This is a genomic window from Thalassospira permensis NBRC 106175, from assembly GCF_000714555.1.
Classification (GTDB): Bacteria; Pseudomonadota; Alphaproteobacteria; order Rhodospirillales; family Thalassospiraceae; genus Thalassospira; species Thalassospira xiamenensis.
In genome coordinates this window covers 1-57,133 of the sequence record NZ_AUNC01000017.1, presented here as the reverse complement: position 1 = coordinate 57,133, position 57,133 = coordinate 1, and the positions used below count along the sequence as shown (strand labels likewise).

The following is a 57,133-nucleotide window of genomic DNA, read 5'->3' as shown; positions in this document are numbered from 1 at the left end:
TGATCCTCAAACCGAAACTGATCATTTGTGACGAGCCGGTTTCAGCACTTGATGTATCGATACAGGCGCAGATCGTAAACCTGTTGCAGGAATTGCAGCGCGAATTTGATCTGTCGATGATTTTCATCAGCCACGATCTTTCTATCGTGCGCCATATCTGCCACCGCATATTGGTGCTGTATCTCGGCAATCTTATGGAGCTGGCCGACCGCGACAGCATCTATGCCAACCCAAAACATCCCTACACCAAGGCGCTGATTTCCGCAGTTCCGATCCCGGATCCTGAGATAGAACGCACCAAGGAACGCATCGTGCTGACCGGTGATTTGCCCAGCCCGATCAACCCGCCATCGGGTTGCGTGTTCCGCACCAGATGTCCGTTTGCCAAGGATGTCTGCGCGACCGATGTTCCGACCGTTGACACCGTCAACGATCACCATCAGGTGGCCTGCCATTTCCACGAACGGATGTAGGAGGGCAACCTCCCTTTGCACCACCCAAACTTAGTCGGGCCGTCTTGCGACGGCCCGTTTTTTTGGGGATCGCTCAGTAGTCTTCAAGATCAACCATGCTCAGCGTATCGATGATCTTTGTGCGATCCTGACCATCACGTTTGAAATAGACAAGCGCATAGGGTGCGTTGCTTTCAAGCGCCTGCCCCATCACGGCTTCGAAATCCTCGGGTCTGGAAATCTCGGTATCATTGATCCGGGTAATGAAATCACCCTTTGTAAATCCAGCCTGATCGCCTTGCCCCATCTTTTCCATCCGATCAACGACAAGCCCCTTCGTGCCAACGGGTAAATCCAGTTTTTCCCATGCCTTTTCATTAGCCGGAACCAGTTCGAGGCCCATGACTTTCTTCCGACCATCATCCTTCGGCGTTTTACCAAGAATCTTGTCGCGTTCGGCCTGACGACGGCGGCTTTTGGCTTCGTCCATATCGCCGGGGATCATCGTAAAGCTTTTAAATCCACCATCGCGCCAGACGGTAACGGTCGTTTCACCTTTTGCCTCCGCCGCCTGCATGCGGAAATGCAGGCGCGATGTGACCGTTTCGCCATTCACCGCAACAATCACATCTCCTGCACGAATACCTGCTTGATAGGCCGGTTCGTCATCGGGGGCCCGGTGGATCAACATTCCCTCGTCATGGTCCATCCCCAGAAGCTTGCCGATGCCCGGCTTGACTTCAGAATAGGCAATCCCGAACCATCCGCGTTTGATTTCACCATCTTTGACAAGCAGATCAATGATCCCCTGTGCATGTTCAGCCGGGATGGAGAAGGCCAGCCCCTCGTTCCCGCCAGAGCGGGTATAAAGCGCGGAGTTAACGCCGACGACCTTGCCATCCATCGACAGAAGCGGCCCGCCGGAATTGCCCTTGTTTACCGCGGTATCGGTTTGCAAATACGGGTTATATTCCCCTTTGGATAGCTGGCGCTTCTTGCCCGAAATCACCCCGGTGGTCAGACTTTGATCAAAGCCATAGGGATAACCAAGTGCAAAAACCGGATCGCCGATGCGGATCGCATGCGAGTTGCCCCATGAAAGCGGCTTAACATTTTCAGGCATTTCAACACGAAGGACGGCGAGATCGGTCAGAAAATCCTTCCCCACCAGATCAGCACGAACACGACGTCCATCTTTCAAAACAACGACAAAACGAGCACCATCGCGGACCACATGCTCGTTGGTAACAATCAGGCCGTCATCGGTAATGAAAAATCCAGTCCCGGTCGAAGCATTGCGCTTTTTTTTCTGCCAGTCGTATTTCGGTTCTTCGCCCTTTTCGCTTTCCTTGTTCTTTTCATCGCGATCATTGCGATCTTCATCCTCATCCTGATCGCCACGTTCGTTCGGCGGCAGATAGAAATCCTCGCCGTTTTCCTTTTTCTCCCGTTCTTCGGCGACGATCTCGGCATAGCTTTTCTTGATGACATTGATGCGAACAACGCCAAGTGAAACAGCGTCATAAACTTCGGCAAGGTTTTTGTCGGACAATGCCATGCTTGCCTGTTCTGCCATTGCATGAACGGGGACAAGGCTTGATGTGGCAAGCATCACGGCAAACAGGGTCGCGGCCAGGGTTCTTTTCATATTATCGATCTCACAAGCAGGTTTGGCCGGGGCCCAAAGCCCCGGCAGGATTAACGCGGAATTTTCAGTAGGTGTAAGTCAGTCCGAGCCAAACTGTCCGGCCCTTGCGGTAGGGGGTAGATGACGCAAGCGTATGGGCGCCGCCGCGGTTCAGAACATTCTCGATGGAAGCATTAAGGGTCAGAACACCCTTTTCCCGGCTGATAATGTCGTAATCAAGCGTCATATCCAGATCGAAACGCGCCTTGGCGTCGCCGTCCTCATAGACATCATAGGTCGCGCCATTGATGGTGGTATTCGATCCGCTGTCATCTATCGTGGAATAGGACAAGGTGTAGCGCCCGGTTAGTCCGGTACGCAGGCGATTGTCATCAAAACTCGAAAACAGGCTGGCGTTAAAGAAGATCGGCTCGTCCAGATTACCGGTCAGGATCGACAGATCCGTGGTCGATATGATCTTGCCGTTATAGACCACACTTTCGCTGTCATCACTGGTCAGGAAGTAACTGTTGTTGGAAGTTCTGCGTTCGGAATATTGGCCATTGATATTGAACACATGACGCCCGCCGAACGGCCCGGAACCAATTCCCCTGCTCCATTCTGCGGAATAGGAGGTGTAGAGGCTGGAGCCCTCATTCGACAGATTATATTCGGTTGTTCCGGTATCATCGGTGGCACGCGAAAACTGGTCACGGCCTTTTCTTTCCAGCCATTTCAACCGTGTCACCCCGCCAAGAAACGGCAGAGGGAATGAAACGGACGCTGTCTGTTCGTCGGAAAAGGGGGTGCTCAAACCTGAACCGGAAAATGACCGCTTTATCCCCGATGAAGACGCCGCCCAGTCATCATAGAAAATAGATGAACCCGGTGTCGTGGTAGTATCGGCAGTTCGCGTTTCACTGATGGTTGCCGGCGTTGCATCCTGAAAGGCGTAACTCAGCATGTTTGCTGCGTAATAGCGGTTCCACCCCGCATTGAAGCTGATATCCCAATCCGTGTAATAGGTCGCGTTGAAACGCGGGGCGAAGTTGGTATTACCAAGATAGGTATCGTGTTCAAGCCGTGCACCCGGCCTGATTTCCAGTTCGCCAAAAGGAACATGATCAAAGACAAGCGTATATTCATTATAAAGGGCTGTGCTTACGAAACTGACACTTCCTTCAAACGCTTGGTATTTTGTCCGCCGCCGGTTTGCCTGATCACCGTCATCGCAGAAGATGTCATCGGCACTGGCGCAAACGACGTTGGTTCCTGTGGTACGCGTTGTTGCATAATATGCATCTGCGCTACGTTCACGGGTTCCACTGAGACGATGGATATCCGCCCCCAGAAGGAAGTTCGTTCCAAAGATATCGCCGGTAAGGTCGGCTGTATAACCGATATCCTGCTGAGTCTGGGACAAATCCCCGTACCAGCCGGTCACACATGTGCTGGAATCACACAAATCGGCATATTTTGATCCGGCCACCGTCGTGCTGATCTGACGACGCACATTGCTTTCAGAATCACGTGCATTTTCAGATGTATTAAAGGAAAGCTTGGTATCCAGAAACAGATTGGAAACCCCATAACCATCATATTCAAACGGCTTTTCGAGACCAACATAGGTGGTCAATCCATTGCCGATGATATCCATCTTGCTGTTATAGTTTTCTGATGCTTCCCATTCCTGGGCATAGGGCGCATAAACGATCTGGGTCGTGATCGCAGCACCCGTATCGCTTTCGTAGCGCAGTTTTCCCAAAACGTTGTCGGCTTCGGTACTGGTCGTTACCTGACGACCGTAATAATCGTCACCCGCCGTCTTGGTCGTTTCGGCAGTACGCCGACCTGCCGAAACCAGCATTCCCCAATTATCACTGATCGGTGTGCTCGCAGACGCGGAATAAAACCATTTTTCATAAACCGGTTCTTTGGCGTCAGTGTCAGGGGTTTCCTCGGATTTCAGATGATAGTCGTTCCAGTTCGATCCACCCCGTTTAATGCTCGCGCCAAATGTTGGTTCGCTTGACGGGTTTTTGACCTTGTAATTGACAACGCCGCCTTGAAATCCGCCGTATTTAGCCGACACGTTGCTGTCGATGATCTCGGCCTGCTCGAGAATATTTGCATCGACATAGACGGTTTGAGGATGCAAACCATGAAGTGTGTCTGCATTGATCGTATTGTCGTCATCTTCTGGCATGTTTGAGTCGTTATAATTCGACTCAGTTCCGCCAAAGGAATTGATCCCGACACCGTCGAGCATAAAGTTGTTCTGATCAACCGCTGCGCCGGATATGCTGATATTTTGCGGACGCAAATCCTGCTCGGCTGTTGCAGTTGCACCTTCTTCGCCGCGTTGCCCCGCAATCACATACTGAACATTCGGATTGGCGCGAAAAATCTTGTTCGGGTCACTGTCACCCTGAACCACCGCACCGATCATCTCTTCGCCATACACGGTTGACCCGCTGGCCGCACCGGTTCCGAGTTGGAAGATCGTTGTGCGATTTGCACTGACAGAAACGGGGGCGGTAACGATTTCTTCGTCAGATGACTGGTTGGATAGCTTGGGGGAAACAACCAAAACACCGTCGGTAACGGCAAAGGTAACTTCCGTCCCCTCAAGCATTTGAAACAAGGCGTTTTCAATGCTGAGCTGACCAACCACGGCCTGACCATTCATCGCAAGGTTGGTGCCATCCTGGACCGAAAACGGAATACCGGCCTGCTGCGACAATAGCTCCAAAGCGCGCATCAGCGGCACGGAGGGAATGTCAAAGCTGTAAAGTCGTGATGCGACCGGCTTATCGACAACCGCACGTTCCTGTGCATGCAGAAAATTCGACGACATCCCCCCCAGCAAGGCAGAAGACGCAACAGCGCAGAACAGCAAATCCTTCCATGCCCGCCCCTTTGAGGTTTCGAAGAGGTTGCGGACTGTGTCCTGTTGTCTGGTAGGCTTCATTCGGCACGACCTAATGCAAGTTATTGCGTATCACTCGCACTTAAGGACAGAAGGCCCGACAGTAACCGGACATCTTTTTTTAATATTTTTGTTCAAATAGGGAATTCATCGAGGAGTTCAGGCTAAATCCGCACCATTTTCAGGCCGGACCAATCTGGAACCGTTGATTTCAGCGCACCAGAAGATACTGATCAAACGGCAGTTCAATCATTCTTGTTCCGGTTGTCCGCGCAATCAGATCAAGTGACACCATTGCATCGGCAACATTGAACCGCCCACGGATTTCGAGATCGGCAATGCCGGGATCAAGCCAGATTTCCATGCCACTCTGCCGACTTACGGCATGTATCACATCAGACAGCTTTGCTGGCGAAAACACCCGCCAACCTTCAAGGATTTGCGTAATATTGTCGCCATTGAAGTCATGCCGCCGGACATCGCCCCCGCTGGATAGAGTCACCCCTTCACCTGCATGAAGGGTGACTTCACGGGCAGGCGGCGATTGTTGTTGTTGTACCCGGACGGTTCCTTCGGCGACGCCGACTTCGCTGGTTTGATCATCACCGATCACAACAAAACGTGTCCCGACAACAACAACCCGACTTTGTGGCGTGGTTACCACAAGCGGGCGGTCCTTATTCGGTGCAGCCGAAATCACTACCGCCCCATCCTCAAGAACGATATGGCGTTCGCGTTCGGTAAATTCCCAATAAAGCCGGGTACCAGGTGCCAGTTGCAATTCGCTGCCGTCCGGCAAAAACTGACGAACCGGTGCCATGTTCGCCGCGATATACCCCGGATGACCAGAATGTTCTGCCGGGGACAACGTCAGGACGGCAACAAGAATCGCCACGCACATTGCAACACCGCCCCAGATTGCTTTTCGCACATTTGTTGCCCTTGGCGGGGTCGAACGTCGCGGCTTACCGACAGGCATCGATATTTGCCGCGTGCTTGATGGTGCATGGTTTCGCGCACCGGTGCCTTTCTCAGTATCGAATTTCCGCAAGATATCATCGAAATCACGGTCACTGAGAAAGGCCCGAACCGCGCGCGCCGCCTGTTCATGATCCGCACTTTGGCCGCACCACTTCTGAAATGCGACATGCGTATCTGTGCCCTCAATATCCGCACCATCGCGAGCAAGCCATTGCATTGCCTGATCAACAAGGCGGCTTTGCAGATCTTTCTGTTCTGTGGTCTCCGGTTTATGGCCGGTATGGCGGTTGCCGCTCATAAGCAATGGCCTAGTCATAGTGTTTCATCAGATCACGACACGTTGTCATGGCACGATAAAGATGCTTCTCGATCGCGGCCTTTGACAATCCGGTCGCTGCGGCAATTTCATCATGGGTCTTACCATGCAACTTACGCAAGATGAAGACTTCTCTGGATCGCGTCGGCAAGGATGAAATTGCCTGCTCAAACGCCTGAAGACGCTGACGATGGTATATAACATTGTCTGCAAGCGGGCGGTCCTCCGCTGTCCATTCCAGCGGATCAAGCCCGGATTTAAGTTCGACAATATGACCGGCATTGCGACGTCTTTGATGATCCCGGATCAGATTAAGAACCACGGTCCGAAGGAATGCAGGTGGATCGCTGATCGGTTCTTGCCTGTCTTTTGCCCCGGCAATCCTTACAAAGGCATCTTGGACAATGTCCTTTGCCTCTTCAGGATTTCCCAACTTCCGCATAGCCAAACGCAACAGGGACGCACGTTCCTTTTCAAAGGCGCGGACAAGATTTGCCGTTATGTGATGGGGCGCAAAAAAGTTCATGAAAACAGACAGGAACGTGAATTTGTTCCTGCTGACATACACCAGCAGCACCTAATTGCAAATAGTTATTAATAACTTTTTCTGAACATCACAGCAGCTAGAATAACATCAGCCAGACCGGGATCAGCTATTTGGCGTCATGGAAAATGATGCCAAGCGTATGCCGTGTCCCGGCGCGCAGGCGCGAAACGCCGTGGCGCATATTCACCCGGTACGTACCGCGCGTTCCCGCGACCGGACGATGATGAACCGGGAAAATCACGGCGTCACCTTGCGTTAGCGGTACGACCTCGGCGCGGGACTGCATGCGTGGACGCTGTTCGGTCAGGACAAATTCGCCGCCTCCGAAATCGGTTTCCGGATCGCTTAGAAGGATCGCGACCTGTAATGGAAACACGCAATCACCGTAAACATCCTGATGCAGGCAATTGTAATCCCCCATCCCATAACGCAGCAAAAGCGGCGTCGGTCGGGTTTGGCCTGCGCCATGGCATTCGACAACAAACCGGGCATGATCGCCGGGGAAATGCCGATCCAGCCCCATCGCCCGGTTCCACCGGTTGGCAATTTCGGCCAATGGCGGATAAAGCGATTGCCGCAGATCCGCAATAATATCGGGCAGGGGATAGGCAAAATATTTGTATTCGCCGCGCCCGAAACCGTGCCGGGCCATATGGATGTGACTGCGAAATGCATCCGGGTCGTCATAGTGTGCGATCAATGCCCGGCAGGTGTCTGGATCGATCAGTTTTTCAAGGATTGTGCAGCCATATGCGTCAAGCTCCCGGGAATGTTTTTCCCAATCAAGCGATCCGATCCTGTCACGGGTCATCTCGTTCATTGCCCGGCCTCCCCGCTTTCAAGGTCCAGCAGGGTTTGCTTGCGCTCCACGCCCCAGCGATATCCGGAAAGATCACCATCCTTGCGCACCACCCGGTGGCAGGGAATGGCAACCGCGATGCTGTTAGCCCCGCAGGCCTGTGCGACAGCACGGGTAGCGCGCGGCGATCCGATTTTTGCAGCAATTTCGGCATAGCTTGCCTTTGTCCCGACCGGAATTTCCGAAAGTGCCTGCCAGACGCGTTGCTGAAAGGCAGTACCGCGGATATCTAGCGGCAGGTTATGGCCAAGTTGCGGGGCTTCAACCAGACCGATGACCTGCGCCATCCAGTCTTCGAACGCCGGATCACCACCAATCAGTTCCGCCTTGGGAAAGGCGTCCTCTAACTGACGCACCAGCGCATCGGGGTCATCGCCCAGAAGGATCGTGCAAACCCCCTTGGCACTTGCCGCGCCAAGGATCGCGCCAAGTGTGCATTGCGCCACGGCAAACCGGATTTTTTCGCCCTTGCCTCCCGAGCGATAGCTGCTTGGCGTCATGCCTAGCATCTTGTGAGAGCGTTCATAAAACCGGCTGTTGGAATTGTAACCCGCGTCATAGATCGCCTCGGTCACAGTGTTGCTGCTGCGCAATTCCTCGCGCACGCGCCCGGCCCGATACGCACTGGCATAGGCCTTTGGCGTCACCCCGGTTACCGATTTAAATACCCGGTGGAAGTGAAAGCGGCTCATCCCGGCCTGTGCGGCCAGATCTTCAAGGCTTGGCATTTCTTCAGCATTGCGGATGGTTTCGCATGCCTTTGCCACCGCATCGGCATTGCGTTCAGCAATCGATGCACTGTTCGGAAGGCACCGTTTGCACGGGCGAAAACCCGCCTGCTCGGCATCGTCGCAACTGGCATGGAACGCGACATTTTCCCGGCGCGCCAACCGTGCGCCGCAAGACGGGCGGCAATAAACCCCGGTGGTTGCTACCGAATAATAAAACTGCCCATCGGCTTTGCCATCGCGTTTTGCCACGGCCTGCCATTTGTCTTCGTCACTGATCCAGCGGATCGTTTTGTTCAATCTCGTCTCCGTCAGCATGGGATGGCTCCTTTATCAGAATACAGGGATGCCAAATGCATCCGTTTGACCGGCATTCTGATCGTCCATTCCGTTGACCGCACTCCGTTCCTTGCTTTCGAATTCGCAACCCACGAAAACCCGTCACATTTACGAATTCAATGCCAATAACCGGAGTGATCCGTTTCCGTTCGCGATCTAGCGTCATGACATTCGGCCTTGCTGGCCATCCTATCATGACACAGGAGACGGAAATATGTTCACACTGGACGGTAAAACCGCAATCATCACCGGGGCCAGTTCCGGCATCGGTCGCGCCGTGGCTGAACTTTTTGCCCAACAGGGCGCACAACTTGTCCTTAATGCGCGGCGCGGCGATCTGCTTGACGATATGGTCGCCGATATTCGAGATGCCGGTGGCATGGCGGTTTCGGTTCCCGGCAACATCACGGACGAGGCAATTTCAAAACAGCTGGTCGAGGCCACCCTTGATCATTTCGGCAAGCTTGATATCGCGGTCAATAATGCCGGGATGGTCGGAGAATCGGTTTCGATCCCTGATATGGCAACCGATGACTGGCATGAAATGATCGAAACCAACCTGACATCGGCGTTTTTCGGCGCGAAATATCAATTGCCCGCGATGCTTGCCAATGGCTCGGGATCAATGATCCTGACATCAAGCTTTGTCGGTTATTCTGTCGGCATGCCCGGCATGGGGGCCTATGCCGCCAGCAAGGCAGGCATGATCGGATTGATGAAGTCGCTGGCAGCCGAATACGGACCACAGGGCATTCGGGTCAATGCGCTGCTGCCCGGCGGGACCGATACCCCGGCCAGCATCACCAACAAACCCGGTGCCGGGCCGGAGGTCGAACAGTTCGTCAACAGCCTGCATGCGCTAAAACGTATGGCACAACCGTCCGAAATGGCGCAGGCCGCCCTGTTTCTGGCATCCGACGCGGCAAGCTTTGTGACCGGGGTGCCATTCCTTGCTGATGGCGGGGTTTCGATCAACCGAACCTGATCCAAGGCGGGCCGGGTGCAATGCGTCCGGCCCGTTTTTACCTGCGCAAGAACTGCGTAATATCGACTGCGTCACATTGATCGGGTTGCAAATATTTGCGGCCATATTCGATATAAACGCCAGATGACAACAGCAGATCGAACAGGTCGCCATCAATCTGTCCTTTGTCTCGCATGTCGGCCAGGATCGCGATGCATTCCGATAACATCTTGGGCCGTTTATAGGGACGATCAACCGCAGTAAGTGCCTCGAAGATGTCGGCAATCACCATCACCTTTTCGAGAATGCCCATATCTTCGCCAAGCAATCCGTTGGGATAGCCCGAACCATCCATTTTTTCGTGATGGTTGCCCGCAATTGCCGGAATGCGTTGCAATTCCTTGGGATAGGGCAATTGTGCGAGCATTTCCTGTGTGACCACAACATGATCATTGATGATCTTGCGCTCTTCGGATGTCAGGGTGCCGCGCGGAACCGAAAGGTTATAAAGTTCACCGCGGTTAATGCCCAGATAGGCCTGATCGCGGCGGTCATCCAGAAGCTTTTCAACGCCGGGCTGGCTGAATTTGGCACGGTCATCTTCGGTCAGGCGTTGATTTTCGGCCCATGAAAGCCCGATGGTACGGTCAAAATGTCGCACCCATTCCTGCGCCCCGATTTCATGCAGGGCAAAGACCGCGTCGGTATCGAGTTCCTCGTCACCAATATTGCTGTGCGCAACCATTGAAAACTGGCTTTCAAGTTCGGCAATCCGGGCGTTGAAATCGGCATCGCAACGTTGGGCATCCTCGCTCGCGAGCTTGCGTTTGAGCATCTCGATTTCGGCATCGCGGCGAAGCACTTCGAACCGGGTGCGGATTTCGTGAATGCGGTTATGGATGGTTTCAAGTTTGGTGGCCTTTTCGACCACATGATCGGGTGTGGTGATCTTGCCGCAATCATGGAGCCACGCCGCCAGATCAAGCTCGTACCACTCCATATCCGTCAGATAGAAATTGGAAAATGTTTCCCGTTTTTCATCAACGGCGGCCTTGGCCAACATGCGGGCAATGATGGGTACTTTTTCACAATGATGGGCTGTATGGGGGGATTTGGCATCAATTGCCTGCCCCAGAACACGCACGAAACTCTCCATCAGGTCGCGCTGCGCCATCAAAAGGCGGCTATTTTCAAGTGCCACCGCCGCCTGACTTGCCAGCGCATTGATGATTGGTTCGATTGCCGGATCAAAGGCAATAATATCGCCCGCATCGTTACGCGCATTAATCAACTGCAACACCCCGATCACAGTACCGCGTGTATTTTTAAGCGGTACAGTCAGGAATGATTTCGACCGATAACCAGTTTTGGCATCAAAGGCGCGCGTGCCGGAAAAATCGAACCCGTCGGCGAAATAGGCATCCTCGATATTGATCGATTCACCACTTAACGCGACATAGGTGGCGATGTTTTTGTGATTGGGGTTGCCCGCTGCATCATAAAGCGGCAGGGGTGGAAAAGGTTTCTCGTTTTCGCGGCCCGATACGAAAAACGTATCAAGCGTATCGTTCATCAGAATACGAAATTGAAGTTCCGTCTCATCCTTGTTGACCAGATACAGAGACCCGCCATCGGCATTGGTAAACTGTCGGGCTGCCATCAGGATTTTCTGATGAAGCTCTTCGCGGCCCTGTTCAGCCGACAGGGCAATGCCAAGATCGACCAACTGCGCAAGGTAATGCGCATCGGCGTCTACGCTCTCGGTTATGCCGTTCGGACGATTTTTCAAATCATCCCCGATACGCATCACAAGTACGGGTCATAGGTAAGGGCCATTATCTGTGTCCACTCTCCATCAGAACGGTTTGCCGTCCTTGTTCTGAAATGTTCGTTCTGCAAACTATATCCATCGGGAGATTGAGATAATCTTAGCAGATGGCAAGTTCCATACGGATAAAAACGCGATAACAAACCTGTCATGACCCGATGCAGGGTTGCCAATCGCGGTAATTTGGACTATCCGACGCGTTGAAAGCGTGCCGGAACCAGCATCGCACTTCGCTGATCACGCAATCTGGTCATGACCCGGCACCCAACCATCCTGCCCGGAGGCGACTGCATGATCCCCCGTTATTCCCGTCCGCAGATGACATCAATCTGGGAACCGGCGAACAAATTCCGTATCTGGTTTGAAATCGAAGCACACGCTGCCGACAAACTGGCTGAGCTGGGCGTCATTCCGGCTGCCTCTGCCAAGCTGGTCTGGGAAAAAGGCAACAAGCCCTATAGCCAGGACCGTATTGACCGCATTGACGCGGTCGAAGCCGAAGTCAAACACGACGTGATCGCCTTCCTGACGGAACTGGCAGAACAGGTCGGCGACGAAGCCCGCTTCGTTCATCAGGGCATGACCAGCTCCGACGTTCTCGATACCTGCTTTAACGTGCAGCTCGTTCAGGCAACCGACATCCTGTTGGAAGATATGGACAAGCTTCTGGCCGCCCTTAAAAAGCGCGCCTATGAAACCAAGGACATCGCCTGCATGGGCCGTTCGCACGGCATCCATGCCGAGCCCGTGACCTTCGGCCTGAAACTGGCAACCTTCTATGCCGAATTCAAACGTAACCGCGACCGTCTGGTCGTCGCGCGTGAAGAAATCGCGACCTGTGCGATTTCCGGTGCGGTCGGCACATTTGCCAATATCGACCCGCAGGTCGAAGAACATGTCGCAGCCAAGCTTGGCCTGAAACCGGAACCGGTTTCAACCCAGGTGATACCGCGCGACCGTCACGCCGCCTATTTCGCCGCCCTTGGCGTTATCGCATCCTCGGTCGAGCATCTCGCCACTGAAATCCGCCACCTGCAGCGCACCGAAGTTCGTGAAGTTGAAGAATTCTTCTCAAAGGGGCAGAAGGGTTCGTCGGCAATGCCGCATAAACGTAACCCGGTTCTGACCGAAAACCTGACCGGCCTTGCACGTCTTGTCCGTTCGATGGCGATCCCGGCCATGGAAAACGTCGCCCTGTGGCATGAACGCGATATTTCGCATTCATCGGTCGAACGCAATATCGGCCCGGATGCGACCGTAACCCTCGACTTTGCTTTGATGCGCCTGACCAATGTGGTTGAAAACCTTGTCGTTTATCCGGAACGAATGGACGAAATCCTCAATCAGATGGGTGGTCTGGTCTTCTCGCAGCGCGTGCTGCTGACCCTGACGCAGCATGGCGTTTCGCGCGAAGATTCGTACCGCATCGTTCAGCGCAACGCGATGAAGGTCTGGAACCGCGAAGGCGATCTGTTGTCGCTTCTGAAGACCGATGCAGACGTTACCGCGAAAATCCCGATGGAAACGCTCGAAAGCCTGTTTGACCTTGGTTACCACACCAAGCATGTCGACACGATTTTCGCCCGCGTGTTTGCCGACTGACGGTAGCACCGCACACTAAAATCAAAGCCCCGGTCAATTTGCCGGGGCTTTTTTCGTTTACGGGTTTTGCTACAATGTCAGTTCCCGTGCCTCGCCCAGCAGCCAGTCACGAAACAGCTTCACCTGACCGCGCAGTTCCCGGTTTTTTGGATGCACCAGATAGTATCCCGAAGGAACGACCAGAACCTGTTCGGGGAACAGATGGACCAGCTTGCCTTCCATCACGTCTTCTTCGGCCAGCAATGGATTGGCCATTACCACACCCTGTCCGTGAATCGCGGCCTCGATTGCCATGGATGTCTGATCGATTTCAATGCGCTTGATTGCGGCAATCTCGCTTGGGTTCATCCTGGCAAACTGGCCAAGCCATTCTTCCCACCAGTCATGCAGAATGTCGTTTAACAAAGTCGCACGCGCCAGATCGGCTGGATGCTCAAACCCCATGCGGTCGCGATAGGCCGGCGAACAGAATGCCGCCGCCTGACCGCGATAGATCAGGACGGATTCAAGTTTGTCGTCATTGCCGTCAAAATACCGCACGGCAATATCGACCGGATCGCGATCAAAATCCGTAAATTGCACCGACGACCCGACATGAAGTGACGTTGACGGATAATCGATCAGGAACCGCGCCATCCGTTTGGAAAACCATTTCGCGGCAAAACTTGGCGGCATGACCACACGCACCGTATGTTCGCGCTGCCCGCGCAAATGCTGACTGGCATCGATGATCTGCAGCAAGGCGGGTGATATGCGCGCGGCATAATCAAGCCCGTCGGCTGTCGGTTTCACCTGCCGGACCGAGCGAACAAACAGTTCCACCCCTAGCCAGTCTTCAAGCTTTCTGATCTGCTGCCCGACGGCACCCGGCGTCACATTCAGCTCTTCCGCTGCACGAGAAAAACTATTCAATCGAATAGATGCCTCGAACGCACGCAAGGAATTGAGCGGCGGATATGAACTCATGATGCAAATTTTCTATTCCATAATCCAGATAACATGATTTGTACGCCGTTTGGACCGGACCTACAATCGCGACATGACCCCCACGAAAGTTCCGGCCATGAAGAACAACGCATACCTCGTCTTTGGCTTTCTTGCCCTGTGCTGGGGCATGACCTTTCTGTTCAACAAAACGGCAAGCAGCCTGATATCGCCAATGCAGGTCGTGACCGTGCGGGTCATCATGGGCTTTCTGCCGGTTCTGGCATTTGCGATGGTGCGCAAGGTACTGCATTGGCAACATCTGCGCCATATGCATCATTTCATCGTCATGTCACTTCTCGCGGCCACCGTCTATTACCTTGCCTTTGCCAAGGGCATCTCGCTTCTGCCATCCAGCGTTGCCGGGATGCTAAGCGGTGTGATCCCGATGTTTTCCTTTATCGCGGCGGCGATTTTCCTGCGCAGCGAACCGGTCAATATCCGATCCATCATCGGATTGCTGTTTGGCTTTGCTGGAGTTCTGATCATCGCAAAACCATGGGAATCCGGCGCGTTCGGTATTGATCTGATGGGGGTTGTTTATGTCGCCATCGGGTCGGGCTGTGTCGGGCTTTCATTTGTTTATGTTCGCAAATTCCTAAGCCCGCTTGGCATTTCGCCAATTGCACTTTGCACTTATCAGCTTGGTATTTCGGCGGTAACGCTTCTGCTGATTTGCGATTTTTCCGGTATGGATGCGATCTTTACCAACTGGAAAATCGCCACCGGCCTTTTCATCGGCCTTGGCATGTTTGGAACCGGCATTGCCTATATGTGTTATTACTTCCTGATCGGTAAACTGGGCGCTGTCAAAACCGCCGGGGTCACCTATATCCCGCCGGTCATCGGCCTTCTGACCGGCAGTCTGATTTTGGACGAACCGGTTTCCGCAACCGATATCGTTGCGACCGCAATGATCCTGTCGGGTGTCTTCATAATCCAGTCGGGCAGAACGCCGCCGTCATCTGCAAACACGACATCACCGAATGTCCGCGCACACAACCTGCCCGAACGTGCCTGAGACTCTTCGTCTCGTGGACGGCACCCCCGCGTTGATCACGGGGGTGCCCTTTTGAGTGGCTATTTTTCCGATGCAGCTTTGACAAAGGCCGTGATCAGCGGATGATTTTCACCGCGCAGGGCGGATCGTTCCGGCTGAAATGCCGTGCCGATAAAGAAACGATGATTGCGCAACTCCACCGCACGTGGATCACCATCTGCATCCCAGGCACTGATCTGCAATGCCTGCCCTGCCAGCAGCCCCGCATAATCACGATTAAACCCATAACTGCACCGATAGGTTTCAATCAGATGATCCGATCCGCAATAATCACGGATCAGGCTACCCACGGCCAGATCAATTCCGCCATCCTGATCAATCAATGCACAGGTTAGCGGCGCGATCAGCGGCAATTCCGCATCCGGATCAATTTCGGCATTCGCGGCATTGGAAAGCCCCAGAACATTACGCGCATATTCCAGAACCGCATGCTGATAGCCACCGCACGTGCCCAGAAAGGCAATATCGTTTTCACGCGCAAAGCGGATGGCGGCAAGGGCACCTTCAAGACTTTCATACGGACTGGCCGGAACACACCACATCCCGTCATAGCCAGACAGTATCTGCCCCGCACCACCATCAAAACACGGCGTTGCGATCCAGTCATATTCAACGGGAATACCGATTTCGGCAGCCGCGATTCCAATGGCCTTGGGGATAGCCTGATGGGCAGTAACGGCGGGATTATAATCCCCGACAAGGGCGATACGGATGGTCATTTTAGTTCCTCGTTTCAGGTGACATTACGAGGGGAGTAGCCCAAACCGCCAAAGAAAAACGGCCCGTGAAATCACGAGCCGGGTTTCGAGCGTCAAATAGCGCTGCCTTTGACAAGCTTACTACAAGTTTCCAGCGCGCGCCATATCTTCAAGTGCGATTTTTACCGCCTGTGCACGGTTGGACACATGCAGTTTGCGGTAAATGTTTTTCAGGTGATATTTCACCGTAATTTCGCGCAGATCAAGATGCCGCGCGATATCCTTGTTCGGCCGCCCTTCGGCCAAAAGCGCAAGAACTTCACGCTCCCGCGGTGTCAACCGGCTGAAATCGCCTTCGTTGCCAAATCCGCCAGCCATGCGCGGTTCGCCGTCGCTACCGCCGCCAAATCCGTCCCCCATGTCATTAAGGATAGAGGATGGCAGATATTTTTCGCCCGCCAGAACCAACTGGATCGCATTGGCAAGTGCCTGCCCGCGCAGTGTTTTGGGGATAAAGCCGTGTGCGCCATTTTCGATGGCATGACGTACATCTTCGCTGCGATAGGCACCGGAAAGCAAAACGACCGAGGTTGTTTTGGATGCCTTTTCAAGTGTGCGTTTAAGTCCCTCAAGCCCGTTCATGCCGGGCATGCGCAAATCCAGAAGCACCAGATCGAAATCATTCTGAGCTTCGATATGCTCCAGCGCCGGGTCAAGCGCCCCGGCTTCGACCACTTCACAACCTTCGAAATATTGCTGGAATAGCAGTGATAATGCTTCACGAACCAGATCGTGATCGTCTGCCAACAGGATACGCAAAGCCTTTACCCTTCTTTACCTGACCCACAACCATGCCTGAACATTAACAAGCAAAACAACGCGTGGCTGCAACCAGAAATCTTTCTTGATCCGGGAACAGAATACGAAACCGGCTAATGGTTTGCAAATCCGAACTTTTTCTTATTTCGGGGAAACAACTATTCCTCGAGCACTTCGGCACGTGCGATTGGGCGTAACGCTTCGAGTTTACGGTTAAGTTCGCTGACCGTCATATCGATATTGTGCCGTCCGAAATCGGCCAGAATCACCGAAATCACCCCGTTTTCCTGAGGATTTGCAATAACATCGCCGATGACTTTTGCAGCATAGGCCTGACTTTCGGCCTCGGTCATACCCATTTTATCGCCGGCCCAAACGGCAAGCATTTTATAAAGGTGGGCCTCGATGCGGAAATTCTGTTCAAGATCAAAGCTGTATTTTGCCTCGAAACCGCGTTCGCGTTCGGTCAAATTCGTCATGTGCGCACTCCTCCATCTGATTTGTTTTTTGGCGGGACGTTTCCCCGTTGTCCTTTATTTATGGACTGTACCACGTCATGTCACCGTGGTGCTGTGATACTTTTGAATTTGACAAATGCCGGTCCATGTCGCTTTGATCTGGGTCATGTGTACAGTTATCATTCTGCGCCGCCCCGACCATGAATGGCCGGTGATTATCGGCGCCAATCGCGACGAAATGAACACCCGCCCGTGGAAGGCCCCTGCCCGCCATTGGGAGGATCGCCCAGATGTTATCGCCGGACTGGATGAAACCGGCGGCGGAACATGGCTTGGCATCAACGAAGATGGCGTGGTGGCAGCGGTCCTGAACCGGTTTGGCACACTTGGCCCCGCCGACGACAAGCGGTCCCGCGGGGAATTGCCGCTTGAAGCACTTGATCATGCCGATGCCATTGATGCCGCCCAGGCACTTGCCGAACTTGATGGCACAGCCTATCGACCGTTCAATATGGTGATTGCCGATAACCGCGATGCTTACTGGCTGGCCAATCGGGGGGATGGCAAAATTGAAATCACCGATATCCCCGAAGGATTGTCGATGATCACCGCCCATGACCTGAATGACAAAACCAACAGCGAGCGCACCAAACGCAACCTTCCGCGTTTTTTAACGGCACCGCCCCCCAACCCCGAAGCCGATGACTGGTTTGCCTGGCAAGCGCTTCTGGCCGATACCGGCTTGATGGAACCCGATCCAGAACATCATGACATCCGTGCTGATGCCATGCTGGTGCGCAGCAATATCGGGTTCGAGACGATCTGTTCTTCCCTGATCGGCCTTCCGGCCATTCCGACTCAGAAAAACGAACTGCCGCGCCGACCGGTCTGGCTGTTCGCCAATGGCCAACCAGACAGGGTTCCGTTTCACCCGGTTGAGATTTAGGCACCCCAATAATTTCGCCTCGCAACGCCCGGATTTGGCGGGCCATTTGCGCTGCAACAACCTGTCAGACGGACAGTTGCAAAATCCTATTATCAAGTCTGCGTAAATAGACCTACACGGCAATTGAGTTTCTGCGTCAGCACTGCTATACGGGGGGCGCGATTTTCAGGGTGCTCGGGGACACTCCCCGCAAGCAAAGATGTGAAAGATCCCGCCAATGTCCAGAAAGCAGCCCATCTACGAGGGTAAAGCCAAGGTTTTGTACGAAGGTACCGAGCCCGGAACCATCATCCAGTATTTCAAGGACGATGCCACGGCGTTCAACGCACAGAAGCGCGGCACCATTGCCGGCAAAGGCGTCCTGAACAACATGATTACCGAATTCGTCATGACCCGTCTGGCGGAAATCGGTATCCCGACGCATTTCATTCGCCGCATCAACATGCGCGAACAGCTTTGCAAGAAATGCGAAATCGTTCCGATCGAAGTCGTGGTGCGCAATATTGTCGCCGGTTCGATGGCAAAACGTCTTGGCCTTGAAGAAGGCGAACGTCTGCCGCGCCCGATTGTCGAATTTTATTACAAAGACGACGCCCTTGGCGATCCGCTGGTTTCTGACGAGCATATCCTTGCCCTTGGCTGGGCAAGTGCGGAAGAGCTCGAAGAAATCGTTGGCATGACCCTTCGCGTCAATGATTACCTGTGCGGTCTTATGCGCGGCATCGGCATCAAACTGGTCGATTTCAAACTTGAATTTGGCCGGGTGTGGGAAGGCGACTTCATGCATCTGGTTCTCGCCGATGAATTCAGCCCGGACAACTGCCGCCTTTGGGACGCCGTCACCAACGAAAAGATGGACAAGGACCGGTTCCGCCGCGATCTTGGCGGGGTCGAAGAAGCCTATCAGGAAGTGGCGCGCCGTCTCGGCGTCCTGCCTGAGTCCGCAGATATAGAATCGCTGAACAAAGACAAATAATCCAAAGGCCGCGCTTGCGCGGCCTTTTCTTATCGACGCCGGAACCTTCGGAACCGGTACATTATTGTTTGCAAACAAGTATCGCCGTATGGCGAGTGCGCACTCAAAGGAGCTTCTCGTGAAAGCACGTGTCCACGTCACCCTGAAGAACGGTGTTCTTGACCCGCAGGGTAAAGCCGTTCACCACGCCCTTCAGGGTCTTGGTTTTGCCGGTGTCAACGATGTCCGCCAGGGCAAGTTCATCGAACTCGAACTGGATGGCAGCGACGTCGAAAAGGCACGCGCCGAGGTCAAGGAAATGTGCGAGAAGCTTCTCGCCAATACCGTGATCGAAGATTACAGCATCGAGCTGGCCTAACTGCCCGGGCGGGGCTTTGCCGTTGCAGGGCCTTTGTCTGTCGCGATCAAGTAACGGATATTAATCGAGAGACGGTATTTCATGAAATCCGCTGTCATCCTCTTCCCCGGCATTAACCGGGAGAATGACGCCATTGCAGCACTCGAACAGGCCACCGGCACCAAGCCAACCGTGGTTTGGCATGGCGAAACCGAACTGCCAAAGACCGACATCATCATGGTCCCGGGTGGTTTTTCCTATGGCGACTATCTGCGTTGTGGCGCCATGGCGGCCAAATCCCCGATCATGCGTGCGGTTGCCGAACGCGCCAAAGCCGGTGTGACTATCCTTGGCGTTTGTAACGGTTTCCAGATTCTGACAGAAGCAGGCCTGTTGCCCGGTGCGCTGATGCGCAATGCCAGCCTGAAATTCATCTGCAAGAACACGCATCTGAAGATCGAAAATACCGACACACGCTTTACCAACCAGTACAAAACCGGCGACGTTGTCGATTATCCGGTGGCCCATCATGACGGCAACTTCTTTGCCGATAGCGAAACGCTTGACCGCCTTGAAGGCGAAGGTCGCGTTGTTCTGCGCTATTGCGATGCCAATGGTGTTGTTGATCCGGCAACCAACCTGAACGGGTCGCAGCGCAATATTGCCGGCATCATCAACGAGGCGGGCAATGTCCTTGGCATGATGCCGCACCCGGAAAATGCGATTGATCCGCTCCATGGTGGCACCGATGGCCGCAATCTGTTCAAAAGCTTGGTGGAGGCAGCATCGTGAGTGCTAACGATTTCAACACCCCGATCACGCCGGAACTGGTCAAGGAACACGGGCTGAACGAGGAAGAGTACAAACTCGTCCTCGAAATCATGGGCCGCGAGCCCAATATTAACGAGCTTGGCATTTTTTCGGTAATGTGGTCGGAGCATTGCTCCTACAAATCATCGAAAAAATGGCTCAAAACCCTTCCGACCAAGGCAGACTGGGTCATTCAGGGGCCGGGCGAAAATGCCGGTGTTATTGACATTGGTGATGGTCAGGCCGCCGTTTTCAAGATGGAAAGCCATAACCACCCGTCCTTTATCGAACCCTATCAGGGTGCGGCAACCGGCGTTGGCGGCATCATGCGTGACGTATTCACCATGGGTGCCCGTCCGGTTGCAAATCTTAATGCGCTTCGCTTTGGCGAGCCGGATCACCCGAAAACCCGCCACCTGCTAAGCGGTGTGGTCGAAGGGATCGGCGGTTACGGCAATTGCATGGGTGTCCCGACCATCGGTGGGGAAACCAATTTCCACGCATCGTATAACGGCAACATCCTGGTCAATGCGATGACCGTGGGCCTGGCCGATGCCGACAACATCTTCTATTCCGCAGCAGCCGGTATTGGAAACCCGGTTGTCTATGTCGGTTCGAAAACCGGCCGTGACGGTATCCATGGCGCAACCATGGCCTCGGCCGAGTTCGATGACGACAGCGATGAAAAGCGTCCTACCGTTCAGGTCGGCGATCCGTTCACCGAAAAGCTTCTGCTGGAAGCCTGCCTTGAACTGATGGCGACCGACATGATCGTCGCCATTCAGGATATGGGGGCGGCCGGTCTGACATCCTCCTCGTTCGAAATGGCGTCCAAGGGCGGCGTTGGTGTCGAACTGTGGCTCGATAAAGTCCCGATGCGCGAAGAAGGCATGACGCCCTACGAACTGATGCTTTCAGAATCGCAGGAACGCATGCTGATGGTCCTGAAACCCGGTTGCGAAGACGCCGCCAAGGCGATCTTTGACAAATGGGAACTCGACTTTGCCGTCATCGGTATCCTGACCGATACCAAACGCATGGTTCTGAAATGGCATGGCGAGGTTGCCGGTGATCTTCCGATTGATCCGCTGGCCGAAGCATCGCCGGAATATGACCGTCCATGGGAACCGACCCCGAAGCAGGATCGTATCGATCCGGCCAGCATTTCGGGCAAGGTCAGCCATGTTGATGCGCTTAAAACCCTGATGGCGTCACCGGATCTGGCATCGCGTCGCTGGATCTGGGAACAGTATGACCATCTGGTCATGGGCAACACGATTGTTCGTCCGGGCGGGGATGCCGGTGTCGTGCGCGTTTCGGGCACGAACAAGGGCATTGCAGCCACCACAGATTGCACCCCGCGCTATGTCATGGCCGATCCGGTCGAAGGTGGCAAACAGGCCGTTGCCGAAGCCTATCGCAATCTGGTTGCAACTGGTGCCAAACCGCTTGCGATCACGGACAATATGAATTTCGGCAACCCGGAACGGCCGCGCATCATGGGTCAGTTTGTTGGCGCATGTCAGGGCATTGCCGAGGCCTGCATCGCACTCGACTTCCCGGTCGTTTCGGGCAACGTGTCGCTGTATAACGAAACCAATGGCGTCGGTATCATGCCGACCCCGGCAATTGGCGGCGTCGGGGTGATTTCCGATCTGGGCCATCATGCCACCATCGCCATCAAACGCGATGACAGTGCATTGATCATGATCGGTGCCGCGACCGGTGAACTTGGCCAGTCGCTGTATCTTAAAACCATCGAGGGCCGCGAAGAAGGCGCCCCGCCGCCGGTCGACCTGAATGCGGAAAAACGGGCTGGTACGCTGGTGCGCGAACTGATCGAGCTTGGTCTGGTACGTACCTGCCATGATATCGCCGATGGCGGTCTTCTGGTCGCGGTTGCCGAAATGTGCCTTGCCGGCAATATTGGTGCTGACCTGCACCTGCCCGAAGCCGGCAGCGAAGTCGCATGGCTGTTTGGCGAGGATCAGGGCCGTTACGTGATCGCTACCCGCGATCCGGACAAGGTCCTGAATGCCGCTAGCAGCGCCAATGTCGCCGCCGTCATCATCGGTCAGGCCGGTGGCGACGCGGTCACCATCGATGGTGGTGCCAAGGTATCCCTTGCCGAGCTGCGCGAACTGAACGAAGGCTGGATGCCGAACTTCATGGCAGAAGCCGTCCAGTAAGCCGTCTACACTACAAACACAAAACCCCGTCAGAGAAATCTGGCGGGGTTTTGTGCTTTGGCCCGGTTCGGTTCAAATTAACGCAAATCGGCCGCCAGCCCCCGCAAAGTGGCCGCCGTTTGGGTGTCGGCTGGCAACAGGGTTTCGATGGCAAGTTCGGACAATGTGACTTCGACCGGAGTGCCAAAGACCGTGGTTGTGCTGACAAAACGCAATTCACCGGCGTCACTTTGCAAAACCAGCGGCACGACAAGCCCGGACAGATCCCCTGCCCCGTCAGCGGCACCGGGTTCGTCCGCATTTGCGGGCGCATGATAACGACTGGCTTCGTCATAAAGGCCGCGCAGTTTCACATCGGCCGTCACTGCAATCTGGCGACGCAATCGATCCAGCAAATGGTTGCGCCATTCGACGTAATTCACGACCCGAGGTGCAAGCCCGTTTGGATGGAGGCTCAGCCGCAGGATATTGACCGGCAGCCTAAGAAATTCCGGGTCAACCCCGCCAATCAACAGGGGCACAATCCGGTTCGCCGCCACCATGTTCCAGTGCCGGTCCATCGCCAGCGCCGGATAGGGTTCATGTGCGGTAAGGATTCGATCCACCGCCGCCCGGATTGCAGCCGACTGATCGGTGCCAAGATCATGTTCGGCATAGATGGGCGCAAATCCCCCGGCAATCAGCATCGCATTGCGTTCGCGCAGCGGCACATCAAGACATTCGGACAGATGCAAAACCATGTCGCGGCTGGGCCGGGCGCGACCGGTTTCAAGAAAGCTCAGATGCCGGGTCGATATGGCGGCCTCGCTTGCAAGGTCAAGCTGGCTCATACGACGCTGCTTGCGCCAGACCTTAAGCACATTGCCAAACGGATCGGGTTTTATCGCGCTCATCAGATCACCGTCATTATTGATGACGTAATCCTAACACCGATCAATTCGAACCAACATTACCTGTCAGGTAATCGTATTCTTTCCCACTTTTCGGCAAGGTTCGCGAACCACAATCAACCGAAAGGTAAAAAAGATGTCTATTGATGTGCCAAACAAAATGCTGAAAACCGTCCTGATGCTTGACGCGGTAGCCTGCCTTCTCTTCGGCCTGCTGCTGTGTATCGGCAATGCTTTCCTTGCGGGCCTGCTGGGCCTGCCTGCCGATTTGCTGCTTTATGCCGGGATCATCCTGTTTCCCTGTGCCGTTTTGATGTTTGCCACCGGATGGCAAGCCCGTCCAAATGGCTTTCTTGTCCGGTTGATCGTTGTGGGCAATCTGGGCTGGGTCCTTGCCAGTCTTGCGGTGCTGATCGCCCCGGTTGGCGTTCCTACAGCCATCGGATATGGCTTTGTCATCGTACAGGCACTGGGCGTTATGGGCATCGCGGCACTGGAATATCGCTTTGCAGCATCGCATTCCTTGTCGGTGGCATACTGACGCCCCATGTCTTCTTTACGGTACAGAAGCATCATCAGGGGCCAGAATGACATTTCCGGCAAGATTATTTGCCCTATTGATACTCGTCGTCGGCATGGCCTTCGCGGTCCTGATGCCGGCGACGCAAAGCCATGCCGAAACCATTTATGTCGACGAAGCCAATCCGCCTTTTATGTATCGTGCCGAGGATGAGGCCGCGGGCATTTACCCGGCCCTGATCCGTGCGATTTTCAGACATGCCGGCATAAATGTCGATGTCGTTGCCGTCCCCTGGAAACGCGCCATTGAAAACCTTGATGCCAACAAGGGCGGTGTTGCCGGGATATACAAGAATCTTGAACGCCAGAAGAAATACGTCTTTTCCGAGCCGATCCATGTAGAACAGCTGATGCTGTATCAGCGCCAGAGCACATTCGACAATCCAACCGATATTGATGACCTGCGCGGCCAAACCGTTGGTGTCATTCGCGGATGGAGCTACGGGGATCAGATTGATGATGCGCGCAAACGCGGCGTGTTTAGCGCATCCGAAGCCACCGGGGACGAACAGAATTTTCAGATGCTGGCACTTGGTCGGGTCGATGCCGTCATCGCGATTGGCGAGGCAGGGGATGTCTGGGTCAAACGGCTGGGACTAAGCGACAAGGTCGTCCGCAGCGAAACCCCGATCCGGGAAAACCCGACCTATATCGTATTCAACCGTGCATCATCGACAATATCGACGGTGACGATGATCAATCGATCCATCGAAGAACTGCGCGAAAACGGCACCCTGCAACGCATCGCTCAAGAAGTTTTGCAGGGTACCAGCAATTATTAGGCGAAAGTCGGGCGACCTAACGGAAGCTGATTTTCGGGAACAGGCTTTTCTTCGGTGCGGTTTTCGGTCCGATGCGTTCGTCAATTGCCGCGGCGATCTTGTCGGCAATCGCGGCATAGGCCTTGGAATGTTCACCTTCGGGATCGGTATGGATAATTGGTTTGCCTTCATCCGCACCCAGCCGGATTTTAAGGTCCAGCGGGATTTCACCAAGGAACGGGACGCCCAGTTCATCTGCGGCCTTGCGTGCACCACCATGATCGAAGACATGATCGACATGGCCACATTCCGGGCATTTGTAATAGCTCATATTCTCGATCAGGCCGAGCACCGGCACATTGACCTTGCGGAACATATTAAGTCCCTTGCGCGCATCCAAAAGGGCAATGTCCTGCGGGGTGGAAACGATAACCGCCCCCGTAACCGGCACGCGCTGCGCCATCGAAAGCTGGATATCGCCGGTACCCGGTGGCATGTCGACGACCAGAACATCGAGTTCGCCCCAATCGCTGTCGCGCAGAAGCTGTTCGAGCGCGCCCATCGCCATCGGTCCACGCCAGATCACCGGCTGTTCTTCATCGACCATAAACCCGATAGACATGATCCGGATGCCAAAGGCCGACGGCGGCACCATTTTGCCTTCCTTGTCGGAATGGGTTGGTTTGGCATCACGAAGGCCCATCATCCGTGGCAGGCTGGGGCCATAGATATCGGCATCGAGAAGACCGACCTTAAGCCCCTTGGCCGCCAGTGAAAGCGCCAGATTGACCGAAGTGGTGGATTTCCCCACCCCGCCCTTACCCGACGCAACCGTGACGATCGAACGGACACCCGTCATTTCGAGCGGCTTTTGCCCTGCACCTTGCGGACGTTGCCCTGCTTGCGGTGCGCCCTGTTGCGCCCCATGTGTATGATCATGAGAATGGGGATGCGAATGACCACCTTCAGCCGGGGCAGAAGCCCCTTTGGGACGCTCTGCGGTAAGGGCCACACGAGCTGTTGTGACCCCGTTCACATTGGCAACGGCACGTTCGGCCGCAAGGCGCAGATCTTCAAGAGAAGCCCCGCGTTGCGGGTCAACCGCGATTATGACGTTCACGGTTTCGTCATGAATATCAATGCCTTGTACCATACCCTTTTCAACGATAGTCTTGCCGTCAGCCGGATCGATAACACTTGAAAGGGCTTCAGTAATGCGTTCCCGGTTGGGCGAGGTCATATTGCAGTCTCCGAAAAATGGCTTAAGTCCGTGATCGTACAGAACCTGCAGGCGCGTATCGTTGTTTTGCAGGACAAGCTGTCATATAAGGCCTTAGGGCGTGGCCCCATTAATTACATGCAACTCTGCTTCGATAAAAGGATTGAGACGGTTCTTGATGCGCAGATAGGTCAGATGACCGCGATAAGCAAGTGATCAGGCATGTTATTGATGGGCTCATGTCCCAAGCTCGGTAAGCATAAATAAACACCGAACGGCAAGAAGAGGAAGACACTCGATGCCTTGGAATTCACAAGGGGGCGGCGGCCCCTGGGGTGGTGGCGGAAACAATGGCGGCGGCCGCAATCCGTGGGGACAGCGTCCTCAGGGTGGCGGCGGCGGCGGTAACACGCCCCCCGATTTTGATGAAATGATTCGTAAAGGCCAGGAACGCTTGAAGCGGCTGTTCCCCGGTGGTGGTGGCTATAAGGGCTTTGTCCTGATCGGTATTGCCATAATCGGGTTGTGGCTTTTGACAGGCTTCTATCGCGTCCAGCCGGGTGAACAGGGTGTTACACTTCTGTTTGGCAAATGGGTTGGCACGACCGGTCCGGGTCTGAATTATTTCCTGCCCGCCCCGATTGGCGAAGTCATCAAGCCGAACGTCGAACGCACCAACCAGATTGAAATCGGTTACCGTGGCAATGGCACCGGCACCGGTGGTGCCCGTGATGTCCCGGAAGAAAGCCTGATGCTGACCGGTGATCAGAACATTATCGACATTGATTATGTCGTTCAGTGGCGTATCAGCGATGCGGGTGCCTACCTGTTCAATGTTCGCGATCCGGAAAACACCATCAAGCTTGCAGCTGAAAGTTCGATCCGCGAGGTCATCGGCAAAACCAGTCTGGAAGAAGCCCTGACGGTTGGTCGTGTACGCGTTGAAGAGCAGACACGCACCTTGCTGCAATCCATTATGGATGGCTATGAGTCGGGTATTTTCATTGCAGAAGTGAAAATGCAGAAGGTTGACCCGCCGCGTGATGTTATCGATGCGTTCAACGACGTGCAGCGTGCCCGTCAGGACCGTGATCGTTCACAGAACGAAGCACTGGCGTACCGCAATGACATCATCCCGCGTGCAAAGGGTGAAGCCGAACGGATGGTTCTTGAAGCCCGCGCGTACAAGGATCAGGTTGTGAAGAACGCCCAGGGTGAGGCCGAACGCTTTACCTCGGTCTATAATTCCTATCTGACCGCGAAGGATGTCACCACGCGTCGTCTGTATCTTGAAACCATGCAGGATGTTCTGAAGAACTCCAACAAGGTCATTCTTGATCAGAAGGGTGAAGGTGCCAATGGCGTCGTTCCTTACCTGCCATTGCCCGAAATCCAGAAACGCTCGAACGCAGGAGGCAACAACTAATGGCAAGTCCTAAACTTATTGCCACCGGCGTCGTTGTCGTCATCGCGGCCGTGGTTGCATCCATGTGCATGTTTACCGTCCGTCAGGACCAGCAGGCGCTGGTGCTTCAGTTCGGTAATCCGGTTCATGCGGTTTCCGAACCGGGTCTGCATTTCAAACTGCCGATCCAGAATGTGGAATATTACGAACGCCGCATTCTTGAACTTGATCCGCCGGTGCAGCAGGTTCTTCTGTCGGACCAGAAACGTGTCAATGTCGACAGTTTTGCCCGCTGGAGAATCGTTGATCCGCTGCAATTCCGTCAGCGCGCAACCAATGCAGCGAACTTTGTTCAGCTGTTTGGCCAGCGTCTGAACTCGGTCATTCGTGGCGAACTTGCACAGGCCCCGCTTGTCGCCCTGCTGTCGGACAACCGGTCGCAGATCATGGAGAAAATCCAGGCGACCCTGATCGAACCGGCCAAGGAATTCGGTGTCGAACTGATCGATGTCCGTATCGGTCGTACCGACCTTCCGCAGGAAACGTCGCAGGCGGTTTATAACCGTATGCGTTCTTCGCGTATCGCCGAAGCCGCACAGCTTCGCGCCGAGGGTGAAGAGCTGAAGGCGAAAATCCAGGCAGAAGCGGATCGTGAACGGGTTGGCATTCTGGCCGAAGCCCGCCGTCAGGCCGAAGTCCTGCGCGGTGAAGGCGATGGCGAGCGAAACATCGTTCTGGGTGAAGCCTATGGCAAGGATGCCGGTTTCTTCGAGTTCTATCGTTCGCTTGAAGCCTACCGCGAGGCCCTTTCGGATGGCTCGACGATGGTGATTTCACCAGATTCCGAGTTCTTCCAGTACTTTAATAACTCCACGCCTGGCGCAACGCGCTAGACAAACGGGTGCTGGACAAAGCACTAGGGCGACCGGCATAGTGTGCCGGTCGCCCTTTTTTGTTTGAAAATAATGTCCTGTTGATAGTTATATCGCACACAGGTTCATAGAAACGCCGGAACGTCCACGCCCATGAAGGAACTCGCCACAGCTATTCTCCTGGCCATCGCGCTGGAGGGAATGTTTTATTCGCTGTTCCCGGGCGGGGCGAAACGTGTGATGGAGCTAATGCAGGAAATCCCCGAATCCCAGCTTCGGATCGGTGGCCTTGTTGCCGCGATTGCCGCCATTGCTGCGATCTGGGGGATGCGGGTCTGGCTTTGAGGGCAAAGTTTCAAGGCATTTCGCGCTTATTTGCGCCTTCTTGTGTGAAAACACAGAAAAACCCGAGCTCTTCCTTGATTTTTCTCAAGCCTGCCAAATTTCTGACAAACTCGGCGCTAACTTGGCTAGTTAAGCGGTGCATGAACTATCCAAAAGAACAGCATCGCGTGCTGCAAAAATTCAATACCGTGAACGCGGCAACGAACAGGATCAGACACATGCTAAAAGCATTATACAACCCGGCGCGAAGCAGATTTACGGCTGCGCTGGTGATTGTTCTTCTTGGCGTGACCAGCGTCTCGCAGATTGCGAACGCTCGCCCCGCTCCTGAAAGTTTCGCAGACCTGGCCGAAAAGCTTCTGCCCAGTGTGGTAAATATCTCGACCAGTCAGATGGTGGCCGAACGTCAGGGACCGGACTTCCAGTTCCCTCCCGGCTCGCCGTTTGAAGATCTTTTCAAGGACTTTATGGATCGCAACGGACAAGGCGGGCAAGGCCAGAGCCAGACTCCGCAACAGCGCCGTGCGACCGCACTTGGTTCGGGCTTTATCATTTCGGCTGACGGTTACATCGTGACCAACAACCATGTGATCGATGGTGCCGACGAAATCACGGTGCGCCTGCATGATGGCGATACCCTTCCGGCAAAACTGATTGGCCGTGACCCGAAAACGGATGTCGCACTTCTGAAAGTCGAACCGGAAGAAGACCTGCCCTTCGTCAATTGGGGTGACTCCGATCATTCCCGCATTGGTGACTGGGCCATGGCGATCGGTAACCCGTTTGGCCTTGGCGGTACGGTGACAGCCGGGATCATTTCGGCACGCAACCGCGATATCAATCAGGGTCCGTATGACGATTTCATCCAGACCGATGCCTCGATCAACAGGGGCAATTCGGGCGGGCCGCTGTTTAACCTTGATGGCGATGTCATCGGTATCAACAGTGCAATCTATTCGCCGTCGGGCGGTTCGGTCGGTATCGGCTTTGCCATTCCCTCGGCAATTGCACAGTCGGTTGTTGATCAGCTCAAGGAATATGGTCGGACCCGTCGTGGCTGGCTGGGTGTTCACATCCAGACCGTGACCGACGATATCGCAGACTCGGTCGGACTTGATAAATCGACCGGCGCGATGGTTGCCGGTGTATCCGATGATGGCCCGGCAAAAGCAGCTGGCATCAAACAGGGCGACGTCATCCTGTCGTTTGACGGCAAGGAAGTCGAAAGCATGCGCCGCCTGCCACGTATCGTTGCCGAAACCAAAATCGGCAAGGATGTCGACGTTGTGATCTGGCGTGACGGAGAAAAGAAAACCGTTCAGGTCGAACTTGGCGAACTTGAAGAAGACGTTGTCGCAACATCTGCGGAACCGGGCGAAGAACAGGCACCGGTCGCAATTGCCGAAGCCGAAATCAAGCCGCTGGGCATGAAGATTGCCAATGTCGATGATGAACTGCGCCGCCGCTATAACCTGGCCGAAGGCACCGAGGGTGTCATCGTGACCGAGGTTAATCGTGACAGCTATGCCGCCGAAAAGGGTGTTCGCCCGGGCGACATCATTATCGAGGCATCGCACAGCTCGGTTTCCTCGGTCGAGGAAGTTTCAGACGCGGTCAAAAAGGCAATGGATGATGACAAACGCACCATCCTAATGCTGATTGAAACCTCGGCGGGACCGCGTTACTTCGGCCTGACGCTGAATAAGGAAGATTAAGACCTTCGGGTTTTACTCTCCCAAAATCAAAGAGGGCGGCCTTTGCGGGCCGCCCTCTTTGCATTCCGGCTTATGATTGCCGCCATCAGCTCGAAAAATCGGATTGTGCATATCCTTGCAGATACAACAATGCGGTCAGATCACCATGATTGATGCAGATGCGCGCCTGTTCCTGAACCGATGGTTTGGCATGAAACGCCACACCGGTCCCGGCCAGTGAAATCATCTGAAGATCATTGGCACCATCGCCAACCGCAATGGCGTCCTCAACCCCGACACCCTGCTGGGCGGTCAGTTTTTCAAGCGCATCGACCTTTGCCTGACGGTCAAGCACCGGTTTCTGAACCTTGCCCGTCAATGTGCCGTCTTTGGTGATCAGCACATTGGCCTGATCAAAATCAAACCCCAGTTCACGACGCACTGCACCGGTAAAGAAATCAAACCCGCCCGACACAAGGGCAGCGTAGGCACCATTGGCCTTCATGGTCGCCACCAGCGTTTTGGCCCCGCCAGTATATTCAACGGTTTTCCATGCCTCGGCCAGCATGTCGGTCGACATGCCATCCAGCAGCCCGACCCGTTCATCAAGGGCAGCCTCGAAATCCAGTTCACCATTCATCGCACGCGCGGTTATCGCCGCAACCCGATCCTTGACCCCGGCAAAGGCCGCCAGCTCATCAAGCGTTTCACCGGTGACCATGGTGCTGTCCATATCGGCAATCAGCAATTTCTTTCGGCGCGTTTTGGCAGTCTGGGTCACGGCATCGACACCAAGAGCCGCATCGCGAAGAGCCGTATCGGCAATATCAAGGCTGAGCCCGCCAAAGCCGATATCACAGGCCTCACCCGCCGCCAGCCACGAAACATCCCCGACACGCGCCCCGGCCCCGGCCAGAACGGTTTTGGCGCGCGCGACAATATCGTCACCTAGCGCGTTCGAATTGGGGGCAGCGATCAGGGTCAGGACCAGATCCATGGATTGCGGGCTCCTTGACGGGACAAAGGTAAATCAGATTTTCGTCTTTATCCGTATTGCGAGTGAGAATATCAAGGTGGCAATTCACAACAGACCCTCTTCTTCGAGCTTTTCGAGTGCGCCACATATATCCATTACGCCTTCAAGGAAATTCATCACATCGATCGAAATCATCCACTCGGACTTATTTACGAAGCCGGTAAGCTCGATATCTCCCTGCATAAACCAAATCTCATTATCGTCACTTTTGTCATAAACAGGACGAATGTCAGCTGCATGAATTAGCTTGTTGCAGCAATACCTCAGAGACAGTTTTCCAGTGCCTCTATACAAAACGCCAAACTCACCTTTGCGATCTAGCTTGCTTCGAACAGAGAGATATCCTTTGTTTTTTAAAAGATTGGCATAAATATCGTCGAGTGTCCTCAACTCGACCGCGATTGCCAAAAGCTCTCGAATCAAACTTTTTTCAGCTGTTCGTCTATGCTCTCCCAACAAATTAGGGGCAACGGTATATACAGGCGTTTCAGCAGGACTGTCGTATGCATACTGCCAGTCATGCATGGCCGATAGAAGAACACGAACTGTGAGGACACACCTATCTTTTAGCACTTTCAAATCGATTGAGTGCGGTTTGAAGTGTGGATCATGATATGGATTAATATCTAACAACTCAGGCCTCCAAATTCCGCGAAAATATAATTGATGATAGGAAACTTAATCTATTGAAGCCTAAAATCTATTACTCTAACCAAGTTCTGATCGTTGCTGGGCCAACCGCCAGCGGCAAGTCCGCCTTGGCACTTGATCTGGCGGATGCGTTTGACGGTGTGGTGATCAATGCCGACAGCATGCAGGTCTATAAGGAACTACGTGTGTTGAGTGCGCGGCCCGATGACCGCGAGATCGCGCGCGCGCCGCATCGGCTTTATGGCGTACTATCCGGGCGCGAGGCATGTTCGGCCGGGAAATGGCGCGACATGGCGATAGCGGAAATTGCCGACTGCCATGTAAACGGCAAGCTTCCGATCATTACCGGGGGCACGGGCATGTATCTGAATGCCCTGACAGAGGGGATCGCCCCGATTCCCGATATTCCTGCCGGGATTCGCGACCAGGTCACAGCCGAGCTTGAAAAAGACGGACATCAGGCCTTTTTTGAAGCATTTGCCAAACGCGATCCCGACACCGCCGCCACCCTTGATCCGTCAAATACCCAGCGCCTGATTCGTGCGGCCGAAGTTCTGGCGGGCACGGGGCGCGGGGTGGCGGCATGGCACCGCGAACCGATGGTAACCCCGCCCGACGGAATGGTTTTCAAAAAGCTGTGTTACATGCCACCGCGCGACATTCTTTATGATCGCTGCAACCGGCGTTTTGATTTGATGATCGAACAGGGCGCGATTGAGGAAGTCCGCGGACTTTTGGCTGAAAACCTGCCGGAAACAGCGCCCGTGATGAAGGCAGTCGGTGTGCGCGAGATTGCAGCCTACCTTGCCAGCGAGATCGATCTTGAGACCGCCAAAGAGAAATCACAACGCGAAACCCGGCGTTATGCCAAGCGTCAATTAACGTGGTTTCGCCATCAGATGAGTGACAAGGAGATCATCGACACGCAATATTCGGAAAGTTTGGCAGACAAATTGCGTAATGATGTTCACCAATTTCTGTTGACCACGCCAAAGTGAGGCGATAGGTTGGCCCTTCCGCCGTCGAAATGGCGGAAAACCGCCGTTTCGGCGGATTTTTCAACTCCAGTTCAAGGGTAATTGGATCATGTATCAACCACGCGGTTATCACGCGGCACGTTGTTGTCGCTAAGGAAGAGGCTCGAAAGTCATGGCAGAACGTATTTTAAGCGGTTCGGAAGTAGTGTTGCAGGCTCTGGTCGATCAGGGTGTGGAAGTCGTGTTCGGCTATCCCGGCGGCGCCGTCCTACCGCTATATGACGAGATATTTAAACAAAACCGGATTCGTCATATCCTAGTACGCCATGAACAGGCTGCCGTGCATGCCGCCGAAGGTTACGCACGTTCGACCGGAAAGGTCGGCGTTGTTCTGGTAACCAGTGGTCCGGGTGCAACGAATGCCGTTACCGGCCTTACCGATGCGTTGATGGATTCGATTCCCGTCGTCTGCCTGACCGGGCAGGTTCCGACCCACCTGATTGGCAATGATGCGTTTCAGGAAGCCGACACCACCGGCATCACCCGCCCCTGCACCAAGCATAACTACCTGGTGAAGGACAGTGCGAAGCTTGCCCGCACGATGCATGAAGCATTCCATGTTGCGTCAAGCGGCCGCCCGGGTCCGGTCGTGATCGACCTGCCGAAAGATATTCTGGTCGCCAAGGCACCGTATCTTGAGCCTTCACAGGTTCAGCACCGCACTTATAACCCGGTTGTCAAAGGCGACCGCCGCCAGATCGAGGAAGCGCTCGAACTGCTGGCATCGGCGAAAAAGCCGATCCTGTATTGCGGTGGTGGCGTGATCAATTCCGGCAGTCAGGCCTGCAAGGTCCTGACGGAATTCACCCGCCTGACCGGTGTTCCGATTACGCTGACCCTGATGGGCCTTGGTGCCTATCCGGCATCAGACAAGCAGTATCTTGGCATGCTCGGCATGCACGGCACCTACGAAGCCAACATGGCGATGCATGATTGCGATGTCATGATTGCGGTTGGTGCACGTTTTGATGACCGCGTGACCGGCAACCTTGATTTCTTCTCGCCGGGCTCACAGAAAGTCCAGATCGATATTGATCAAAGCTCGATCAACAAGAACGTTCCGGTTGATATCGGGATTGTGGGCGATGTCGGTCATGTCCTTGAAGACATGATGAAAATCTGGAAAGCCAAACAGCACAAGATCGAAGCCAAGGCGCTTGATAGCTGGTGGGACGAGATTGAAGGCTGGCGTGGTAAACACTGCCTGTCCTACAAACAGCCCAAGGACATCATCAAGCCGCAGCACGTGATCCGTCGCCTGCATGCGCTGACCCGTGATCGCAAGACCTACATCACCACCGATGTCGGTCAGCACCAGATGTGGGCAGCCCAGCATTTCGGGTTTGAACATCCGCATGAATGGATGACGTCCGGTGGTCTTGGCACCATGGGGTATGGCATGCCCGCCGCCCTTGGGGTCCAGGTTGCCCATCCGGATGCAACCGTGATCTGCTTTACCGGTGATGCATCGATCATGATGAACATTCAGGAATGCGCGACGCTGACCCAGTATCGCCTGCCGGTGAAAACCGTCATCCTGAACAACCGTTACATGGGCATGGTCCGCCAGTGGCAGCAGCTTCTGCACGGGTCGCGCTATTCGGAAAGTTACAGCGAATCCCTTCCGGATTTCGTCAAACTGTCCGAGGCATTCGGCTTTACCGGTATGACCTGTAACAACGCGGCCGATCTTGATGATGCCCTGACCAGGATGCTTGAAATCGATGGTCCGGTGATCCTCGACGTTGCCGTGGATGACAAGGAGAACTGCTATCCGATGATTCCGTCGGGCAAGCCGCATAATGAAATGCTGCTTGGTGCGGAAACCACCGGTGACGAAGCCATTGATTCCGACGAAGGGATGGTTCTGGTCTGATCCGCGAAACCCGTTCGCGACAAGACATCATCAAAACCAAAATCGAAGGCCGGGCCGGGCTGCACACTGAATGCGCCCGCCCGCGCCCTAGCGGAGCAAGACCCGTGAAAGAAACCGAAATTTCGAAACACACGATATCCGTTCTGGTGGATAACGAAGCAGGTGTTCTGGCCCGTGTCATCGGCCTGTTTTCCGGCCGTGGCTATAACATCGAAAGCCTGACCGTGGCCGAGGTTGACGCCAGTTCCCACCAGTCCCGCATCACCGTTGTCACCTCGGGCACGCCCATGGTGATCGAACAGATCAAGGCACAGCTTTCACGTCTGGTGCCGGTTCACAAGGTCAGCGATCTGACCCTTGCGGGACCGTGCGTTGAACGTGAACTTGCCCTGGTCAAGGTGATTGCATCGGGTGAAAAGCGAGTCGAGTCCCTGCGTATTGCCGATATCTTCAAGGCCCGCGCAGTCGATGCGACCAACAGTTCCTTCGTCTTCGAAATCATCGGAAGCCCGGAAAAAATCGACGCCTTCATAAAATTGATGGAGCCGTTGGGGCTTTCGGAAACTTCGCGCACGGGTGTCGCAGCAATTTCGCGCGGCACGCTGACGATGTGAGTTCGCCGGGGATGCCTTGGCATTCCCGCTTTAACCAATTTGATCCATCCGCCACGCAAACAAAAATCGCGTGGTCCAACGTCCAGAGGTATCGAAAGATGCGTGTTTATTACGACCGCGATGCAGATGTTAATCTGATCAAGACCAAAAAAGTTGCCATCATCGGTTACGGTTCGCAGGGCCATGCCCATGCGCTGAACCTTCATGATTCCGGTGTTAAAGACGTTGTTGTCGGCCTTCGTGAAGGTTCTTCGTCGCGTAAAAAGGCTGAAAATGCCGGCCTGAAAACCATGACCCCGGCCGAAGCCGCAGCATGGGCAGATGTTGTCATGATCCTGACCCCGGACGAACACCAGGCTGCGATCTATGCCAACGAACTGCGCGACAACCTGAAAGACGGTGCCGCCCTTCTGTTCGCACACGGCCTTAACGTCCATTTCGGCCTGATCGAGCCGCGCGCAGATCTTGATGTCATGATGATCGCACCGAAAGGCCCGGGCCACACGGTTCGTTCCGAATACAAACGTGGCGGCGGCGTACCCTGCCTTGTTGCCATCGAACAGAACGCGTCGGGCAATGCGCTTGAACTCGCACTTTCCTATGCATCGGCAATCGGTGGCGGCCGTTCGGGCGTGATCGAAACCACCTTCCGCGAAGAATGCGAAACCGACCTGTTCGGCGAACAGGCTGTTCTTTGCGGCGGTCTGACCCAGTTGATCAAATACGGTTTTGAGACCCTGACCGAAGCTGGTTATGCTCCGGAAATGGCATATTTCGAATGCCTGCACGAAGTGAAACTGATCGTCGACCTGATGTATGAAGGCGGCATGGCCAACATGCGTTACTCGATCTCGAACACAGCAGAATACGGCGACTATGTCACCGGCCCGCGCGTGATCGATGCATCGGTCAAAGAACGCATGAAAGAAGTTCTTGCCGACATTCAGGAAGGCAAATTCGTTCGTGACTTCGTTCAGGAAATGCATTGCGGCCAGCCGATGTTCAAGGCAACCCGTCGCCTGAACGCCGAACACGAAATCGAAGAAGTCGGTACCAAACTGCGCGCGATGATGCCGTGGATTGCTGCCAACCAGCTTGTCGACAAAGAAAAGAACTAAGCTTTACGCTTTGTTTTGCAAAACGGCCGTCCCGATGGGGCGGCCGTTTTTGTTTGTCCGCACACAACAGCCATGATGTGTTTGGGGTGGATTTTACAGGCCGATCCGCGTAATCCTGACCTTTAAAACTTTAACTCAAACATGAGCATTTTGAATGTCGGACTTTATCGATATCGCCCCGGAAGTCGCCGAAGCCCTTGCTGCTGGCAAGCCGGTTGTCGCCCTTGAATCCACCATCATCTCGCACGGGATGCCCTATCCGCAGAACCTTGAAACCGCGCAGGCGGTTGAACAGGATGTGCGTGACAATGGCGCGATCCCGGCCACCATTGCGGTGATCGGCGGGCGTTGCAAAATCGGCCTGTCGCCGTCGGAACTGGAATATTTTGCCAAGGGCACCGACATTCTGAAACTGTCGCGCCGTGATATTCCTTATTGCATCGCCAAGAAACGCGATGGGGCCACCACCGTTTCAGCAACCATGATTCTGGCGGAAAAGGCCGGTATCAAGGTCTTTGCCACCGGCGGGATCGGCGGGGTTCACCGCGAACTGGCGGCAAGTTTCGATATCTCGGCCGACCTGACCGAACTTGGCAAAACCAGCGTTGCCGTCGTCTGCGCCGGTGCCAAGGCGATCCTTGATATTCCGATGACGCTTGAACATCTCGAAACGCTGGGCGTGCCAGTCATTGCATATGGCACCGATGAATTCCCTGCATTTTATACCGTTAAAAGCGGCCAGAAAGCCCCGATCCGACTTGATAGCCCGGCCGAGATTGCAGAATTCCTGAAATCCAAATGGGACTTTGGTCTTGAAGGGGGTGCCGTGATCGGCAACCCGCCGCCTGCGGACAAGGCACTGGAGCTTGATGCCATCGAACATGCGATTGACAGTGCGCTGATCGAAGCAAAGGGCCTTAACATCCATGGTCGCGAAGTCACGCCCTTCCTTCTGGAACGCGTGACCCAGCATACCAAGGGCAAAAGCCTTGAAGCCAATATTGCGCTGGTGCGCAACAATGCGGCCCTTGGCGCAAAAATCGCGGTTGCACTGGCGGGTTAAAGCCCGACCTGTTCCGATTTAAAAGGCAGTCATCGGGCTGCCTTTTTGTTTATTCCGGTGCTTTGGCAACCGGTCCGGAATAGGCCGGATCAAGGCGGGTATCTGCCACCGGATCGCCCCAGACATTGTTGCAGGGCAAAACACCGGCCCAGACTGGCAGACCATAATCTTCTTCGTCATCAACCGGATCACCGCTACGGACCTTGGCCGATACCTCGTTCAGATCAAAACCAAGGAACATGGTGGCCTTGAGCTCCTGTTCACTGGGGTGACGGATCTGGTCCCAGCGGCCTTTAGACAACTTTTCAACAAACAGCCGGGAATGTTCCATTTTGCCTTCCGGGTCGGCAACAATGTCACCCTTGCCGTAAATCACTACCGACCGATAGTTGGCCGAGTGATGGAATGCCGAACGCGCCATGACAAGACCATCCAGATGGGTGATGCACAGGCAGGCTTCCTCGCCATTGGCGATGGTGGCCAGAATGCGGTTCTTGGATGCACCATGAATATAAATCCGTTCGCCCACGCGCCAATGCGCGGTCGGGATCATCGACGGGCGACCATTCACAACGGTTCCGACATGGCAGATCAGGGCATCATCGATAATGCCATGCACAAGTTTACGGTCGTAACTCGCACGTTTGGGGCCGCGCACGATTTTGGTTGATGGATAGACTTCGTATTGCTCGGGAAGCTCGATGGTATCAGGCATCTTCTTTTTACTCTGTAACTTCTGGTGGCGCGACGGGCTGGCGTGATCATCGGCATAATTGGACTTTATCAAAGGTCCGTTATAATAATTTTGATAGAACCAATTTTACTGAACCTGATTTTCGATAGGCCACCATGCGCAGCGACTTTACCTGGATCTATCCCAGCCATGCAGCCACGGCAGGCGATGAGAACGGCGATGCGGCCTATCGTCGGCTTTATCTTGGCATCCGCCAGGCCATTCTGGACGGGCGACTGCATCCGGGTGAAAAGCTGCCTGCCAGCCGTGATCTGGCCAAAAGCCTTGGCATTTCACGCAATACGGTGGTGACGAGTTTCGATCTGCTGGTGTCTGAAGGTTATCTTGAAACCCGGATCGGGGCCGGAAGCTTCGTTGCCAGTAGTCTGCCCGACCGGGAAATGACGGCAACCATCCTGCCCACATCGGCCGATCAGGCCCGTAAATCCGCAAACCTTCCACGGCTTAGCCAAAGTGCGACCCGCATGCTGGCCTATGACCGGCGCTTTCCACGGTTTCGCGTGGCGCGTCCGTTTAACCCGGCAACCCCCGATCTTGATGCCTTTCCATTTGATCTTTGGGCCCGGTTACTGCGCCGAAGCTGGCGGGCCCCCACCCTTGACCTCACCATACCGGTTGATCCGCTGGGCATGCCTTCATTGCGGGACGAGGTTGCCAAATGGTTGCGGCAATCGCGCGGGGTCAAATGCGATGCCGATCAGGTGATGATTGTTTCCGGTGCGCAGCAGGCGCTCGACCTGATTGCGCGTGCGCTTGTTGATCCGGGTGACGTGATCGCGACCGAGGACCCGGGTTATGAAGGCATTCGCGGGGTCCTTGCCGCCAGTGGTGCGACGTTGCTGCCGATCCCGGTCGATACCGATGGATTGCAGGTCGACAGGCTTGATCAGGGTCCCCCGGCGCGCATTGTGGTCACGACGCCATCGCGCAATTATCCGCTGGGCACGACATTGTCGCTTGCCCGTCGTCTTTCCCTTCTGGCATGGGCGGATGCCCATGATGCGTGGATCGTAGAAGACGATTATGACAGCGATTATCGCTATGACGGGCCGCCGTTATCGTCCCTTCAGGGGTTGGACCGGCAAAATCGCGTGCTTTATGTCGGCACGTTTTCGCGCGTCCTGTTTCCCGGTATCCGGCTTGGCTATCTGGTTTTACCACCTGCCCTGATCCCGGTATTTCGCGGGATGCGCGGCTTTGCCGATGGCGTGCCCGCCCCCACCGCACAGGCGGCACTGGCCGCATTTTTTGCCGAGGGACATTTTGGTGGTCATGTCCGCAAGATGCGGCTGAGTTACGGTGAGCGCCGGGCGCATCTGCGTGACCTGATCGAGACACGCGCCAGCGATATTTTGCAGGTCCTGCCATCGGATGGGGGATTGCATCTTTGCACGCGCCTTATCGGTGACCAGGACGATGTGGAATTGCAGGAAAGGATGGTCAAGGCGCAGCTCGACTGCCGGGCGCTTTCATCCTACTATCATGATAAATCGACACAAAATCGCGGCAACCTGCCCCACGGACTGGTGCTTGGATTTGCCGGATGGAAAAAGAATGTGATTTCGCAAAGTTTCGATGAACTGATCAATCTGGTCCGCCGTACATGATGATGTACCCCGAGCCAGAGAGAGCGCATCGACATCCCTCTATGCTGTCACAGTCGATGTGCTCTCTCACCCTTTTGCCCCCTTCCTCCCCCAAGGTACGAGTTCCCGGATGCCTTCTGCTTCTGCCGCACCGATTGCCATCATGTGGTTTCGCAATGACCTTCGTATTGCCGACAACCCGGCATTGAACGCCAGCGTAAAGTGGGCACAGCAAAATAACGGCATCGTGCTTCCGGTATTTATCCTTGATCGGGTGATTGATGCCCAATTGGGCGGGGCGACGCGCTGGTGGCTGGAAAAAACCCTGACGCGTCTTGATGAAAGCCTTGCAACAGTGGCCGGAAAAAAGGCCCCCTGTCTGCGGGTTTTCAGATCGGATGCGCGGGACGTTTTCAATCAGTTGCAAACTGATCACAAAATCGGCGCGCTTTTCTGGAACCGGCTTTATGACAAGGCGTCCATCGCGCGCGATACTGATATCAAATCATCCTTGCGCGATCAGAATATCGAATGCGAAAGCTTCAATGGTCAATTGCTGTATGAACCATGGGAAGTCAAAACCGGGGCCGGAACGGACTTCAAGGTTTTCAGTCCGTTCTGGCGGGCGTGTTTGAAACTGCCACCCCCCGCAGAACCGAAAAAAGCCCCTGAAAGCATCCCGCTTGGCGATCTGCAACTGAGCGATGAAACGGACATTGCCGGGCTTGATCTGTCGCCCAAGCCGTTTGACTGGGCCACCGGCTTTGCCGATCGGTTCACGCCGGGTGAACAGGGCGCGATGGATCAGCTACATGACTTTATTGATGGCAGGCTTTCTGATTACGCCGACCTGCGCGACCGGCCTGATCATCGGGTGACGTCGGAACTGTCCCCGCATCTGCGGTTTGGCGAGATCAGCCCGCGGCAGGTGTGGCACGCGGCAAACCATTATGCCGACGCCCATCCCGGCCAAGGCAAAACCGCATCAAAATTCATGGCCGAACTGGGTTGGCGGGAATTTGCCCATCACATCCTGTTTCATGCCAGGGATTTGAAATCCGTGCCGCTTCAGGGGCAATTCACCGATTTCCCGTGGGATGATGATCCGAAGGCGCTTGAACGCTGGCAACGCGGGCAAACCGGTTTTCCGATTGTCGATGCCGGAATGCGGGAACTTTGGCATACCGGTTATATGCATAACCGGGTGCGGATGATTGTCGGGTCGGTTCTGGTCAAACACCTTCTGATCCATTGGCGCGAAGGTCTGGCATGGTTTGACGATACGCTTGTCGATGCCTGCCCGGCCAATAATCCGTTTTCCTGGCAATGGATTGGGGGCTGTGGTGCCGATGCCGCCCCCTATTTCCGGATTTTCAATCCGGTCCTGCAAGGCGAGAAATTTGACCCGGACGGCCGTTACGTCCGGCAATGGGTCCCGGAACTTGCCGATATGCCCGCGCAATATATCCATAAGCCGTGGGAAGCATCCCCGCTGATCCTGAAGGCCGCAGGGGTGGATTTGGGGCAGAGCTATCCCGAGCCCCTGATCGGGGTCAAAGAAGGCCGTGAGCGGGCGCTGGCGGCTTATCAGGATATGAAACGGGCAGCGACCTAGCCGCCGCCCGGTTTCGATTTGCCGGACGGGCTACTTCCAGAACAGCTTCTGCTTTTCGAATTTCTTCCATGCCTTATCAAGCCCCTGAAGGCGATGATCGGCGCGTGCACCGAACCAGCCGGAAATCAGGCCAATGGCGATCATGCCGTCTTTGGAAAGCTGCGGCCGCAAGGCCATCAGGCGGGATTCTGCCACGGCAACATCATTCAGCCAGCCAAGAATTTCCTGCAAACCCGTCAGTTCCTTGCGGAATTTATTGACCGGTTTGGCCGCATAAACCTCGCCAAAGAAATCGCTGCCATAGCGCATCTGTTTGACATCCAGACGCAAGGCGTGAAGTTGTGGCACCGTAAGCTTGCCAACGTCGTCGCCGCGTTTGGTCACGCGTTTATAGGCCCGGCTCAACAGCGGTTCTGCTAGTTTTGTGACAGGCGCAGACATCGCCTTCATCTGGCTGGCATCCGCCCCCGATGCCCAGCGCGAATAACTCGACCATGCGCCAAGCAACAGCAAAAGCTGCTGATACTCGAAACTTTCAAGCATTTCGCGCGCGGTCACCAAGGCCGCTTCGCGCTGCTTGGCGGCAGCCTTGCGCAGATCGGCGACGCCGGGATGATCGGGAAACCGTTCCTCGACCATCGGCAGGGTTTCGGTCAGGAAAACATCCCAGTCGCGCAGGCCATCAAGCGCCTTGGTGCAATGTTTCAGCAGGCGGCGGATCAGAACAGCCTCGCCCTGCGGCAGGTTTTTCTTAAACAGGTTGAACGCAACCCGAAGGCGGCGCATCCCCACCCGCATCTGATGGCAGCCTTCGATATGAAGGTCTTCGCGCACGCAGACCTCGTTGCCAAGGATCATCCGAAGCCCTTGCGCAAGAACCGCCCGAAACGAAATTTCGGCCGACATATCGGCAGCAAGCCCGACCGGAGGGGCCTTATAGAAGCCAGGTGTCTCGTTAAGATAAAGCGCCCGTCCGCGCGATGCCTTGGACCGCAGGCTCAGGAACAGGGGTACGGTGCGTTGCAGTTCAAGTGCCAGATCAAACAGGGCGGCGGGATGGCCTTCCTTCAGCTCCAGCTCCACCTCGGACAGGGGTGATTCTTTTTCCGCGGTGCGCACCACACCCTGATCGATTGCCAGTTCCATGATCGCATCGCGATAGGTCAGATCAACCGCACTGCGTTTCAGGTCGGTTTCAAAAATCCGTTCGATCTTTTTCTTTTTAACGTGCTTATCAAGCAGCCCGACGACGTCTTCATCGGTGAATTTATCCAGATCAAGAACGCCATCGGGCAGTTCGACATTCCATTCATGACGTTCCGGCAGGGCTTCGCGCAGTCCGTTTGATGCCTTGACGGTCTGCTCCCACCCGTTCGTTCCCTTCTTGCGCACACGCAGGGCCAGCCCCTTGCGGGCCAGCGAAAGCTTGGGGGTGTCATGATAGATGGACACAAGATGGGTGGTCAGAAGACGGCGGCCTTCCTTGACCTCGCGCAGGACGGGTGCCTGCTTCAAACGCGATACATGTTTCGGATCGATACGGAGCTTCAGTTCGATCTCGATCTGCTTTTCGGCCATCAGGGTCCCCTGGATGTTTGTTATTGCAGCGCAGAACACGCTGTCTGCCATAACGTCATAGCCCGATTTGTGTTTCAGCAGTTTGAAACCAGCCGCCAGACATCATGGTAACGGGATGTAAAATTTCTGCAACATTCCTGACATAACTGTCTCTTTTCAAGCGTTAATGTTGCGGCTGACATCTTGCGCACACGGTTGTTTTCATTTGAAAACCGAACCGACGCGATACGTTCGTTTGAGCAGCAAAGGTATGAGGAATCATCAAAACACCCGGACGAATCGCAAATTTGTCGAGGATGAAAAGCTGCCGTTGCCCGCGATTCCCTCCCTTTTCTGACGGCATATAAAGTTTTTCAAAAAAGTTCTTGATTTGTTCTTTTATTTATGGCATAAGATAAAAGTCAACGGGAGAAATGCACCCGGACCGAAACCCGCAAGGCCTTGTGCCTTGCGGGGTTTTGCGTTTGGGGCCGGATCAAAGAGGATATCAGGATGCAGCGGCAAAGACACAGACAGGATGGTGGGGTAATCCGCAGGATATGGGTCGGCGGATGGCGGAGCCATTACGGCGGCATTTCGCGCCGGGTCTAACAGGTTTCGAATACGCTTGTTTGTCATGACGGGAGAGGTGCGTCTTATCGGGGAAAGGACCCCGAATTTGCCGGAGGCGGCAGCAATGGCAGCAGCGGGCTTTGGCCCGCCGACGGTGGGCAGGTGGGGGCCGTGCGCCCGAAGTCCGTCTTTGGCGCGAATGACAGACGCCCGAAGTTTGTCCGGGCCGAACCGGTTGCCGGAAATGCCATCAGGGCCGAAAGTGACCGGAGCGGGTCAGAAGCCCGAGAGCCGTCGGTTGGCGAGGATGGCGAAGGCCCGTGATGTGTCGGGGATTACGATTGCTCGTTCGGGACCCGGCTGATCCAGACGATGTCGAAGTTTAGTTCGATGCAATCAATACAAACACTTTCCTAATTGAACCGGTTTTATTGCAAACTAGCGGAAGTACTTTTAGCAACTTCGAAAAGTAAGTTTAGCCCGCGAACTGTGCCTGAACCTAACATATAGAAGGCAGTAACATCCCCCAAAATGACCAAGTACGTTAATATTGGCGTACTATTCGACCTTCTTCCTAAGCCCTTGAGCGTGATTACAGTATCCTTCATGGCCTGCCATAGTGAGCGATACAGCATGAAAGCTTGCTGGATGAACTGAAGAACTAACCCTGTGAGAAAGAAAAGGAAAACATACAGAAGGCGCTCGGCCCATTCACTACCTAGAAAATGGGTTGTTAATAAGGTGAATGACGCTATAGCCCCCGCAGAAAGCCCTTTGGTTATCCATTGTCTCATGCGCGAGACGCTTTCCGAAAAAGCCAAAAAGAGCGGCTCCCAATTTTCTGCAGCCTTACGTCTCGCCTCCGAGGTGTATTCACTATCATTCCGGAAATAAACACTATGTATGAACTTTAGCTCATCCATAGTGTTTCGAGCAAACCGCACCGGTAGCGAAAAGATTTTTTGGATGCTTTTCATCAAATTCCCCGTTTAGTTGGCGGGGGTTCGGGCGCACCACCGCCCAAACCGAGTGAGATCGACCACTCACGGATAAACGCCCCCCCCTTCCTCATCGCGCTGGATATGCAGAAAAGGTTGCCAAACTATGCAAAAAACCGCGCCCCACTATAATTCACCCTGCTCAATCGCGATTATGTCGGGCACGGCAACCAACCGCAACCATTGCGAAAGTGTGGATGGATAAAATTCAATTTGACTGGAATTTCAGGCACAAAAAACCCGGCCAATGGCCGGGTCGTTTTGGGCTACCTAAAGATGGTGCCCGGGGGCGGATTCGAACCACCGACACGCGGATTTTCAGTCCACTGCTCTACCAACTGAGCTACCCGGGCATTCTTTAAGCGTCTCCGTTTCCGGAGCGTTCCCTGCGGAACGAGCGGGGTTATACAAACTCCTTCGGGGCTTGTCCAGCCTCAAATCGCATTTTTTTTATGCGCGAAAATCTTCTTCATCTTCAAGGTCTTCAAGATACTCCGGCGGTTCGGTCGCCGGGACGGCATAGCTTTCATTGAGCCATTTGCCGAGGTCGAGATCAGCGCAGCGTTTCGAGCAGAACGGCCTGTATTTTTCCACCACCGGCTTGCCGCACATGGCACAGCCCGAGCCTGCTGTTTTAACTGTGTTTTTTTCAACCATATCAGAGTTTCTCCAGCCTGTAGTCAGCGCGCGAAAGGCTTTCGTCGGCGGCCAGTTCCGGCGCCATCCCCATCGCACGTTCAAGAATTTGTTGCCCGTGGCTTCCCGGCACAAGGTCCGCGACAAGGTCCTTTGACAGATAAAGCCTGTATCGCCCGCCCTGCCCGCTGCGCATATCGCGAATCACGGAACGCAGCACAAAGTTCAATGCTGCCGTTCGCGTCGGCATCGGATCAGGCAGCCTGCCTTGCATCAAATCGACAAGGGCAATGCCGCCGCGCTGCCGGGTCAGTTCAAACAGACCCAATCGTGTGAACCCGCCAAACTGAACCGCACCGCTCATTTCCGGGCCAAAGGCATCACGAAGGGCGGTTTCGAACCGGTCGCGCGATGCCTTGCCCGCCATGCGAAGCGGATCAATCACCACCAGACCGCCAATATTGCGCAACTGCAATTGGCGGACGATTTCGGGTGCGGCGCGCAAGTTGACCTGCTCTGCCCGCCTTGCCTGATCATTGTCGGCATCCGATCCGCCTGCATTGACATCAATCGCACAAAGTGCGGTCGTCTGTTCGATGGCGATCCAGCCACCGCCCGGAAGCGGCACACGCGGTTGCAGGGCGGTTGCGATATCGTCTTCGATATCCTGATCATCAAATAGCAGGCGCGCGCCATCATGACGGATCAGGTGCGCATCATCCAAACCACGTGCGCGCAACAATCCACGCAAACGCACAAATTCGTCCGAACCATCAACAATGCATTCGCCGCCCGCCATCACGTGGCGTTCGATCAGCTGATCGGCATCCGACAATGCCTTGAAAACCACAACCGGCTTTGCCGGTGATGCAAGGGCCGCCTGGGCGCGTTTCCACACAGATCGAAGCTGTCCAAGTTCGCCTGCCAATGCTCCGTCATCCCAATCGATTGCCAGACTGCGCAGCGTGATGCCCTCTTCGCGGGCGATCAGCCCCTTGAACAGGGTCATGAGCACCGCACGCCGGTTTTCGTCCTTGAGCTTGCGGGGGAGTTCCACCAGACCGCCGCGCTTTGCGTCGGTGGGATGCTCGTTCGGGCGCAGGATCATGCCCAGCCCCTCTATCGCGATGCGGCCGGTCAGTTTCGGGCCTTTATCCTCGAACCCGAGGCGGGAAATCTGCACGATGACCCATTGGCCTTCATGAAGCGGGCCGTCAATGCGATCAAACGGCAGCAGACCATCGTCGACACCGTCAAGAACCACCATGGCCGCAGCCATTTCAGAAAGAATTTTCGAAACACGGCCCAGATGGATATCAAACCGCGCCGGGCCACCGCGATCAATCCATAAACGCGCCAGCCGGTCATTGCGGATCAGGGCGATGCGCCGTTCGCATGCGACGGCATCAATCAGCAGGCGGTCTGTTTCTGTTCCGCCAGCCACCATGATCACATCCCCTGTTTGAAACCAAGACCGCGCAGCATCCCGTCAGCCTCGCACAGCGACAGGCCAACGACATTGGAATAGGACCCGGTGATGCTTTTCACGAAGGTTGCGGCATATCCCTGAATGGCATAAGCGCCTGCCTTGCCCTGCCACTCGTCATGGGCCAGATAGCGCGCAAGATCGTCATCGCCAAGACGGCGGAAAATCACCTGTGTTTCGATCACGCGCGCGCGGGTCGTACCATCGGGTGCAACCACACAAAGACCACCATAAACACGGTGACGTCGACCGGAAAGCAGCGAGAGGAATTTGCGGGCCTCGTTCGTATCGGTCGCCTTGCCCAAGGCGCGACGGCCACAGGCCACAACCGTGTCAGCGGCAAGAACAAAGCATCCCGCATGGTCGGCGGCAATCGCACGTGCCTTTTCCTCGGCCAGGCGCAAGGCAAGCCGACGCGGACTTTCATCATCATGCGGAGTTTCGTCGATATCAGCAGGGATAACCTGATCTGGCACAATTCCGATCTGTGCCAGCAGCTCAAGACGCCGCGGCGATGCAGAGGCCAAAATCAGTTTCGACAAGTCGCGGCTCCCCACAGACATCCAAAGCCAAACCAGAAGGGTTGTAGACACAGCAAAACGCAACCTTGCGCGCAAACCTAAACTGCGCGCCCGGCAACGTCAATTTTTGCGGTATTACAGGTTCCGGATTACTTGAAACGGAAGGTAATACGACCCTTGGTCAGGTCATAAGGCGTCATTTCGACGCTGACGCGGTCACCAGCAAGAACACGAATGCGGTTCTTGCGCATCTTGCCCGAGGTATGAGCAAGAATTTCGTGATCATTGTCCAGCTTCACGCGAAACATCGCATTGGGCAGAAGTTCGACAACAGTGCCCTGAAACTCGATAACGTCTTCTTTAGCCATGAGACTCCTAGCTTTCGTATTGCAATACCAATTACCGGTGGCCCGCAAACTGCTCCGAACGCGCAAAAAGGTCAAGCCCTTTCACGCAAGGGACAAAGCGGCCCAGCACTGCATTTCAATCATGCCCTGCGTGATGGCATTAACCCGCACCGGGAAATCATGTTGTTTCCCATGACCGATCCCCTTTATGGTTCCAAGGCCCCCATCAAGGACCCTGACCATGACCGCCAATCATCCCCATCCCGTCAACCCGCCCCAAATCCGGCCCGCCACCGCACAGGATGTTGACGATATCCATGCCATGCTGTTTGAAATTGCCCGTGCCACCGGGTGCGAGGATAAATTCAAAAGCACAGCGGAAGATCTGGCGCGTGACGGGTTTGGCCCCAACCCGGCGTTCGAGGCCCTGATTGCGCATGACGGGGATACACCGGTCGCACTTTGCCTTTATTTTCCGAGCTATTCGACATTTCGTGGCAAGGCCGGGATTTACATTCAGGACCTGTTTGTCGCCCCGGAATATCGTGGCGGCGGTTTTGCCCGTCATCTGATTGCAAAGGTTGCCGAACGGGCCCGAACACGTGGCCAGCATTATATCCGCCTGTCGGTCGATGCCGAAAACGTCATCGGGCAGCGGTTTTATGCCCGCATCGGCATGCGGCATGCCCATGATGAACGCATTCATGTGCTGGACGGGGATGCGTTTGACGCGCTGATTGACGGCCCGTACGGGGCGTCTGTTTAGACCTTGGGGGCGGGACCGACCGGGAAGCGTTCAAGGATGCGTTTTTTGATCTGGTCGCGGACCTGTCGATAGGCTTCAAGGCGGATTTCGCGTGAACCTTCGACAATCGTGGCGTCGAAGGTATTCCAGAATTCGACATCACAGGCCATGGTGCGGGTCATTTCGACCGCCCTGTGCTGGGCTTCTGGTGACAGGGTGATGATCAGATCGAAAAACCCGTCTTCAAGTTCGTCAAATGTCTTGGATTTATAGGTCGAGATATCCAGCCCGATTTCTTCCATGACCGCGACGGCAAAGCCATCAAGATCACCGGCACGCAAGCCGCAGCATTCAACATACACCCTCGTTCCGTGATAGTGACGCATAAGCGCAGCCGCCATCACGGATCTTACAGCGTTGAAGCTACAGGCAAAAAGAACCGAACCGGGGAGTTCTTCTGCCACCGTGCCCTAACCCCGGATATGAAGGACGCAGATCAGGGTAAACAGGCGACGCGCGGTATTTTCATCAATCGTCACCTTTTCCGACAGCAGTTCGCGAAGCTGTTCGGATCCTTCGTTATGCAGGCCGCGGCGCGCCATATCGATGGTTTCGATCTGTGCGGCACTCGCCTTTTTGATCGCGTCGTAATAGCTTTCGCAGATCATGAAGTAATCCTTCACGATCCGGCGGAACGGGGTTAACGGCACGACAATGGTCGTCAGGTTTTCGGTATCGTCATCGCCGCGCACATCCATATAGATGCGGTTGTCTTCGATGCGCATATGAACCGAATACGGACCTTCGAAGCCGCCTTTTGGCGCGAAATGGTTTTCTTCGAGAAGGTCATAGATGGCCACCGCCTGCTCGTGCTCGACCTCGGGGCGGCGACGCACCTTGTATTTCTCGTCGAGATAGATACCGGCAATGCATTGGTTGTCTGCAATTTCTGCCATCTTAGTCTCCCTGCGATCCCTCGGCGCTGCACTGCAACAGCTTACATGCGGTTGGACCGGATCGCCACAGAAAGTCCGTGTGCCTGCAAACCTTCGCTTTCGGCCAGTGCAATCGCCGCCGGGCCGATTTTGGCCAGACTTTCAGGCGTGCATTTGATCAATGACGACCGCTTGATGAAATCAAGCACACCCAGACCCGACGAGAAACGCGCCGAACGGGCGGTTGGCAGAACATGGTTTGGCCCGGCAACATAATCGCCAATCGCCTCGGGCGTGTAACGACCCAGGAAAATGGCACCGGCATGATGAATGTCTTCGGCAAGTGCGTCCGGGTCATCGACAGCCAGTTCAAGATGTTCCGGTGCAATCCGGTCAACCAAGGCCGGAGCCTGCGTCAGATTTTCAACCAAGACAATTGCACCAAAGTCGCGCCAGCTTGCCCCGGCGATTTCCGCACGCGGCAGTTTTTCAAGATGCGCATCAATGGCGTCCTGAACACGATCGGCAAAATCCGCATCATCGGTAATCAGGATCGACTGCGCGACCGGATCATGTTCGGCCTGCGACAGCAGATCAGCCGCGACCCAGCTTGGATCGTTGGAACCATCGGCAACCACAAGGATTTCCGACGGGCCGGCGATCATGTCAATCCCGACCTGCCCGAAAACGCGACGCTTTGCGGCAGCGACAAAGGCATTGCCCGGACCAACGATCTTGTCGACCGGCTTGATGGTTTGCGTCCCATAGGCCAATGCGGCAATCGCCTGCGCCCCGCCGATACGGTAAATTTCATCCACCCCGGCAATCCATGCGGCGGCCAGAACCAGCGGGTTCATCTTGTTATCAGGTGTAGGTACGACCATCACCAGACGTTCGACGCCGGCAACCTTGGCCGGAATGGCATTCATCAGGACCGACGACGGATAGGATGCCAGCCCACCGGGCACATAAAGCCCCGCCGCCGATACCGGACGCCAGCGCCAGCCGAGTTCGACCCCGGTTGCATCGGTATAACGTTCGTCAGACGGCATTTGCCGATCATGGTAGGAACGAATGCGTTCAGCGGCCAGTTTCAGCGCCTGCAGAAGGTCGGCATCGATTGCGGCAACGGCAGCATCGACTTCGTCCTTTGTCACAACCATACCGGCGGCATCAATATTCAGGCGGTCGAACTTGTTGGTGTAATCACACACCGCTTCGTCTCCGCGCGCGCGGACATCGGCAATGATATCGGCAACCGCGGCATCAACATCGGCATCCGATTCCCGCTTCATGCCAAGCAGTTTGACAAAGCCTTCTTCGAAATCGGCATCGGTGATTGAAAGTTTAATCGGCATTGCGCACCTCGGAAAAACGGTCAATCCAGGGCTGAACATCGGTCGGACGGGTTTTAAGCGCGGCCCGGTTGACGATCAGGCGCGAGGTGACATCGGCAATATGTTCGATTTCGCGAAGCCCGTTGGCCTTTAACGTGTTACCGGTCGATACAAGGTCAACGATGCGACGGCACAGGCCAAGGGTTGGTGCCAGTTCCATCGCCCCGTTCAGCTTGATGCATTCGGCCTGCACCCCACGCGCGGCAAAATGATTGCGGGTGACGTTGGGATATTTGGTGGCAACACGGACATGCGACCAGCGCGACGGATCATCGCCATCGATCATTTCTTCGGGTTCGGCCACGGCAAGGCGGCAATGCCCGATATCGAGATCAAGCGGGGCATAGATTTCGGAATAATCGAATTCCATCAGGACATCATTGCCGCATACCCCGATATGGGCCGCCCCGAAGGCAACAAATGTTGCAACGTCGAAGCTGCGCACACGGATGATATCGATATGCGGATGATTGGTGGCGAAACGCAGGGCCCGGGATTTCGGATCGTCAAATGCGGCTTCCGGTTCGATCCCGGCGGCACGCACCAGCGGCATTACCTCGTCTAGAATGCGCCCCTTTGGCAGGGCCAGCACCAGCTTTTCGTCACTCATCAATCAGTCGCCTTACGCGTTTATCTGTCTGTCCCGGCCTGCTGGCCGATAGCCCATGTCATTATGCAGGGTAATTATGCAGGAACACGGACACGTTCGATCTGCGCCCCGCAGGCGCCAAGTTTTTCTTCCAGCCGCTCATAACCGCGGTCCAGATGATAGACACGGTTAATAATCGTCTCGCCCTCGGCTGCCAAGCCTGCAAGTACCATCGATACCGATGCGCGCAGATCGGTCGCCATGACTTCGGCACCTGAGAGTTTGGCACTGCCGCGCACAATCGCGGATCGGCCATGCACGTTGACATCAGCACCCATGCGGCTCAGTTCCGGGACATGCATGAAACGGTTTTCAAAAATCGTTTCGGTGATCATGGATGCGCCATTGGCCACTGCCATCAGCGCCATGAATTGCGCCTGCATGTCGGTCGGGAAGCCGGGATAGGGTTCGGTCATGACGTCAACGCCCTTAAGGGCGGCGCGATTGCCGCGCACGATCATGCCGTCTTTGGTTTCCTCGATCTCGACACCGGCCTTGCGCATGGAGACGATCAGGCTTTCGATCAGTTCGGCCTTTGTTCCGACCAACTCGATCTCGCCCCCGGTAATGGCGGCGGCAATGGCATAGGTACCGGTTTCAATGCGGTCCGGCACGACGGAATGTTCCGCACCATGCAGGCGCGGCTTGCCGGTGACCTTGAGCGTATCGGTGCCGATACCTTCAATTTCGGCCCCCATCGCGACAAGGCAATGGGCCAGATCGGTGACTTCGGGTTCGCGGGCCGCATTGGCGATTGTGACCACACCATCGGCAAGGGACGCCGCCATCAGGGCGTTTTCGGTCGCGCCAACCGATACCTGCGGGAACAGGATATGCCCGCCCTTGAGCCCTTCGGGGGCGCGGGCTTCGATATAGCCCTCGGTCAGGTGGATTTCAGCGCCCATGGCTTCAAGCGCCTTCAGATGCAGGTCAACCGGACGGTTACCAATCGCACAGCCACCGGGCAGCGACACACGCGCAACCCCACACCGCGCGACCAGCGGCCCCAGCACCAGAACCGATGCCCGCATTTTGCGGACCAGATCATAGGGTGCGGTTGTCGATGCGATTTCCCTGGCCGTCATTTCCAGAACCCGACCGGTATGGCCGCCATTGGGCGCATGGCCGTTCAGATGCAACGCGACACCATGCTGCCCCAACAGATTAGCCATCGATGTGATATCGGCCAGATGCGGCAGGTTGGAAAGGGTCAGCGTCTCATCGGTCAGAAGGGCTGCTGCCATCAGCGGAAGGGCCGCATTCTTGGCACCGCCAATTGCAATTTTGCCCTGCAAGCGGCGACCGCCGGAAATCTTGATCTTGTCCATTCAATCCTCGTATGACCATGCCGATTGCGACATGGCGGTTACTCGTGTCTTTGGCGATGCCGCCTTTATGCCATTGCCTTTATCACAGGCGTGGCAGCGTGACACCTTTTTGGCCCATATATTTTCCTGCGCGATCCGCATAGGAGGTATCGCATTCGCTTTCGGCTTTCAGGAAAATGAACTGGCAGGCCCCTTCATTGGCGTAAATGCGGGCCGGAAGCGGCGTGGTATTGGAAAATTCAAGGGTGACGTGCCCTTCCCATTCCGGTTCGAGCGGGGTGACATTGACGATGATGCCGCACCGCGCATAGGTCGACTTGCCAAGGCAGATCACCAGCGTGTCGCGCGGGATACGGAAATATTCCACCGTGCGCGCCAGGGCGAAACTGTTGGGCGGGATCACGCAGACATCGGTCTGGCGATTGACGAACCCTGCATCGGAAAATTCCTTGGGATCGACAATGGCCGAGTCGACATTGGTGAAAATCTTGAATTCGTCGGCAACCCGGGCATCATAGCCATAGGAACTGACCCCGTAGGAAATGACACCATCGCGTTTGAAACCGTCGACAAACGGTTCGATCATGCCTTTTTCCTGTGCCATCTGGCGTATCCAGTGATCCGGTCTTACCGACATATCGCCACCCCTGTTGTACAAATTGGCATTGTGCCATTGGTTTTACCCGTGCGGGGCATGCAAGATCAACCGGACGATGCGGGCAATCGGGCCAAATTGGCATTTTTCTTGAAATGGGGCTCCGAAACCGGTGGGAAGCGGACTAATCCTTGCCCGAACCGTCCGAACCGCTGCCCTGTTCGTCCTCCTTGGTATTCTGATCCACCGTCTTGCGCGAACGCTGCTGCTGCTTTCGGCGCGCCAGATTGGCACGCAGGGCTTCGGCCTCGCGTTTTTTGCGTTCTTCGTTGGTCGCGGGATATTGCTTGCTTTGCTGTGCTGTCATCTTGCCAATACGTTTCTGGTTCCAAAGGTCCGGCTTTTATAGAATATTCCGAAGCAGAATGCAGCCTTGACCAACAAAATTGCACCATCCGCGCAAGATCAAAAATCTTCGCATAATTCGGGCTTGACCAATTGCCAGCCAGTGGCCTATAACCCGCCCGCACCGCAAGGGCTCGATGCTGCTGTAGCTCAGGGGTAGAGCACTCCCTTGGTAAGGGAGAGGCCGGGAGTTCAAATCTCCCCAGCAGCACCATTGCCCGACGATCAGCCTTTTTTTAAGGGCTGCTGTAGCTCAGGGGTAGAGCACTCCCTTGGTAAGGGAGAGGCCGGGAGTTCAAATCTCCCCAGCAGCACCATTTTCCAGACATTTTAGAAAACCACGCAAAAGCATAACGCTGTAAGCGCAGTATGCATGCATGACTTGTGGTATAGAGCAGGCGCAATCACGCCTGCCCCTAACAAACCAAGCCTTACCCGTAAAAGGCTTTGTACCATTCAACAAACCGACCAATCCCCGTTTCAATCGAGGTTTCCGGCTTGAAGCCGACGGCATCGGTCAGGGCATCGACATCGGCATAGGTCGCCGGAACATCGCCGGCCTGCATCGGCAGCATGTTTTTCTCAGCCGTCTTGCCCAGTGCCTTTTCAAGCGTTTCAATCATGTGCATCAGTTCGACCGGACTGTTGTTGCCGATATTGAACACGCGATAGGGTGCCGAACTGGTTGCCGGGTCCGGCTTGGCCGGGTTCCAGTCGGGATTAGGGGCAGCAACGGTTGAAATGCAGCGATGAACACCTTCGACGATATCGTCGATATAGGTGAAGTCGCGGCGCATTTTTCCTTCGTTAAAGACGTCAATCGGACGTCCTTCCAGAATGGCCTTGGTAAACAGGAACAACGCCATATCAGGCCGCCCCCAAGGACCATACACCGTAAAGAAACGAAGGCCCGTGGTCGGCAAGCGGTAAAGATGGCTATAGGTATGCGCCATCAGCTCGTTGGCTTTTTTGGACGCCGCATACAGGCTGATCGGGTGATCGACATTGTGATGCACCGAAAACGGCATTTCGGTATTCATGCCGTAAACCGAACTGCTTGAGGCATAGACCAGATGCTTCACGCCGTTATGGCGGCAGCCTTCAAGGATATTGGTAAAACCGACAAGGTTGGCATCAATATAGGCATGCGGGTTTTCAAGCGAATAGCGAACGCCAGCCTGGGCCGCAAGGTTGACGACATAGGTCGGCTTTTCGGTTGCGAACAGATCAGCAATACCATCGCGATCTTCCAGATTCATGCGAACAAATTTGAAACCGTCCCGCCCTTCAAGCCGTGCAAGCCGGGCTTCTTTCAGCGTGACGTCATAATAATCGTTGACGTTATCAAGCCCGATTACGGTGCTGCCCTGATCCAGCAGCTTCTGGCAAAGATGCGATCCGATAAAACCGGCAGCCCCGGTAACCAGAACCGTTTCATTTGCGGGAATGACAAAGTCGGACATCACGATCAGTTTTCCTGTCTTGAAAGGCTATTGCCCAAGAATTGGGGGCATCCAAAATCCAGACTTTCCTGTAACAGCCTATAGTTTGGCACGCAAGACAGCATGCTTCATGCAAGGCACCAAAGGTATAGACACCGGGCGAGACTCCTGCGAATTTTCCTGCTATCCTTACGTATCGATTTTGTATCGCCACGGAAAACCATTTCGATCCGATGATTACGACCGGTCAAACCATAACGAACCCCGCTAGCGGTGGATTGGGCATTGTCCTGAATGTCAGGGAAGTTGCACAAACCGCTGATGGCAGGGTTTTGGCCGAATACGAAGCGCTCGAAGTTAAACCTGGCAATAAATCCGGACTTTCAAATGGTGCTTATGGTTTTGGCGATGTCTCAGCAGCCGGGGTTCGAACGCGTATCGTAGACCCAAGGACACTTACCGAAGCACAGGCGGTTGCCAGTGGCGTCAGTCGCGGCGAGTATCGCAAAGCCCGCGAGGCCAGCGAAGACAATGCCGAAAGCAATAATGCCGGCCCTAAAAACCCGGCGGATATGAGTGATGCGGAGAAGGCGGCAGTTGCAAAACTGCAAGCTAGAGATTCGGCTGTAAAACAGGAAGAAAAGGCCCACGCAGCGGCGGCAGGCATGTATGCTTCTGCCCCGCAATATGAATATCAGATAGGGCCGGATGGAAAGGCATACGCCGTTGGCGGACATGTCGATATCGGTGTTAGCCTTGTCGGGAGCAAGGAAGACAGAGAACGCGCCCTGGCAACCATTCAGAATGCAGCGCTTGCACCAAACGCACCATCAGGCGCCGATATGGCAGCCTTCCGAGACGCAAGTTTGCAACGCGCAGCACTTGGCAGTGATGCACCAGAAGTGATGTCGAACGATCGGCAACCGAGAAACGACGCGAACGACATTTTTTCGATTTCCGCATGATTTTCTCTGGCCATATAACTTGAGATTCAATGAACTTTACTATGCAATACGCGACAATATCTTTATCACATTACGCAGAATACTATCCTCATGGATAATTCCACCCCCTGAAATCCATCCTGCAGTTTGACAGGACATCAGAATTATTTAATGCTGCGCTCGCGTCCGGGGGGACGCGAAATTTGGAAGATGACAACTTTGCGTGTTTCCGTATGTTTGGGTGCGGGACGCGATACCGGTACCGCCTTTTGCGGGAGACGGCTAAAAACGGGTACGGCACAATAACATGAACATCCTGCTAGCGGACGACCATGACCTCGTTAGAGACGGGATCACATCCTTTCTGAAAACGGCGGCGCCAGAAGTCGAAATTGCCCAGGCAAAAGACTTTGCCGAAGCACTTTCCATCGTCGATGGCGATACGCCGGTCGAACTGACGATCCTAGATCTCAACATGCCAGGCATGAACGGGCTTTCGGGCCTGACCGTAATGCGGCAGAAACATCCGGAAATTCCGGTCGTCATTTTGTCAGGATCGGTCAAACGCAGCGATGTGCTCAATGCACTTGAACATGGTGCGTCGGGCTATTTGCCCAAAACCCTGTCTGGCAAGTCGCTGATCAATGCGCTCCGCCTGATCATGTCAGGGGAAAAATACATTCCGTCGGCACTTCTGGAAGATGATGGCAGCAACACGCGTCCGGGTGAAATTGATCTGGATGGGCTTGCTCCTGACAATCCCCTGCGTCAACTGACCAATCGGGAACGTGAAGTTCTGGCCCTGCTGACCAAAGGTCTGTCCAACAAGGAAATCGCCAAGCAGCTTACGGTCCGCGAAATCACGGTGAAGGTTCACCTGACCGGCATTTTCAAAAAGCTTGGTGCCGCGAACCGTACGCAGGCGGTTAAAATAGCCATGCAGCTTGGCTGGGAAGCCTGATTTTCCCACATAAAGCCGAAGCTTTCAAAACCCGGCCCCTTGGCCGGGTT

Annotated in this window: 56 protein-coding genes and 3 tRNA genes (1 of these 59 cut by a window edge); 28 read left to right on the top strand and 31 right to left on the bottom strand. The window is 54.9% G+C overall.

Features of this window, described 5'->3' with window-relative positions:
- A protein-coding gene (locus tag SMB34_RS10470) for an ABC transporter ATP-binding protein (RefSeq protein ID WP_037989887.1) crosses the window boundary here: on the top strand, positions 1-473 show its 3' portion. The gene continues 532 nt to the left of window position 1, outside the view; the window shows 473 of its 1,005 coding nt (coding positions 533-1,005); its start codon lies off the left edge, out of view; its stop codon occupies positions 471-473.
- A 73-nt stretch (positions 474-546) separates the two neighbouring features.
- On the opposite strand, the gene SMB34_RS20660 is transcribed toward SMB34_RS10470, so the two are convergent.
- The 6 genes from SMB34_RS20660 to ada all read right to left on the bottom strand — a co-directional run bounded on the left by SMB34_RS20660 (position 547) and on the right by ada (position 8,739).
- Complete coding sequence (locus SMB34_RS20660) at positions 547-2,100, bottom strand: S1C family serine protease (RefSeq protein ID WP_051682238.1); 1,554 nt, start codon at positions 2,098-2,100, stop codon at positions 547-549.
- A gap of 64 nt (positions 2,101-2,164) precedes the next feature.
- On the bottom strand, positions 2,165-5,050 hold the full coding sequence (locus SMB34_RS10460; protein ID WP_156962667.1) for a TonB-dependent receptor: 2,886 nt from the start codon (positions 5,048-5,050) through the stop codon (positions 2,165-2,167).
- 169 nt (positions 5,051-5,219) lie between these two features.
- Positions 5,220-6,305, bottom strand: coding sequence for a FecR family protein (locus tag SMB34_RS20655; protein ID WP_084716563.1), 1,086 nt, complete (start codon positions 6,303-6,305; stop codon positions 5,220-5,222).
- Positions 6,298-6,831 (bottom strand): RNA polymerase sigma factor, encoded by a 534-nt coding sequence (locus tag SMB34_RS10450; RefSeq protein ID WP_156962666.1) that lies wholly within the window; start codon positions 6,829-6,831, stop codon positions 6,298-6,300. Before SMB34_RS10450 ends, SMB34_RS20655 begins: the two co-directional genes overlap by 8 nt.
- Positions 6,832-6,958: 127 nt before the next feature.
- Complete coding sequence (locus tag SMB34_RS10445; protein WP_037989885.1) at positions 6,959-7,672, bottom strand: 2OG-Fe(II) oxygenase; 714 nt, start codon at positions 7,670-7,672, stop codon at positions 6,959-6,961.
- A complete protein-coding gene (ada, locus tag SMB34_RS10440) occupies positions 7,669-8,739 on the bottom strand; it encodes a bifunctional DNA-binding transcriptional regulator/O6-methylguanine-DNA methyltransferase Ada (RefSeq protein WP_420835046.1) in 1,071 nt (356 codons plus the stop codon). Before ada ends, SMB34_RS10445 begins: the two co-directional genes overlap by 4 nt.
- 253 nt (positions 8,740-8,992) lie before the next feature.
- On the opposite strand from ada, the gene SMB34_RS10435 reads away from it, so the two are divergent.
- On the top strand, positions 8,993-9,763 hold the full coding sequence (locus SMB34_RS10435) for an SDR family oxidoreductase (protein WP_037989881.1): 771 nt from the start codon (positions 8,993-8,995) through the stop codon (positions 9,761-9,763).
- Positions 9,764-9,800: 37 nt separating this feature from the next.
- On the opposite strand, the gene SMB34_RS10430 is transcribed toward SMB34_RS10435, so the two are convergent.
- Positions 9,801-11,531 (bottom strand): GAF and HD-GYP domain-containing protein, encoded by a 1,731-nt coding sequence (locus tag SMB34_RS10430; RefSeq protein WP_338057852.1) that lies wholly within the window; start codon positions 11,529-11,531, stop codon positions 9,801-9,803.
- 330 nt (positions 11,532-11,861) lie between these two features.
- Here SMB34_RS10430 and purB point away from each other — a divergent pair, with 330 nt between their 5' ends.
- A complete protein-coding gene (gene purB / locus SMB34_RS10425) occupies positions 11,862-13,172 on the top strand; it encodes an adenylosuccinate lyase (protein ID WP_037989910.1) in 1,311 nt (436 codons plus the stop codon).
- Positions 13,173-13,241: 69 nt separating this feature from the next.
- Here purB and SMB34_RS10420 read toward each other — a convergent pair whose 3' ends face one another.
- On the bottom strand, positions 13,242-14,138 hold the full coding sequence (locus SMB34_RS10420; protein WP_037989877.1) for a LysR substrate-binding domain-containing protein: 897 nt from the start codon (positions 14,136-14,138) through the stop codon (positions 13,242-13,244).
- 97 nt (positions 14,139-14,235) lie between these two features.
- Here SMB34_RS10420 and SMB34_RS10415 point away from each other — a divergent pair, with 97 nt between their 5' ends.
- Positions 14,236-15,177 (top strand): DMT family transporter, encoded by a 942-nt coding sequence (locus tag SMB34_RS10415; RefSeq protein ID WP_037989908.1) that lies wholly within the window; start codon positions 14,236-14,238, stop codon positions 15,175-15,177.
- 59 nt (positions 15,178-15,236) lie between these two features.
- Here SMB34_RS10415 and SMB34_RS10410 read toward each other — a convergent pair whose 3' ends face one another.
- The 3 genes from SMB34_RS10410 to SMB34_RS10400 all read right to left on the bottom strand — a co-directional run bounded on the left by SMB34_RS10410 (position 15,237) and on the right by SMB34_RS10400 (position 17,212).
- Positions 15,237-15,935, bottom strand: a complete 699-nt coding sequence (locus tag SMB34_RS10410; RefSeq protein ID WP_037989875.1) for a CTP synthase C-terminal region-related (seleno)protein — start codon at positions 15,933-15,935, stop codon at positions 15,237-15,239.
- Between the two features lie 120 nt (positions 15,936-16,055).
- Entirely contained in the window at positions 16,056-16,733 is a 678-nt protein-coding gene (locus tag SMB34_RS10405; protein ID WP_007092026.1) for a response regulator, read from the bottom strand.
- Positions 16,734-16,891: 158 nt separating this feature from the next.
- On the bottom strand, positions 16,892-17,212 hold the full coding sequence (locus SMB34_RS10400) for a DUF1476 domain-containing protein (protein ID WP_037989872.1): 321 nt from the start codon (positions 17,210-17,212) through the stop codon (positions 16,892-16,894).
- 145 nt (positions 17,213-17,357) lie between these two features.
- Between SMB34_RS10400 and SMB34_RS10395 the strand changes: the two genes are divergently transcribed.
- From SMB34_RS10395 to purL, 5 genes are all read left to right on the top strand, one after another.
- Positions 17,358-18,137: an NRDE family protein gene (locus SMB34_RS10395; RefSeq protein WP_037989905.1), complete on the top strand. Its 780-nt coding sequence runs from the start codon at positions 17,358-17,360 to the stop codon at positions 18,135-18,137.
- A gap of 217 nt (positions 18,138-18,354) precedes the next feature.
- The gene (gene purC, locus SMB34_RS10390; RefSeq protein ID WP_007092029.1) at positions 18,355-19,113 is read left to right on the top strand and encodes a phosphoribosylaminoimidazolesuccinocarboxamide synthase; all 759 of its coding nucleotides are present in this window, start codon (positions 18,355-18,357) and stop codon (positions 19,111-19,113) included.
- 118 nt (positions 19,114-19,231) lie between these two features.
- The gene (gene purS / locus SMB34_RS10385) at positions 19,232-19,471 is read left to right on the top strand and encodes a phosphoribosylformylglycinamidine synthase subunit PurS (RefSeq protein ID WP_007092030.1); all 240 of its coding nucleotides are present in this window, start codon (positions 19,232-19,234) and stop codon (positions 19,469-19,471) included.
- Positions 19,472-19,552: 81 nt separating this feature from the next.
- Positions 19,553-20,242 carry a phosphoribosylformylglycinamidine synthase subunit PurQ gene (purQ, locus tag SMB34_RS10380; RefSeq protein WP_007092031.1) on the top strand — a complete coding sequence of 230 codons (690 nt, stop codon included), beginning with the start codon at positions 19,553-19,555 and terminating at the stop codon, positions 20,240-20,242.
- Positions 20,239-22,449, top strand: coding sequence for a phosphoribosylformylglycinamidine synthase subunit PurL (gene purL / locus SMB34_RS10375; protein ID WP_007092032.1), 2,211 nt, complete (start codon positions 20,239-20,241; stop codon positions 22,447-22,449). The genes purQ and purL overlap by 4 nt, the downstream gene beginning before the upstream one ends.
- A 77-nt stretch (positions 22,450-22,526) precedes the next feature.
- On the opposite strand, the gene SMB34_RS10370 is transcribed toward purL, so the two are convergent.
- The gene (locus tag SMB34_RS10370) at positions 22,527-23,342 is read right to left on the bottom strand and encodes a helix-turn-helix domain-containing protein (RefSeq protein WP_037989868.1); all 816 of its coding nucleotides are present in this window, start codon (positions 23,340-23,342) and stop codon (positions 22,527-22,529) included.
- A 133-nt stretch (positions 23,343-23,475) separates the two neighbouring features.
- Here SMB34_RS10370 and SMB34_RS10365 point away from each other — a divergent pair, with 133 nt between their 5' ends.
- Together SMB34_RS10365 and SMB34_RS10360 are read left to right on the top strand one after the other, a co-directional pair.
- A complete protein-coding gene (locus SMB34_RS10365; RefSeq protein WP_051682236.1) occupies positions 23,476-23,880 on the top strand; it encodes a hypothetical protein in 405 nt (134 codons plus the stop codon).
- Positions 23,881-23,926: 46 nt separating this feature from the next.
- The gene (locus SMB34_RS10360; RefSeq protein ID WP_167332760.1) at positions 23,927-24,700 is read left to right on the top strand and encodes a substrate-binding periplasmic protein; all 774 of its coding nucleotides are present in this window, start codon (positions 23,927-23,929) and stop codon (positions 24,698-24,700) included.
- A gap of 16 nt (positions 24,701-24,716) precedes the next feature.
- Here the strand turns inward: SMB34_RS10360 and SMB34_RS10355 are convergent, their stop codons facing one another.
- Positions 24,717-25,919 (bottom strand): Mrp/NBP35 family ATP-binding protein, encoded by a 1,203-nt coding sequence (locus SMB34_RS10355; RefSeq protein WP_007092036.1) that lies wholly within the window; start codon positions 25,917-25,919, stop codon positions 24,717-24,719.
- Between the two features lie 277 nt (positions 25,920-26,196).
- On the opposite strand from SMB34_RS10355, the gene hflK reads away from it, so the two are divergent.
- The 4 genes from hflK (at position 26,197) to SMB34_RS10335 (ending at position 30,235) form a co-directional block, all read left to right on the top strand.
- Positions 26,197-27,324 (top strand): FtsH protease activity modulator HflK, encoded by a 1,128-nt coding sequence (hflK, locus tag SMB34_RS10350; RefSeq protein WP_037989863.1) that lies wholly within the window; start codon positions 26,197-26,199, stop codon positions 27,322-27,324.
- A complete protein-coding gene (gene hflC, locus SMB34_RS10345; RefSeq protein WP_007092038.1) occupies positions 27,324-28,196 on the top strand; it encodes a protease modulator HflC in 873 nt (290 codons plus the stop codon). Before hflK ends, hflC begins: the two co-directional genes overlap by 1 nt.
- 132 nt (positions 28,197-28,328) lie before the next feature.
- A complete protein-coding gene (locus tag SMB34_RS10340) occupies positions 28,329-28,520 on the top strand; it encodes a DUF2065 family protein (protein WP_007092039.1) in 192 nt (63 codons plus the stop codon).
- A gap of 218 nt (positions 28,521-28,738) precedes the next feature.
- Positions 28,739-30,235 carry a DegQ family serine endoprotease gene (locus SMB34_RS10335; RefSeq protein WP_037989901.1) on the top strand — a complete coding sequence of 499 codons (1,497 nt, stop codon included), beginning with the start codon at positions 28,739-28,741 and terminating at the stop codon, positions 30,233-30,235.
- 85 nt (positions 30,236-30,320) lie between these two features.
- Here SMB34_RS10335 and serB read toward each other — a convergent pair whose 3' ends face one another.
- Both serB and SMB34_RS10325 read right to left on the bottom strand, forming a co-directional pair.
- A complete protein-coding gene (serB, locus tag SMB34_RS10330; protein WP_037989861.1) occupies positions 30,321-31,211 on the bottom strand; it encodes a phosphoserine phosphatase SerB in 891 nt (296 codons plus the stop codon).
- 84 nt (positions 31,212-31,295) lie between these two features.
- Positions 31,296-31,883: a hypothetical protein gene (locus SMB34_RS10325; protein WP_156962665.1), complete on the bottom strand. Its 588-nt coding sequence runs from the start codon at positions 31,881-31,883 to the stop codon at positions 31,296-31,298.
- Positions 31,884-31,936: 53 nt separating this feature from the next.
- On the opposite strand from SMB34_RS10325, the gene miaA reads away from it, so the two are divergent.
- From miaA to SMB34_RS10300, 5 genes are all read left to right on the top strand, one after another.
- Positions 31,937-32,899, top strand: coding sequence for a tRNA (adenosine(37)-N6)-dimethylallyltransferase MiaA (gene miaA / locus SMB34_RS10320; RefSeq protein ID WP_037989854.1), 963 nt, complete (start codon positions 31,937-31,939; stop codon positions 32,897-32,899).
- 151 nt (positions 32,900-33,050) lie between these two features.
- Positions 33,051-34,814: an acetolactate synthase 3 large subunit gene (locus SMB34_RS10315; RefSeq protein WP_037989849.1), complete on the top strand. Its 1,764-nt coding sequence runs from the start codon at positions 33,051-33,053 to the stop codon at positions 34,812-34,814.
- A 104-nt stretch (positions 34,815-34,918) separates the two neighbouring features.
- Positions 34,919-35,428: an acetolactate synthase small subunit gene (gene ilvN, locus SMB34_RS10310; protein WP_037989846.1), complete on the top strand. Its 510-nt coding sequence runs from the start codon at positions 34,919-34,921 to the stop codon at positions 35,426-35,428.
- A 98-nt stretch (positions 35,429-35,526) separates the two neighbouring features.
- A complete protein-coding gene (gene ilvC / locus SMB34_RS10305) occupies positions 35,527-36,546 on the top strand; it encodes a ketol-acid reductoisomerase (RefSeq protein ID WP_007092048.1) in 1,020 nt (339 codons plus the stop codon).
- Positions 36,547-36,700: 154 nt separating this feature from the next.
- Complete coding sequence (locus SMB34_RS10300; protein WP_037989842.1) at positions 36,701-37,609, top strand: pseudouridine-5'-phosphate glycosidase; 909 nt, start codon at positions 36,701-36,703, stop codon at positions 37,607-37,609.
- Between the two features lie 49 nt (positions 37,610-37,658).
- On the opposite strand, the gene SMB34_RS10295 is transcribed toward SMB34_RS10300, so the two are convergent.
- Positions 37,659-38,324 (bottom strand): pyridoxamine 5'-phosphate oxidase family protein, encoded by a 666-nt coding sequence (locus SMB34_RS10295; protein ID WP_037989900.1) that lies wholly within the window; start codon positions 38,322-38,324, stop codon positions 37,659-37,661.
- Between the two features lie 134 nt (positions 38,325-38,458).
- Here SMB34_RS10295 and pdxR point away from each other — a divergent pair, with 134 nt between their 5' ends.
- Both pdxR and SMB34_RS10285 read left to right on the top strand, forming a co-directional pair.
- Entirely contained in the window at positions 38,459-39,970 is a 1,512-nt protein-coding gene (gene pdxR / locus SMB34_RS10290; protein ID WP_037989837.1) for a MocR-like pyridoxine biosynthesis transcription factor PdxR, read from the top strand.
- 109 nt (positions 39,971-40,079) lie between these two features.
- Positions 40,080-41,564, top strand: a complete 1,485-nt coding sequence (locus SMB34_RS10285) for a cryptochrome/photolyase family protein (RefSeq protein WP_037989835.1) — start codon at positions 40,080-40,082, stop codon at positions 41,562-41,564.
- 30 nt (positions 41,565-41,594) lie between these two features.
- On the opposite strand, the gene SMB34_RS10280 is transcribed toward SMB34_RS10285, so the two are convergent.
- Entirely contained in the window at positions 41,595-43,142 is a 1,548-nt protein-coding gene (locus tag SMB34_RS10280) for a CYTH and CHAD domain-containing protein (RefSeq protein WP_240478802.1), read from the bottom strand.
- Positions 43,143-43,865: 723 nt separating this feature from the next.
- Here SMB34_RS10280 and SMB34_RS21050 point away from each other — a divergent pair.
- Positions 43,866-44,018, top strand: coding sequence for a hypothetical protein (locus tag SMB34_RS21050; protein ID WP_156962664.1), 153 nt, complete (start codon positions 43,866-43,868; stop codon positions 44,016-44,018).
- 104 nt (positions 44,019-44,122) lie between these two features.
- Here the strand turns inward: SMB34_RS21050 and SMB34_RS10275 are convergent, their stop codons facing one another.
- The 6 genes from SMB34_RS10275 to infA all read right to left on the bottom strand — a co-directional run bounded on the left by SMB34_RS10275 (position 44,123) and on the right by infA (position 47,703).
- Positions 44,123-44,671, bottom strand: coding sequence for a hypothetical protein (locus SMB34_RS10275; RefSeq protein ID WP_156962663.1), 549 nt, complete (start codon positions 44,669-44,671; stop codon positions 44,123-44,125).
- 298 nt (positions 44,672-44,969) lie between these two features.
- A tRNA-Phe gene (locus SMB34_RS10270) sits at positions 44,970-45,045 on the bottom strand.
- 97 nt (positions 45,046-45,142) lie between these two features.
- Positions 45,143-45,349 carry a DNA gyrase inhibitor YacG gene (locus SMB34_RS10265; RefSeq protein WP_007092056.1) on the bottom strand — a complete coding sequence of 69 codons (207 nt, stop codon included), beginning with the start codon at positions 45,347-45,349 and terminating at the stop codon, positions 45,143-45,145.
- 1 nt (position 45,350) lies between these two features.
- On the bottom strand, positions 45,351-46,775 hold the full coding sequence (locus SMB34_RS10260) for a ribonuclease E/G (RefSeq protein ID WP_037989825.1): 1,425 nt from the start codon (positions 46,773-46,775) through the stop codon (positions 45,351-45,353).
- Positions 46,776-46,777: 2 nt separating this feature from the next.
- Positions 46,778-47,356, bottom strand: coding sequence for a Maf family protein (locus SMB34_RS10255; RefSeq protein ID WP_037989898.1), 579 nt, complete (start codon positions 47,354-47,356; stop codon positions 46,778-46,780).
- Between the two features lie 128 nt (positions 47,357-47,484).
- A complete protein-coding gene (gene infA / locus SMB34_RS10250) occupies positions 47,485-47,703 on the bottom strand; it encodes a translation initiation factor IF-1 (RefSeq protein WP_007092059.1) in 219 nt (72 codons plus the stop codon).
- 220 nt (positions 47,704-47,923) lie between these two features.
- Between infA and SMB34_RS10245 the strand changes: the two genes are divergently transcribed.
- A complete protein-coding gene (locus tag SMB34_RS10245) occupies positions 47,924-48,448 on the top strand; it encodes a GNAT family N-acetyltransferase (RefSeq protein ID WP_037989824.1) in 525 nt (174 codons plus the stop codon).
- On the opposite strand, the gene SMB34_RS10240 is transcribed toward SMB34_RS10245, so the two are convergent.
- The 7 genes from SMB34_RS10240 to SMB34_RS10210 all read right to left on the bottom strand — a co-directional run bounded on the left by SMB34_RS10240 (position 48,445) and on the right by SMB34_RS10210 (position 53,698).
- Positions 48,445-48,891 carry an arsenate reductase ArsC gene (locus tag SMB34_RS10240; protein WP_037989821.1) on the bottom strand — a complete coding sequence of 149 codons (447 nt, stop codon included), beginning with the start codon at positions 48,889-48,891 and terminating at the stop codon, positions 48,445-48,447. The two genes, SMB34_RS10245 and SMB34_RS10240, sit on opposite strands and share 4 nt — an antisense overlap.
- Positions 48,892-48,897: 6 nt before the next feature.
- Complete coding sequence (locus tag SMB34_RS10235; RefSeq protein WP_167332761.1) at positions 48,898-49,374, bottom strand: UPF0262 family protein; 477 nt, start codon at positions 49,372-49,374, stop codon at positions 48,898-48,900.
- A 50-nt stretch (positions 49,375-49,424) separates the two neighbouring features.
- Complete coding sequence (gene hisD, locus SMB34_RS10230) at positions 49,425-50,720, bottom strand: histidinol dehydrogenase (RefSeq protein WP_037989816.1); 1,296 nt, start codon at positions 50,718-50,720, stop codon at positions 49,425-49,427.
- Positions 50,710-51,369, bottom strand: coding sequence for an ATP phosphoribosyltransferase (gene hisG, locus SMB34_RS10225; RefSeq protein WP_007092064.1), 660 nt, complete (start codon positions 51,367-51,369; stop codon positions 50,710-50,712). Before hisG ends, hisD begins: the two co-directional genes overlap by 11 nt.
- A 74-nt stretch (positions 51,370-51,443) precedes the next feature.
- Entirely contained in the window at positions 51,444-52,736 is a 1,293-nt protein-coding gene (gene murA / locus SMB34_RS10220) for a UDP-N-acetylglucosamine 1-carboxyvinyltransferase (protein ID WP_007092065.1), read from the bottom strand.
- Between the two features lie 82 nt (positions 52,737-52,818).
- Complete coding sequence (gene dcd / locus SMB34_RS10215; RefSeq protein ID WP_037989813.1) at positions 52,819-53,373, bottom strand: dCTP deaminase; 555 nt, start codon at positions 53,371-53,373, stop codon at positions 52,819-52,821.
- Between the two features lie 142 nt (positions 53,374-53,515).
- On the bottom strand, positions 53,516-53,698 hold the full coding sequence (locus SMB34_RS10210) for a hypothetical protein (protein ID WP_037989810.1): 183 nt from the start codon (positions 53,696-53,698) through the stop codon (positions 53,516-53,518).
- Positions 53,699-53,875: 177 nt separating this feature from the next.
- Between SMB34_RS10210 and SMB34_RS10205 the strand changes: the two genes are divergently transcribed.
- Both SMB34_RS10205 and SMB34_RS10200 read left to right on the top strand, forming a co-directional pair.
- Positions 53,876-53,950 (top strand) — tRNA-Thr (locus SMB34_RS10205).
- 28 nt (positions 53,951-53,978) lie between these two features.
- Positions 53,979-54,053: transfer RNA gene (locus tag SMB34_RS10200), tRNA-Thr, on the top strand.
- A 114-nt stretch (positions 54,054-54,167) separates the two neighbouring features.
- On the opposite strand, the gene SMB34_RS10195 is transcribed toward SMB34_RS10200, so the two are convergent.
- Entirely contained in the window at positions 54,168-55,199 is a 1,032-nt protein-coding gene (locus tag SMB34_RS10195) for an NAD-dependent epimerase (RefSeq protein WP_037989808.1), read from the bottom strand.
- 212 nt (positions 55,200-55,411) lie between these two features.
- Here SMB34_RS10195 and SMB34_RS10190 point away from each other — a divergent pair, with 212 nt between their 5' ends.
- Positions 55,412-56,143 carry a putative metalloprotease CJM1_0395 family protein gene (locus tag SMB34_RS10190; RefSeq protein ID WP_037989805.1) on the top strand — a complete coding sequence of 244 codons (732 nt, stop codon included), beginning with the start codon at positions 55,412-55,414 and terminating at the stop codon, positions 56,141-56,143.
- A gap of 286 nt (positions 56,144-56,429) precedes the next feature.
- The gene (locus SMB34_RS10185; RefSeq protein ID WP_007092070.1) at positions 56,430-57,083 is read left to right on the top strand and encodes a response regulator; all 654 of its coding nucleotides are present in this window, start codon (positions 56,430-56,432) and stop codon (positions 57,081-57,083) included.
- The last annotated feature ends 50 nt before the right edge of the window (positions 57,084-57,133 follow it).

Excerpts from the sequence above, each read along its gene's own strand:
- dcd (WP_037989813.1), bottom strand. The coding sequence starts at position 53,373 with ATGTCGGTAAGACCGGATCACTGGATACGCCAGATGGCACAGGAAAAA.
- purB (WP_037989910.1), top strand. The coding sequence starts at position 11,862 with ATGATCCCCCGTTATTCCCGTCCGCAGATGACATCAATCTGGGAACCG.
- SMB34_RS10300 (WP_037989842.1), top strand. The coding sequence starts at position 36,701 with ATGTCGGACTTTATCGATATCGCCCCGGAAGTCGCCGAAGCCCTTGCT.
- ilvC (WP_007092048.1), top strand. The coding sequence starts at position 35,527 with ATGCGTGTTTATTACGACCGCGATGCAGATGTTAATCTGATCAAGACC.
- SMB34_RS10315 (WP_037989849.1), top strand. The coding sequence starts at position 33,051 with ATGGCAGAACGTATTTTAAGCGGTTCGGAAGTAGTGTTGCAGGCTCTG.
- SMB34_RS10355 (WP_007092036.1), bottom strand. The coding sequence starts at position 25,919 with ATGACCTCGCCCAACCGGGAACGCATTACTGAAGCCCTTTCAAGTGTT.
- hflK (WP_037989863.1), top strand. The coding sequence starts at position 26,197 with ATGCCTTGGAATTCACAAGGGGGCGGCGGCCCCTGGGGTGGTGGCGGA.
- SMB34_RS10450 (WP_156962666.1), bottom strand. The coding sequence starts at position 6,831 with ATGAACTTTTTTGCGCCCCATCACATAACGGCAAATCTTGTCCGCGCC.
- SMB34_RS10340 (WP_007092039.1), top strand. The coding sequence starts at position 28,329 with ATGAAGGAACTCGCCACAGCTATTCTCCTGGCCATCGCGCTGGAGGGA.
- SMB34_RS10360 (WP_167332760.1), top strand. The coding sequence starts at position 23,927 with ATGACATTTCCGGCAAGATTATTTGCCCTATTGATACTCGTCGTCGGC.
- SMB34_RS20655 (WP_084716563.1), bottom strand. The coding sequence starts at position 6,305 with ATGACTAGGCCATTGCTTATGAGCGGCAACCGCCATACCGGCCATAAA.
- pdxR (WP_037989837.1), top strand. The coding sequence starts at position 38,459 with ATGCGCAGCGACTTTACCTGGATCTATCCCAGCCATGCAGCCACGGCA.
- SMB34_RS10190 (WP_037989805.1), top strand. The coding sequence starts at position 55,412 with ATGATTACGACCGGTCAAACCATAACGAACCCCGCTAGCGGTGGATTG.
- SMB34_RS20660 (WP_051682238.1), bottom strand. The coding sequence starts at position 2,100 with ATGAAAAGAACCCTGGCCGCGACCCTGTTTGCCGTGATGCTTGCCACA.
- murA (WP_007092065.1), bottom strand. The coding sequence starts at position 52,736 with ATGGACAAGATCAAGATTTCCGGCGGTCGCCGCTTGCAGGGCAAAATT.
- serB (WP_037989861.1), bottom strand. The coding sequence starts at position 31,211 with ATGGATCTGGTCCTGACCCTGATCGCTGCCCCCAATTCGAACGCGCTA.
- SMB34_RS10285 (WP_037989835.1), top strand. The coding sequence starts at position 40,080 with ATGCCTTCTGCTTCTGCCGCACCGATTGCCATCATGTGGTTTCGCAAT.
- SMB34_RS10420 (WP_037989877.1), bottom strand. The coding sequence starts at position 14,138 with ATGAGTTCATATCCGCCGCTCAATTCCTTGCGTGCGTTCGAGGCATCT.
- SMB34_RS10415 (WP_037989908.1), top strand. The coding sequence starts at position 14,236 with ATGAAGAACAACGCATACCTCGTCTTTGGCTTTCTTGCCCTGTGCTGG.
- purC (WP_007092029.1), top strand. The coding sequence starts at position 18,355 with ATGTCCAGAAAGCAGCCCATCTACGAGGGTAAAGCCAAGGTTTTGTAC.
- hflC (WP_007092038.1), top strand. The coding sequence starts at position 27,324 with ATGGCAAGTCCTAAACTTATTGCCACCGGCGTCGTTGTCGTCATCGCG.
- SMB34_RS10245 (WP_037989824.1), top strand. The coding sequence starts at position 47,924 with ATGACCGCCAATCATCCCCATCCCGTCAACCCGCCCCAAATCCGGCCC.
- SMB34_RS10335 (WP_037989901.1), top strand. The coding sequence starts at position 28,739 with ATGCTAAAAGCATTATACAACCCGGCGCGAAGCAGATTTACGGCTGCG.
- SMB34_RS10260 (WP_037989825.1), bottom strand. The coding sequence starts at position 46,775 with ATGGTGGCTGGCGGAACAGAAACAGACCGCCTGCTGATTGATGCCGTC.
- SMB34_RS10460 (WP_156962667.1), bottom strand. The coding sequence starts at position 5,050 with ATGAAGCCTACCAGACAACAGGACACAGTCCGCAACCTCTTCGAAACC.
- SMB34_RS10365 (WP_051682236.1), top strand. The coding sequence starts at position 23,476 with ATGTCTATTGATGTGCCAAACAAAATGCTGAAAACCGTCCTGATGCTT.
- purQ (WP_007092031.1), top strand. The coding sequence starts at position 19,553 with ATGAAATCCGCTGTCATCCTCTTCCCCGGCATTAACCGGGAGAATGAC.
- hisD (WP_037989816.1), bottom strand. The coding sequence starts at position 50,720 with ATGCCGATTAAACTTTCAATCACCGATGCCGATTTCGAAGAAGGCTTT.
- SMB34_RS10280 (WP_240478802.1), bottom strand. The coding sequence starts at position 43,142 with ATGGCCGAAAAGCAGATCGAGATCGAACTGAAGCTCCGTATCGATCCG.
- SMB34_RS10445 (WP_037989885.1), bottom strand. The coding sequence starts at position 7,672 with ATGAACGAGATGACCCGTGACAGGATCGGATCGCTTGATTGGGAAAAA.
- SMB34_RS10410 (WP_037989875.1), bottom strand. The coding sequence starts at position 15,935 with ATGACCATCCGTATCGCCCTTGTCGGGGATTATAATCCCGCCGTTACT.
- SMB34_RS10275 (WP_156962663.1), bottom strand. The coding sequence starts at position 44,671 with ATGAAAAGCATCCAAAAAATCTTTTCGCTACCGGTGCGGTTTGCTCGA.
- infA (WP_007092059.1), bottom strand. The coding sequence starts at position 47,703 with ATGGCTAAAGAAGACGTTATCGAGTTTCAGGGCACTGTTGTCGAACTT.
- hisG (WP_007092064.1), bottom strand. The coding sequence starts at position 51,369 with ATGAGTGACGAAAAGCTGGTGCTGGCCCTGCCAAAGGGGCGCATTCTA.
- SMB34_RS10265 (WP_007092056.1), bottom strand. The coding sequence starts at position 45,349 with ATGGTTGAAAAAAACACAGTTAAAACAGCAGGCTCGGGCTGTGCCATG.
- SMB34_RS10210 (WP_037989810.1), bottom strand. The coding sequence starts at position 53,698 with ATGACAGCACAGCAAAGCAAGCAATATCCCGCGACCAACGAAGAACGC.
- SMB34_RS10400 (WP_037989872.1), bottom strand. The coding sequence starts at position 17,212 with ATGACGAATTTGACCGAACGCGAACGCGGTTTCGAGGCAAAATACAGC.
- SMB34_RS10435 (WP_037989881.1), top strand. The coding sequence starts at position 8,993 with ATGTTCACACTGGACGGTAAAACCGCAATCATCACCGGGGCCAGTTCC.
- SMB34_RS10185 (WP_007092070.1), top strand. The coding sequence starts at position 56,430 with ATGAACATCCTGCTAGCGGACGACCATGACCTCGTTAGAGACGGGATC.
- SMB34_RS10370 (WP_037989868.1), bottom strand. The coding sequence starts at position 23,342 with ATGAGCGCGATAAAACCCGATCCGTTTGGCAATGTGCTTAAGGTCTGG.
- SMB34_RS10295 (WP_037989900.1), bottom strand. The coding sequence starts at position 38,324 with ATGCCTGATACCATCGAGCTTCCCGAGCAATACGAAGTCTATCCATCA.
- SMB34_RS10195 (WP_037989808.1), bottom strand. The coding sequence starts at position 55,199 with ATGTCCGACTTTGTCATTCCCGCAAATGAAACGGTTCTGGTTACCGGG.
- SMB34_RS10395 (WP_037989905.1), top strand. The coding sequence starts at position 17,358 with ATGTGTACAGTTATCATTCTGCGCCGCCCCGACCATGAATGGCCGGTG.